The sequence below is a fragment of the Mycobacterium sp. DL592 genome (genome assembly GCF_011694515.1).
Lineage (GTDB): Bacteria > Actinomycetota > Actinomycetes > Mycobacteriales > Mycobacteriaceae > Mycobacterium.
The window spans coordinates 1,336,449-1,392,911 of record NZ_CP050192.1 but is presented as its reverse complement, the minus strand read 5'-3'; the positions used below and the strand labels follow the sequence as shown (position 1 = coordinate 1,392,911).

55 protein-coding genes and 1 tRNA gene (1 of these 56 cut by a window edge) are annotated in these 56,463 nt (G+C 68.1%); 27 read left to right on the top strand and 29 right to left on the bottom strand.

Annotated features, from left to right (window positions below):
* The 8 genes from HBE64_RS06765 to HBE64_RS06730 all read left to right on the top strand — a co-directional run.
* Positions 1 to 2,078: the 3' portion of a lysylphosphatidylglycerol synthase transmembrane domain-containing protein gene (locus tag HBE64_RS06765; protein ID WP_167099465.1), read on the top strand. 295 nt of this gene lie to the left of the window's left edge; 2,078 of the gene's 2,373 nt are visible here — the last part of the coding sequence; its start codon lies beyond the left edge, outside the window; it ends in the stop codon at positions 2,076 to 2,078.
* A 262-nt stretch (positions 2,079 to 2,340) separates the two neighbouring features.
* Entirely contained in the window at positions 2,341 to 3,948 is a 1,608-nt protein-coding gene (locus tag HBE64_RS06760; protein WP_167099462.1) for an ABC transporter substrate-binding protein, read from the top strand.
* A 38-nt stretch (positions 3,949 to 3,986) separates the two neighbouring features.
* Positions 3,987 to 4,910, top strand: a complete 924-nt coding sequence (locus tag HBE64_RS06755) for an ABC transporter permease (protein ID WP_243841519.1) — start codon at positions 3,987 to 3,989, stop codon at positions 4,908 to 4,910.
* A gap of 2 nt (positions 4,911 to 4,912) precedes the next feature.
* Entirely contained in the window at positions 4,913 to 5,779 is an 867-nt protein-coding gene (locus tag HBE64_RS06750) for an ABC transporter permease (protein WP_167099456.1), read from the top strand.
* Positions 5,776 to 7,446 (top strand): ABC transporter ATP-binding protein, encoded by a 1,671-nt coding sequence (locus tag HBE64_RS06745; protein ID WP_208300576.1) that lies wholly within the window; start codon positions 5,776 to 5,778, stop codon positions 7,444 to 7,446. Before HBE64_RS06750 ends, HBE64_RS06745 begins: the two co-directional genes overlap by 4 nt.
* Positions 7,443 to 8,813: an LLM class flavin-dependent oxidoreductase gene (locus HBE64_RS06740; protein WP_167099450.1), complete on the top strand. Its 1,371-nt coding sequence runs from the start codon at positions 7,443 to 7,445 to the stop codon at positions 8,811 to 8,813. The genes HBE64_RS06745 and HBE64_RS06740 overlap by 4 nt, the downstream gene beginning before the upstream one ends.
* A complete protein-coding gene (locus HBE64_RS06735; RefSeq protein WP_167099447.1) occupies positions 8,810 to 10,024 on the top strand; it encodes an acyl-CoA dehydrogenase family protein in 1,215 nt (404 codons plus the stop codon). Before HBE64_RS06740 ends, HBE64_RS06735 begins: the two co-directional genes overlap by 4 nt.
* A gap of 46 nt (positions 10,025 to 10,070) precedes the next feature.
* Positions 10,071 to 10,835, top strand: a complete 765-nt coding sequence (locus HBE64_RS06730) for an SDR family NAD(P)-dependent oxidoreductase (RefSeq protein ID WP_243841518.1) — start codon at positions 10,071 to 10,073, stop codon at positions 10,833 to 10,835.
* Positions 10,836 to 10,842: 7 nt separating this feature from the next.
* Here the strand turns inward: HBE64_RS06730 and HBE64_RS06725 are convergent, their stop codons facing one another.
* A complete protein-coding gene (locus HBE64_RS06725; protein ID WP_167099441.1) occupies positions 10,843 to 11,085 on the bottom strand; it encodes an AlpA family transcriptional regulator in 243 nt (80 codons plus the stop codon).
* Between the two features lie 277 nt (positions 11,086 to 11,362).
* Between HBE64_RS06725 and HBE64_RS06720 the strand changes: the two genes are divergently transcribed.
* Positions 11,363 to 13,219: a CocE/NonD family hydrolase gene (locus HBE64_RS06720; RefSeq protein WP_167099438.1), complete on the top strand. Its 1,857-nt coding sequence runs from the start codon at positions 11,363 to 11,365 to the stop codon at positions 13,217 to 13,219.
* Positions 13,220 to 13,427: 208 nt separating this feature from the next.
* Positions 13,428 to 14,699: a CdaR family transcriptional regulator gene (locus HBE64_RS06715; protein WP_167099435.1), complete on the top strand. Its 1,272-nt coding sequence runs from the start codon at positions 13,428 to 13,430 to the stop codon at positions 14,697 to 14,699.
* Between the two features lie 36 nt (positions 14,700 to 14,735).
* Here HBE64_RS06715 and HBE64_RS06710 read toward each other — a convergent pair whose 3' ends face one another.
* The 3 genes from HBE64_RS06710 to HBE64_RS06700 form a co-directional block, all read right to left on the bottom strand.
* Positions 14,736 to 15,035 (bottom strand): hypothetical protein, encoded by a 300-nt coding sequence (locus tag HBE64_RS06710; RefSeq protein ID WP_243841517.1) that lies wholly within the window; start codon positions 15,033 to 15,035, stop codon positions 14,736 to 14,738.
* Between the two features lie 66 nt (positions 15,036 to 15,101).
* Complete coding sequence (locus tag HBE64_RS06705) at positions 15,102 to 15,377, bottom strand: SHOCT domain-containing protein (protein ID WP_167099432.1); 276 nt, start codon at positions 15,375 to 15,377, stop codon at positions 15,102 to 15,104.
* A gap of 19 nt (positions 15,378 to 15,396) precedes the next feature.
* Positions 15,397 to 16,956, bottom strand: coding sequence for a multicopper oxidase family protein (locus HBE64_RS06700; protein WP_167099429.1), 1,560 nt, complete (start codon positions 16,954 to 16,956; stop codon positions 15,397 to 15,399).
* A gap of 149 nt (positions 16,957 to 17,105) precedes the next feature.
* Here HBE64_RS06700 and HBE64_RS06695 point away from each other — a divergent pair, with 149 nt between their 5' ends.
* The 3 genes from HBE64_RS06695 to HBE64_RS06685 all read left to right on the top strand — a co-directional run bounded on the left by HBE64_RS06695 (position 17,106) and on the right by HBE64_RS06685 (position 18,880).
* Complete coding sequence (locus HBE64_RS06695; protein ID WP_167099426.1) at positions 17,106 to 17,498, top strand: helix-turn-helix transcriptional regulator; 393 nt, start codon at positions 17,106 to 17,108, stop codon at positions 17,496 to 17,498.
* The gene (locus HBE64_RS06690; RefSeq protein ID WP_167099423.1) at positions 17,495 to 17,911 is read left to right on the top strand and encodes an arsenate reductase ArsC; all 417 of its coding nucleotides are present in this window, start codon (positions 17,495 to 17,497) and stop codon (positions 17,909 to 17,911) included. The genes HBE64_RS06695 and HBE64_RS06690 overlap by 4 nt, the downstream gene beginning before the upstream one ends.
* Before the next feature lie 231 nt (positions 17,912 to 18,142).
* The gene (locus HBE64_RS06685) at positions 18,143 to 18,880 is read left to right on the top strand and encodes an aquaporin (protein WP_167099420.1); all 738 of its coding nucleotides are present in this window, start codon (positions 18,143 to 18,145) and stop codon (positions 18,878 to 18,880) included.
* Positions 18,881 to 18,958: 78 nt separating this feature from the next.
* Here the strand turns inward: HBE64_RS06685 and HBE64_RS06680 are convergent, their stop codons facing one another.
* Together HBE64_RS06680 and HBE64_RS06675 are read right to left on the bottom strand one after the other, a co-directional pair.
* Positions 18,959 to 19,615, bottom strand: a complete 657-nt coding sequence (locus HBE64_RS06680; RefSeq protein ID WP_167099417.1) for a cation transporter — start codon at positions 19,613 to 19,615, stop codon at positions 18,959 to 18,961.
* 29 nt (positions 19,616 to 19,644) lie between these two features.
* The gene (locus HBE64_RS06675) at positions 19,645 to 19,944 is read right to left on the bottom strand and encodes a helix-turn-helix transcriptional regulator (protein ID WP_243841616.1); all 300 of its coding nucleotides are present in this window, start codon (positions 19,942 to 19,944) and stop codon (positions 19,645 to 19,647) included.
* Between the two features lie 228 nt (positions 19,945 to 20,172).
* Here HBE64_RS06675 and HBE64_RS06670 point away from each other — a divergent pair, with 228 nt between their 5' ends.
* Both HBE64_RS06670 and HBE64_RS06665 read left to right on the top strand, forming a co-directional pair.
* The gene (locus HBE64_RS06670) at positions 20,173 to 20,598 is read left to right on the top strand and encodes a metalloregulator ArsR/SmtB family transcription factor (RefSeq protein WP_167099414.1); all 426 of its coding nucleotides are present in this window, start codon (positions 20,173 to 20,175) and stop codon (positions 20,596 to 20,598) included.
* Positions 20,595 to 21,644: a cation diffusion facilitator family transporter gene (locus HBE64_RS06665; protein ID WP_167099411.1), complete on the top strand. Its 1,050-nt coding sequence runs from the start codon at positions 20,595 to 20,597 to the stop codon at positions 21,642 to 21,644. Before HBE64_RS06670 ends, HBE64_RS06665 begins: the two co-directional genes overlap by 4 nt.
* Here the strand turns inward: HBE64_RS06665 and HBE64_RS06660 are convergent.
* Positions 21,645 to 21,731 (bottom strand) — tRNA-Leu (locus HBE64_RS06660).
* 97 nt (positions 21,732 to 21,828) lie between these two features.
* Here HBE64_RS06660 and HBE64_RS06655 point away from each other — a divergent pair.
* Entirely contained in the window at positions 21,829 to 22,218 is a 390-nt protein-coding gene (locus HBE64_RS06655) for a hypothetical protein (RefSeq protein ID WP_167099408.1), read from the top strand.
* Positions 22,215 to 22,574 carry a DUF3817 domain-containing protein gene (locus HBE64_RS06650; protein WP_167099405.1) on the top strand — a complete coding sequence of 120 codons (360 nt, stop codon included), beginning with the start codon at positions 22,215 to 22,217 and terminating at the stop codon, positions 22,572 to 22,574. The genes HBE64_RS06655 and HBE64_RS06650 overlap by 4 nt, the downstream gene beginning before the upstream one ends.
* Here the strand turns inward: HBE64_RS06650 and HBE64_RS06645 are convergent.
* The 12 genes from HBE64_RS06645 to clpS are packed head-to-tail and all read right to left on the bottom strand — an operon-like array spanning position 22,564 to position 31,523.
* Positions 22,564 to 24,033 (bottom strand): MFS transporter, encoded by a 1,470-nt coding sequence (locus tag HBE64_RS06645; protein WP_243841516.1) that lies wholly within the window; start codon positions 24,031 to 24,033, stop codon positions 22,564 to 22,566. The two genes, HBE64_RS06650 and HBE64_RS06645, sit on opposite strands and share 11 nt — an antisense overlap.
* 50 nt (positions 24,034 to 24,083) lie before the next feature.
* Entirely contained in the window at positions 24,084 to 24,695 is a 612-nt protein-coding gene (rdgB, locus tag HBE64_RS06640; protein WP_167099399.1) for an RdgB/HAM1 family non-canonical purine NTP pyrophosphatase, read from the bottom strand.
* Positions 24,696 to 24,706: 11 nt separating this feature from the next.
* Complete coding sequence (rph, locus tag HBE64_RS06635; protein WP_167099396.1) at positions 24,707 to 25,486, bottom strand: ribonuclease PH; 780 nt, start codon at positions 25,484 to 25,486, stop codon at positions 24,707 to 24,709.
* A 19-nt stretch (positions 25,487 to 25,505) separates the two neighbouring features.
* Entirely contained in the window at positions 25,506 to 26,279 is a 774-nt protein-coding gene (locus HBE64_RS06630) for a cyclic nucleotide-degrading phosphodiesterase (protein ID WP_167099393.1), read from the bottom strand.
* Between the two features lie 58 nt (positions 26,280 to 26,337).
* The gene (murI, locus tag HBE64_RS06625; RefSeq protein ID WP_167099390.1) at positions 26,338 to 27,159 is read right to left on the bottom strand and encodes a glutamate racemase; all 822 of its coding nucleotides are present in this window, start codon (positions 27,157 to 27,159) and stop codon (positions 26,338 to 26,340) included.
* Positions 27,156 to 27,827: a rhomboid family intramembrane serine protease gene (locus HBE64_RS06620; RefSeq protein ID WP_167099387.1), complete on the bottom strand. Its 672-nt coding sequence runs from the start codon at positions 27,825 to 27,827 to the stop codon at positions 27,156 to 27,158. The genes murI and HBE64_RS06620 overlap by 4 nt, the downstream gene beginning before the upstream one ends.
* A gap of 30 nt (positions 27,828 to 27,857) precedes the next feature.
* Complete coding sequence (locus HBE64_RS06615) at positions 27,858 to 28,829, bottom strand: PLP-dependent cysteine synthase family protein (protein ID WP_167099384.1); 972 nt, start codon at positions 28,827 to 28,829, stop codon at positions 27,858 to 27,860.
* On the bottom strand, positions 28,826 to 29,122 hold the full coding sequence (locus HBE64_RS06610; RefSeq protein WP_167099381.1) for a MoaD/ThiS family protein: 297 nt from the start codon (positions 29,120 to 29,122) through the stop codon (positions 28,826 to 28,828). The genes HBE64_RS06615 and HBE64_RS06610 overlap by 4 nt, the downstream gene beginning before the upstream one ends.
* A gap of 19 nt (positions 29,123 to 29,141) precedes the next feature.
* Positions 29,142 to 29,522, bottom strand: coding sequence for a Mov34/MPN/PAD-1 family protein (locus HBE64_RS06605; RefSeq protein ID WP_243841615.1), 381 nt, complete (start codon positions 29,520 to 29,522; stop codon positions 29,142 to 29,144).
* A 59-nt stretch (positions 29,523 to 29,581) separates the two neighbouring features.
* Entirely contained in the window at positions 29,582 to 30,616 is a 1,035-nt protein-coding gene (locus HBE64_RS06600; RefSeq protein ID WP_167108798.1) for a P1 family peptidase, read from the bottom strand.
* A 2-nt stretch (positions 30,617 to 30,618) separates the two neighbouring features.
* The gene (locus HBE64_RS06595) at positions 30,619 to 31,206 is read right to left on the bottom strand and encodes a DUF2017 domain-containing protein (RefSeq protein WP_167099375.1); all 588 of its coding nucleotides are present in this window, start codon (positions 31,204 to 31,206) and stop codon (positions 30,619 to 30,621) included.
* Between the two features lie 11 nt (positions 31,207 to 31,217).
* Complete coding sequence (gene clpS, locus HBE64_RS06590) at positions 31,218 to 31,523, bottom strand: ATP-dependent Clp protease adapter ClpS (protein WP_167099372.1); 306 nt, start codon at positions 31,521 to 31,523, stop codon at positions 31,218 to 31,220.
* A gap of 104 nt (positions 31,524 to 31,627) precedes the next feature.
* Between clpS and HBE64_RS06585 the strand changes: the two genes are divergently transcribed.
* From HBE64_RS06585 to HBE64_RS06575, 3 genes are all read left to right on the top strand, one after another.
* Positions 31,628 to 32,884 carry a nicotinate phosphoribosyltransferase gene (locus HBE64_RS06585; protein ID WP_243841614.1) on the top strand — a complete coding sequence of 419 codons (1,257 nt, stop codon included), beginning with the start codon at positions 31,628 to 31,630 and terminating at the stop codon, positions 32,882 to 32,884.
* A complete protein-coding gene (locus HBE64_RS06580) occupies positions 32,881 to 34,872 on the top strand; it encodes an ATP-dependent DNA helicase (protein ID WP_167099366.1) in 1,992 nt (663 codons plus the stop codon). The genes HBE64_RS06585 and HBE64_RS06580 overlap by 4 nt, the downstream gene beginning before the upstream one ends.
* Before the next feature lie 83 nt (positions 34,873 to 34,955).
* Entirely contained in the window at positions 34,956 to 36,398 is a 1,443-nt protein-coding gene (locus HBE64_RS06575) for a neutral zinc metallopeptidase (RefSeq protein ID WP_167099363.1), read from the top strand.
* Between the two features lie 72 nt (positions 36,399 to 36,470).
* Here the strand turns inward: HBE64_RS06575 and HBE64_RS06570 are convergent, their stop codons facing one another.
* Positions 36,471 to 37,196, bottom strand: a complete 726-nt coding sequence (locus HBE64_RS06570) for an MspA family porin (RefSeq protein ID WP_371744106.1) — start codon at positions 37,194 to 37,196, stop codon at positions 36,471 to 36,473.
* Positions 37,197 to 37,316: 120 nt separating this feature from the next.
* A complete protein-coding gene (gene glgP / locus HBE64_RS06565) occupies positions 37,317 to 39,899 on the bottom strand; it encodes an alpha-glucan family phosphorylase (RefSeq protein WP_167099360.1) in 2,583 nt (860 codons plus the stop codon).
* A 194-nt stretch (positions 39,900 to 40,093) separates the two neighbouring features.
* On the opposite strand from glgP, the gene HBE64_RS06560 reads away from it, so the two are divergent.
* Complete coding sequence (locus HBE64_RS06560; RefSeq protein ID WP_167099357.1) at positions 40,094 to 42,181, top strand: alpha-1,4-glucan--maltose-1-phosphate maltosyltransferase; 2,088 nt, start codon at positions 40,094 to 40,096, stop codon at positions 42,179 to 42,181.
* A gap of 26 nt (positions 42,182 to 42,207) precedes the next feature.
* Positions 42,208 to 44,415: a 1,4-alpha-glucan branching protein GlgB gene (glgB, locus tag HBE64_RS06555; protein ID WP_167099354.1), complete on the top strand. Its 2,208-nt coding sequence runs from the start codon at positions 42,208 to 42,210 to the stop codon at positions 44,413 to 44,415.
* Between the two features lie 82 nt (positions 44,416 to 44,497).
* On the opposite strand, the gene HBE64_RS06550 is transcribed toward glgB, so the two are convergent.
* The 3 genes from HBE64_RS06550 to HBE64_RS06540 are packed head-to-tail and all read right to left on the bottom strand — an operon-like array spanning position 44,498 to position 47,016.
* Positions 44,498 to 45,385, bottom strand: a complete 888-nt coding sequence (locus HBE64_RS06550) for a tetratricopeptide repeat protein (RefSeq protein WP_167099351.1) — start codon at positions 45,383 to 45,385, stop codon at positions 44,498 to 44,500.
* A gap of 13 nt (positions 45,386 to 45,398) precedes the next feature.
* Positions 45,399 to 45,785: a DUF3817 domain-containing protein gene (locus tag HBE64_RS06545; RefSeq protein ID WP_167099348.1), complete on the bottom strand. Its 387-nt coding sequence runs from the start codon at positions 45,783 to 45,785 to the stop codon at positions 45,399 to 45,401.
* A 49-nt stretch (positions 45,786 to 45,834) separates the two neighbouring features.
* Positions 45,835 to 47,016, bottom strand: a complete 1,182-nt coding sequence (locus tag HBE64_RS06540) for an acetyl-CoA C-acetyltransferase (RefSeq protein ID WP_167099345.1) — start codon at positions 47,014 to 47,016, stop codon at positions 45,835 to 45,837.
* 92 nt (positions 47,017 to 47,108) lie between these two features.
* Between HBE64_RS06540 and mce the strand changes: the two genes are divergently transcribed.
* Positions 47,109 to 47,579, top strand: a complete 471-nt coding sequence (mce, locus tag HBE64_RS06535; protein ID WP_167099342.1) for a methylmalonyl-CoA epimerase — start codon at positions 47,109 to 47,111, stop codon at positions 47,577 to 47,579.
* Positions 47,580 to 47,583: 4 nt separating this feature from the next.
* Here mce and HBE64_RS06530 read toward each other — a convergent pair whose 3' ends face one another.
* Together HBE64_RS06530 and nucS are read right to left on the bottom strand one after the other, a co-directional pair.
* Positions 47,584 to 47,880 carry a hypothetical protein gene (locus HBE64_RS06530; protein WP_167099339.1) on the bottom strand — a complete coding sequence of 99 codons (297 nt, stop codon included), beginning with the start codon at positions 47,878 to 47,880 and terminating at the stop codon, positions 47,584 to 47,586.
* Positions 47,880 to 48,551, bottom strand: coding sequence for an endonuclease NucS (gene nucS, locus HBE64_RS06525; RefSeq protein WP_167099337.1), 672 nt, complete (start codon positions 48,549 to 48,551; stop codon positions 47,880 to 47,882). The genes HBE64_RS06530 and nucS overlap by 1 nt, the downstream gene beginning before the upstream one ends.
* A gap of 49 nt (positions 48,552 to 48,600) precedes the next feature.
* Here nucS and HBE64_RS06520 point away from each other — a divergent pair, with 49 nt between their 5' ends.
* A complete protein-coding gene (locus HBE64_RS06520; RefSeq protein ID WP_167099334.1) occupies positions 48,601 to 50,214 on the top strand; it encodes an adenylate/guanylate cyclase domain-containing protein in 1,614 nt (537 codons plus the stop codon).
* Here HBE64_RS06520 and glsA read toward each other — a convergent pair.
* From glsA to HBE64_RS06505, 3 genes are all read right to left on the bottom strand, one after another.
* Positions 50,211 to 51,482: a glutaminase A gene (gene glsA, locus HBE64_RS06515; protein WP_167099331.1), complete on the bottom strand. Its 1,272-nt coding sequence runs from the start codon at positions 51,480 to 51,482 to the stop codon at positions 50,211 to 50,213. The genes HBE64_RS06520 and glsA overlap by 4 nt on opposite strands.
* A 130-nt stretch (positions 51,483 to 51,612) precedes the next feature.
* Positions 51,613 to 52,812, bottom strand: a complete 1,200-nt coding sequence (locus tag HBE64_RS06510) for a thiolase family protein (RefSeq protein WP_167099328.1) — start codon at positions 52,810 to 52,812, stop codon at positions 51,613 to 51,615.
* Between the two features lie 8 nt (positions 52,813 to 52,820).
* On the bottom strand, positions 52,821 to 53,213 hold the full coding sequence (locus HBE64_RS06505; RefSeq protein WP_167099325.1) for a Zn-ribbon domain-containing OB-fold protein: 393 nt from the start codon (positions 53,211 to 53,213) through the stop codon (positions 52,821 to 52,823).
* Positions 53,214 to 53,376: 163 nt separating this feature from the next.
* Between HBE64_RS06505 and HBE64_RS06500 the strand changes: the two genes are divergently transcribed.
* The 3 genes from HBE64_RS06500 (at position 53,377) to HBE64_RS06490 (ending at position 56,308) form a co-directional block, all read left to right on the top strand.
* Positions 53,377 to 54,870, top strand: coding sequence for a DNA-3-methyladenine glycosylase 2 family protein (locus HBE64_RS06500; protein WP_167099322.1), 1,494 nt, complete (start codon positions 53,377 to 53,379; stop codon positions 54,868 to 54,870).
* Positions 54,867 to 55,367: a methylated-DNA--[protein]-cysteine S-methyltransferase gene (locus HBE64_RS06495; RefSeq protein WP_167099319.1), complete on the top strand. Its 501-nt coding sequence runs from the start codon at positions 54,867 to 54,869 to the stop codon at positions 55,365 to 55,367. Before HBE64_RS06500 ends, HBE64_RS06495 begins: the two co-directional genes overlap by 4 nt.
* Positions 55,368 to 55,633: 266 nt before the next feature.
* Positions 55,634 to 56,308 (top strand): GAP family protein, encoded by a 675-nt coding sequence (locus HBE64_RS06490; protein WP_167099316.1) that lies wholly within the window; start codon positions 55,634 to 55,636, stop codon positions 56,306 to 56,308.
* Positions 56,309 to 56,463 lie beyond the last annotated feature (155 nt).

The window sequence follows — 56,463 nt, the reverse complement described above, 5'->3', positions numbered from 1 at the left end:
TCGGCGCATACGGGGCCGCCGGATTCATCGCCGTGCTGGCGTTGTCCATCACCGGCAACGGCATCGCAGCCCCGCAGTGGCATTTCGACTTCTCCGAGCGGTTGTCGACCACGCTGTCGCAATTCCTCGACGACCCGCGCTGGATCGCCATGCTGGCCGCCGTGCTGACGGTGTCGGGGCCGTGGCTGCCCGCCCGCTGGCGCCGGTGGTGGTGGACGCTGCTGCTGGCCTTCGTGCCGATCCACCTCGTCGTCAGTGCGATCATCCCGGCCCGGTCACTGCTGGGCCTGGCGGTGGGCTGGTTCGTCGGCGCGCTGGTGGTGTGGGTGGTCGGCACCCCGGCTCTCGAGGTGCCCCTCGACGGCGCCGTCCGCACGCTGTCCAAGCGGGGCTTCCTGGTCCATACCCTGACCGTGGTGCGCCCCGCCGGCCACGGTCCGCTGGAGCTGTCGGCGCGCACCGACGCCGGCGCCGAAGCGGTCATCGAGATGTACGGTCCCAACCAGCGCGGCGCGGGGGCGCTGCGGCAGTTCTGGCGCTGGCTGATCCTGCGCGACGCGGAGACCGCGCCGCTGCAGGCGTCGATGCGCCGGGCGGTCGAGCACCGGGCCCTGATGACGATCGCCGTCGGCGACCTCGGCGTAGCAAACATCACCACGATGGCCGTGGCTGCCCTCGACCGCGGCTGGACGTTGTACGCACACACCCCGGCCCGCGGGGTACCCGTCGCAGAGGCGCCCGACGAAGGCCTGGTGACTAGCATCTGGGGGTCGCTGGGGGTCCTTGCCCGCCATCAGATCTCGCACGGCGACCTACGGTTCACCGAGATCAGCGTGGACGCGGGCAAGGCGTTGTTCGGCGGGTTCGGCGCCTCCGAGTACGGCGCGTCGGACGAACAGCTGCAGTCCGATATCGCCCAGCTGCTGGTGACGACGACCGACCGGTTCGGCGCCGAGGCGGCGGTGCGGGCGGCCGTCGACGCGCTGGGCAAGGAGACCGTGCTCAACGCCTCGCGCCGGCTGACCAAGTCGGCGGTGCCGGCCCGGCTGCGCAAGACGGTCACCGACCCCAAGGCCGTGATGTCGGCCGTCCGCGACGAGGTGAAGCGGCAGACCGGGGCCGACGAGATCAAGACCGAGACGATCACCCGGTTCACCCGCAAGCAGGTCATCCAGCTCGTGCTGCTGGTGGCGCTGGTCTATGTCGCCTACCCGTTCATCAGCACGGTGCCGACCTTCCTCAGCGAGCTGCGCAACGCGAATTGGTGGTGGGCACTGCTGGGCCTGGCCGTCTCGGCGTCGACCTACATCGGCGCGGCGGCGGCGTTGTGGGCCTGCGCCTCCGGCGTGGTCAGCTTCCGCAATCTCGTCATCATGCAGTTCGCGAACACCTTCGCCGCCACCACCACCCCGGCCGGTGTCGGCGGGTTGGCTTTGAGCACAAGGTTTTTGCAGAAGGCCGGGCTGGGGGCGCTGCGCGCCACGGCCGCGGTGGCACTACAGCAGGCGGTACAGGTGATCACCCATGTGACCCTGCTGATCTTCTTCAGCGTCGCCGCAGGCGCGACGGCCGACCTGTCGCATTTCGTACCGAGCAGCACGCTGCTGTATCTGATCGGCGGCGTCGCCCTCGGCGTGCTGGGCACCTTCCTGTTCGTACCGAAGGCCCGGCACTGGCTCGACACCGCGATCCGGCCCAGGCTGCAGGAGGTCAGCAGCGAGCTACTCGATCTGATGCGCGAGCCCAAGCGGCTCGCTTTGATCGTCCTCGGTTGTGCCACAACGACTCTCGGCATGGCACTCGCGCTGTGGGCCAGTATCGAGGCATTCGGCGGGGACACCAATTTTGTGACGGTCACGATCGTCACGATGGTCGGCGGCACGCTAGCATCGGCAGCCCCCACCCCCGGCGGTGTCGGCGCGGTGGAGGCCGCACTGATCGGTGGTCTGGCCGCCTTCGGTGTGCCCGCGGCCATCGCCGTGCCCTCAGTGCTGCTCTACCGGGTGCTGACGTGCTGGCTGCCGGTGTTCGCGGGCTGGCCGATCATGCGGTGGCTGACCGCCCGGGAGATGATCTAGCGCCGACGACCCGCCGCCGTTTGTCACATGGCGACACACAGCGGTGACGTCCGGACACAATCGCCGAATTAATCGCACGGATTTGATTGCTGGCCAGACGATTAGCGGCGCGGCATGGTGACCGAGCCATCCAACTCGCGTTCCGCCCAGGGCGATCGCGACATCAGGGATGTCAACGACCACCAAACCGAAAGAACGCCCCGCGATGCCCTTCTCCGGAACTGCCCGCCGAGGAACGACCCTCCTCGTCCCATTCGCTGTCATGATGCTGCTCGCCGGCTGCGGTGGTGCGAACAACAGCGCATCCTCGGAGGCTGCGGGGCCACCCGTCCAGGGCGGTTCTATCGTCTACGGCGCCGATCGCGAGCCGGCCTGCCTGGATCCGCACAACAACGGCGACATGCCGCAGACCTATGTGGCCCGCCAGTTCCTCGACTCGCTGGTCTCCGAGCGCCCCGACGGCTCCGTCGTGCCGTGGCTGGCCGACTCCTGGACGGTGTCGCCGGACGGCCTGGTGTATACCTTCAAACTCAAGCAGGGTGTGAAGTTCCACGACGGGGAACCGTTCGATGCCGCGGCCGTCAAGACCAACTTCGAGCACATGCTCGATCCCAAGACGCAGTCGCTGACCGACGCCGGCTACCTGCGTCCCTACTACAAGTCCTCCCGTGCGGTCGACCCCTCGACATTCGAACTCACCCTGTCGCAGCCATATTCGGCTCTCCTGCCGGTGATCTCACAAGCGTTCTTCGGAATTCAGTCGCCGAAGGCGCTGGCGCGCGGACTCTCCGAGAACTGCCAGGCACCCGTCGGCACCGGCCCGTTCATCGTCAAGCAGTGGGTCCACGGCCAGAGCGTCGAGTTGGACAAGAACCCCAACTACAACTCGGCTCCCGCAGACGCCAAGCATCAGGGTCCCGCCTACCTCGATCACATCAGCTGGAAGTTCCTCGAGGACGGTTCAGTTCGCTTCGGCGCCGTCCAGGGCCAGGGCGCCGACCTGATCTTCAACCCGCCGCCCCAGCAGAACGCTGCGCTCAAGGCCGACCCGAACCTGGTGCTGCAGGAGTTCAGCCACACCGGACTGCCGAACGGCTTCGCACTCAACACAACTCGAGCGCCGTTCACCGATCTCGCGGTACGGCAGGCGTTCATCCACGGATCCAACGCCGAGGCTGCCGTCAAGAGCGCGTACCTGGGTGTGTTCGACTGGGAGCCCGGTCCGCTGTCGACGACGACGCCCTACTTCGACAAGAACCTGCGCGACTACTACGCCCACGATCCCGCCAAGGCCAACCAGCTCCTCGACGCGGCGGGGTGGACACAGCGCGACGGTGACGGCTTCCGGACCAAAGACGGCAAGCAGCTGGCCGCCACCCTGGTGTACTCCTCGGACCCCGGTGACAGCCCGCCCACCGATGTGACGCTCTACCAGGATATTCAGGCCGCGGAGAAGGAGATCGGCTTCAACCTGATCCTCAAGCCGATTCCGCAGGACCAGTACTTCGCCGCCTTCACCAACAAGGACGCCTACGATGCGCTCGGCGGCGCCTACTGGAACAGCCCGACGCCACTGGTGTTGTCCATCGTCTACTCGACCGACTCGCTGAATCTCGCACCCGGCAACAACATGTCGTGGGTGTCCAACCCCGCCATCGACGCGCCGTTACGCGAGATCGCCTCCACCACCGATCCGGCGAAGCTGACCGAGCTCTACAGCGGCGTCGAGAAGCTGGTCGCCGAGAACGCCTACCACCTCGGTCTCTACCCGCAGACCACGCGATTGGTTGCCAAGAAGCACCTCAAGGACGTTTGGATCGAGCCGTCCGAGGGTGAGCCGGTGCTCTCGGACGCCTGGTTGGCGCGGTGACACGATCGGTTGTCCTGGCTCGGCGCACTCCCATTCGAGTGCGCCGAGTCCTGGGTAGCCTGCTCGGGGTCGTCGCGGTGCTGTGGGCGGCCGCGACCCTCACCTTCCTGGCCGAGCATCTGATTCCCACCGACCCGGCGCAGACGATTCTCAGCGGGGCCGGATCCAAGCCGACGCCGGAACAGCTCGCCGCGGTCCGGGCGCAGTACGGTTTCGACCGTCCACTGATAGTGCAGTACGCCGACTACCTCGGCGCACTGGTCCGCGGGAACCTGGGCACGTCGTACATTCTCAAGCAGCCGGTCGCGACGATCATCGGCCAGCAGATCGGATCGACGCTCACCCTGACCATCACCGCTCTGGTGGCCGCCTGGATCATCGCGGTCACGGTGACGCTGCTGACCGCGCATCGGCACCGCGTCCTCAACGCCGTCGGCTCGGGGGTGGAGATCGTGCTGGCCGCCCTGCCGCAGTACTGGCTGGGCATCGTGCTGCTGGTGGTCTTCGCCTTTCACCTGCATTGGCTTCCGGTGGTCGGCGACGGCACCGCGGCCAGTCTGATCCTGCCCGCCGCGACCCTGGCGTTGCCGTTGGCCGGATTCCTCGGGCAGGTCACCCGCGACGAGTTCTCCTCGGCGCTCGAGCAGCCCTTCGCCACCTCGGCGCGGGCCCGCGGGATGAGTGAGTTCGGCGTGCGCTGGCGCCACGCGTTGCGCCACGCTGTGCTGCCCGGGTTGACGCTGTCCGGCTGGGCGCTGGGCTCACTGTTCTCCACCGCGGTCATCGTCGAGTCGATCTTCGTGCGGCCGGGCCTCGGCCGAATCCTCGTCGACGCGGCCAAATCCCACGACATGCCGGTGGTGGTGGGCGTGACGTTGTTCGTCGCAGCGGTGTACCTGATCGCCAACCTGCTGGTGCGGCTCGCGTTCGTCCGCGTCGATCCCCGACTGCGGAGCGCGTGACCATGGTGGTCGACGTTGCCGGTGCGGTCGCGGCCGGATCGAGCCGCCCGATAGCGGGTCGCCGCGCCTTCCGCCCTGCGGTCTATCTGGCCGCGCTGTATGTCGTCGCGGTTCTGGCCTGGGCGATCCTCCCGTCGGCCTTCGCCGACGGATCGCCGTACGACACGAATATCGAAGCGGCCCTTCAGGGTCCGTCGGCACAGCACTGGTTCGGCACCGACGCGTCGGGCCGCGACATCTTCACCCGGGTGGTGTACGGCGCGCGCAGTTCACTGCTGATCGGCGCAGGCGCCACAGCGCTGGCCCTGGTCGCGGCGGTCATCTTCGGATTCGCCGCAGGTTTGGGCGGCCGGTTCACCGACGGCGCGATCAGCAGATTCCTGGAAGTTGTGCTGGCCCTTCCCGGTCTGCTGCTAGCGCTGCTGTTCATCGCGATGTTCGGCCCCGGTGTGGCCACCGAGATCGTGGCGGTGGCCATCGGATCGGCGGCGGGCTACGCCTGGATGATCCGCGGGCAGGTCATCGCGGTCAAGGACTCCGGATATGTCAGCGCCGCAACGGCTCTCGGGCATCCCCGCCGCAAGATCATCACCGGGCACATCTTCCCCAATGCGATGCGGCCGCTGGTCGTGCTGGCCACCATGGGGATCGGCCAGTCCATCGTCTGGGCCTCATCGCTGAGTTTCCTGGGCCTCGGTGTCGCGCCGCCGGCCCCGGAGTGGGGCGCCATGCTCGACGCCGGCCGCGATTTCGTTTCGACGGCATGGTGGCTGGAGCTGTTCCCCGGGCTGGCGATCGTCGGCTGCACGCTGTCGGTGACAGTGCTGGGCCGCTATCTGCAACAGCGACTCGAAGGCAGGCTCACATGACCGCCGAGGCGGGCACCGCTCCCCTGGTCCACGTCGACAACCTCTCCGTGGCATTCGAATCCGGCCGATCCCGCCGCGAGGTGGTGCGCGGTGTCTCGTTGCGCGTCGCCCCGGGCGAGTGCCTGGCGATCGTCGGCGAATCAGGATCGGGCAAGAGTGTCACCGCTCGCGCGCTGCTGGGCCTGACCGGCGCCGCCTCCCGGGTGTCGGCGGACCGCCTCGAACTGGGTGGCCGCTCGGTGCTTCACAACCGCGACCGGGACTGGCGCCGGCTGCGCGGCCGCGACGTGGGTTTCGTGCTGCAGGACGCGCTGGTCTCACTGGACCCGCTGCGCACCGTGGGGGCCGAGGTCGCCGAAACGCTGCGGCTGCACCGGTTCGGCAACCGACGGCGCCGCCGCGAACGGGTACTGGAGTTGCTCGCGGCGGTGGGCGTACCCGAGCCGGAACTGCGTGTCCGGCAGCTGCCGCACGAGTTGTCCGGCGGCCAACGCCAACGCGCCCTGATCGCCTCGGCGATCGCACTCGATCCGCCGCTGCTGATCGCCGACGAACCCACGACCGCACTCGATGTCACGATCCAGGCCCAGATTCTCGACCTGCTCGCAGGGATGAAACAGCGCGGCACCGGTCTGATCCTGATCAGTCACGACCTGTCGGTGGTCAGCCGGCTCGCCGACCGGGTCGCGGTGATGCGCGAGGGCCTGCTGGTGGAACAGGGCACCGTCGCCGAGGTGCTACACGCGCCCAGCCATCCCTACACCCGGGAACTGATCGGCGCGGTACCGGCCGCGCACCGCAAGGGATCCCGGCTCTCGCCGCTGCCGGGCCACCGGATTCACTCCGGGCACCGCGACGAACCTCCCGCCGACGGTGTACTGCTGAGCGCCGAGAGCCTCGTCAAACGCTTCCGCGGCCCCGACGGGGTGGAACGAACCGCCGTCGAGGACGTTTCGTTCGACATCCGGGTCGGCGAGACGGTGGGCATCGTCGGCGAATCGGGGTCAGGCAAGACCACCACCGCACGGTTGGCGCTGGCGCTTCTGGAGCCCGACGCCGGAGCGGTTCGGCTGGCCGGTGCCGAATGGAGCGGCATTCCCGAATCCAGACGACGCCCACTGCGGCGGCGGATATCGGTGGTGTACCAGGATCCGCTGGGATCCTTCGACCCCCGGTGGACCGTGCGCCGCATCGTCGAGGACGCGCTACCGGCCGACGTGTATCCCAGCGCCGGGGCACGGCGTGACCGCGCCACCGAACTGCTCGCCGATGTCGGCCTGGGCGCCGAGCACCTCGACAGACGGCCCCTGCTGCTGTCCGGCGGGCAGCGCCAGCGGGTGTCGATCGCCCGCGCGCTGGCGCCCGAACCCTGGCTGATCGTCTGCGACGAGCCGGTCTCGGCACTGGACGTGACCATCCAGGCACAGGTTCTCGACCTGCTCGCCGATCTCCAGCAGCAGCTCGGCCTGAGCTATCTGTTCATCTCCCACGATCTGGGCGTCATCCATCACGTCGCCGACCGGGTCCTGGTGATGAACAAGGGCCGCGTCGTCGAATCAGGCTCGGCGGCAGAGATTTTCGAATCACCGCGTGACCCTTACACCCGTCAACTGCTCGCCAGCCTGCCGGCCCCCGAGCACCAACCCGCAAGCGGAGGTCTGCTGTGACCCGCCAGATCCATCTCAACGCGTTCGACATGAACTGCGTAACCCACATCGTGGCGGGCACCTGGCGCCACCCCGAGTCGCAGGCCACCCGGTACAAAGACCTTCGCTACTGGACCGACCTGGCCAAGTTGCTCGAACGCGGGCTGTTCGACGGACTTTTCATCGCCGACGTTCTCGGCGTCTACGACGTATACGGCGGCGGCCCGCAGGCGGCCCTGCGCGCCGGGGCCCAGATCCCGGTGAACGACCCGCTTCTGGTGGCACCGGCGATGGCCGCCGTCACCGAACATCTCGGGTTCGGGATCACCGCGGCAACCTCGTTCGAGCATCCGTACTCGTTCGCCAGGCGGATGTCGACCCTGGACCATCTGACCAACGGACGAGTCGGCTGGAACATCGTCACCGGCTATCTCGAAAGCGCCGCGCTCAACCACGGCCTGGACACCATCACCCCGCACGCCGACCGCTACGACATCGCCGACGAGTACACCGAGGTGCTCTACAAGCTGTGGGAGGGGTCCTGGGAGGACGACGCGGTGGGCACCGACCCGTCGCGCGCGCACTACGCCGACCCGGACAAGGTGCACCCGATCCGCCACCACCGCCGCCACTTCCGGGTGCCCGGCATCCACCTGTGCGAGCCCTCGCCCCAGCGCACACCCGTCCTCTACCAGGCCGGCGCCTCAGACCGGGGCCGCCGGTTCGGCGCGGAGAACGCCGAGGTCATCTTCATCGGAGCGCCCACCAAGGAAGTGCTCAAGGAAGCGGTGGCCGACATCCGGGCCCGGGCCAAGGCCGCCGGCCGCGACCCTTACGACGTGAAGATCGTCAACGGGCACGTCGTGGTCACCGGCGCCACCGAACGCGATGCGCAGGCCCGCCATGACGAGTTCCGGCGCTACATCGATCCCGAGGGTGCCCTGGCCCTGTGGTCGGGTTGGCTGGGCAGCGACCTGTCCCGCTTCGACCTCGACGACCCGGTCGCCATCACCGATAACGAGTACCTCAAGTCGGCGGTGACGATGTTCGGGCAGGGACAGTGGACCTTGCGCGACTTCATCGACGCCCGCGCGATCGGCGTCGAGGGCGGCTTCAGCGTCGGCTCACCGGCACAGGTCGCCGACGACCTGCAGGAGTGGGTCGAGGAGACCGATGTGGACGGTTTCAACCTGACCAACGTCATCACCCCCGGCACGTTCGCCGACTTCGTGGAATACGTTGTGCCCGAACTGCAGCGGCGCGGCGCCTACAAGACCTCCTACAGCGAGGGGACGCTGCGCAACAAGCTGTTCGGGCGGGGCTCCCGCCTGCCGGAGACCCACCGGGCAGCCCAGTACCGCCAGGTGAGTGAGAAGGTCGCCGGATGACGCGGGCCGATTCGGTCGTGACCGCCGGGTCCGACCAACTGGCCGCGCTATTCGACGAGATCGGGCGCGGCACCCTCGAGCGCGAACGCACCGGCGAACGTCCTTTCGCGGCAATCGATCTCATTCGCCGGCACCGACTCGGGGCGCTGCGGGTGCCCGCCGAGGACGGTGGCGGCGGCGCGAGCCTTCGCGAGCTGTTCACCGTGGTGATCAAGCTGGCGTCGGTCGACGTGAACGTCGCGCACATCCTGCGCGGCCACTTCGCCCACGTCGAGGAAAGACTCCGACTCGGCGGCCAGGAGCGCAGTCGTGTCATCGACCTCGCGCTATCGGGCGCGATCGTCGGCAATGCCTCGACCGAGCTGGGCTCCACCACCATCGGCGAATTCACCTGGCAGACAACGCTGAGCGCCGACGGGGAGAACTTCCGGCTCAACGGGAGGAAATACTTCACCACCGGCACCCTCTACGCCGACTACGCCGAGGTGATCGCCGGCGCTCCCGACGGCTCCACCGTCCTTGCGCTGGTGCCGACCGACCGTGCGGGCGTGACCGTGCTCGACGACTGGGACGGTATGGGTCAGCGCGCGACGGGCACCGGCACGGCGCACTTCACCGATGTGGAGGTGCGCGCCGAGGAGGTGCTGCGGTTCGCCCCACCGGATGTCGGCAGCGAGCCGCCCCCGATGTATCTGTCCGGCGCCTTCTTTCAGTTGTATGTCACGGCGCTGATCGTGGGCGTCCTGCATGCGGTGCGGGCTGACGCGGTGGCCCACGTTCATCAGCGGGCACGCGGCTTCGCCTGGGCGCCCACGCCGGTGCCTGCCGACGATCCGCTGCTGCAGCGGGAGATCGGCGAGATCGCCGCTGCCGCGTTCGCCGGTGAGGCGACGGTGCTCGCCGCCGCCGACACCCTGGCGGCCGCATTCGAGGCCGACGTCGCCCGCAGCGACCCGCAGCTGGATCTGGCGCACGAGGCTTCCCTGCAGGCCGCCGCCGCGAAGGTCGTCGTCGACGCATTGGGCCAGAAGGCGGCCGCGCAGGTCTTCGACGTCGGCGGCGCGTCGGTGGTACGTCAGGCCCATCTGCTCGACCGGCACTGGCGCAACATCCGGACGCTGGCGTCGCACAACCCGACGTCCTACAAGGCGCAGGCGATCGGCGCCTACCATGTTCGCGGGACGCGGCTCCCGGGCAGCGGATACTTCTGACTCCGGCCCCGGCTACCTCCGGCCGGCGTCGGAAAGGACTGTCGCCGTGGGCGCTTGGCACGACCTCACCGGACACGTTGCACTGGTGACGGGAGGCAACGGCGGAATCGGACTCGGGATGGCACGCGGTCTGCACGACGCCGGCGCCACCGTCGTCATCTGGGGCACCAACGCCGCCAAGAACGACGCCGCCGCAGCCGAACTCGACGGTGGTGCGCCGGTGCGCTCACTTGTCGTCGACGTCAGTGACGAAGACGCGGTCGCTGCCGGCTTCGAGGCAGTCGTCGCCGAGTTCGGGCGGCTGGACTCCTGCTTCGCCAACGCCGGCGTGGGACCGCACCCGACGAGCATCGACACCATGTCCACCGAGGAGTGGCGGCGGGTGATGGCGGTCAATCTCGACGGTGTCTTCTACACCGTGCGGGCCGCCGCCGGTCACATGAAGTCCCGCACCGGCGGTGGTTCGATCGTGGTCACCAGCAGCGTGTCGATCAGCGATGGTATGGCCTACTCCACGCACTACGCCGCAGCCAAGAGCGCGCTGGTGGCGATGGCCCGGGCACTGGCCGTCGAACTGGCCCGCGACGACATCCGCGTCAACGCGCTGGTGCCCGGCTGGACCAAGGCCACCATGACCGACGCCCTGCTGGAGTCACCGGCCGCACAAGCCAAGATCCTGCCCAGAATTCCATTGCGGCGGTGGGGCACGCCTGCGGACTTCGAAGCGGTCGCGGTATGGCTGGCCGGCCCGGGCTCGGCGTACTTCACCGGCCAGACGATGGTGATCGACGGCGGCTACACCGTCTTCTGAGCGGCTGCTAGCCCGCCGCCTGGTAGCCGACGACATCGTCGCGCTTGAACAGCATGCGGTTACCGAACTTGTAGTGGGCCGGGCCGGTGCCGGTCTTGATCCTGCGCTGCAACGTGGCGGGGGTGATGCCCAGGAGCTGGGCCGCCTGCTTCACCGTCAGCATCTGCCCCAGGATCGAACCCGGGCTGCGCTGCTGGGCGCGCTCCAGAAAGTTGTACCCGCCTCGGTCGCCTGTCACTGCCGTGGTCATGTTGGGCTCGTACCTCTCGACACTCGCGTTGCCGTGGCTGTTTGCCACATCAGCAAGGTAGGTCTGGCAGGGGGTGCGGCACTCGTGCGCGAACGCCAAACTTCGCTGTTCCGTTGTGGCCCGAACACAACGCGTTCAGCGTGATCGCTCATGGATCCCGAGTGGGCCCCGGCGCGGGACGACGCCCCAGCTCAGCGGGTATGGCAGGAGGTGCTCCGGCCGATCGCCGCCGGCCGCAGCCGGTGGGTAGCGTGGAACCGTGCGCATTACGGCGACGATGTTCGCTCTTGTCCTCGTGCTCGCAGGCTGCGCCGAGTCGGCCAAGCCGGCCAGCGAGTCGCCTTGGCCGGCGGCCGGCGGCCGCGGCCCGTGCACCGTCACCAAACAGACCGATGTCCCCGCAACGATGCGCGACGGCACGGTGCTGCGCGCCGATGTCTACCGGCCGAAGTCGGCCGACCGGGTACCGGTCATTCTGATGCGGACGCAGTATGGCAAGGATGGGGCGCAGGTCCAGCCCGCGCGATATCAGACGCCTGAGTGGTTCGCCTCGCACTGCTATCTCGTTGTGGTGCAGGATGTTCGAGGCCAGGGATCGTCGGGAGGGACATTCAGCGAGTTCACCCACGACGGCGACGACGGATATGACACGGTGGAATGGGCCGCGGCGCTTCCCGGCTCGGACGGCAAAGTCGGCATGTACGGCTCGTCCTACGTCGGCGCCACCCAGTGGCTGGCTGCGACGGCGACGCCACCGCATCTGGTCACCATCGTTCCGGCCAACACGGCATCGGACTACTACGACGGCTGGATGTACGAGGGCGGCGAGTTCCGTCTCGCGTTTGTGCTCCCATGGGCGATCGGCCTGGCCCGCACCGCAGCTGCCAACCGGGGGGACGGCGCCACCGTCACGGCGTTGAGATCAGCCGGCGACGATCCCACCCGATGGCTGGACTTCCGGCCCTACCGGAGCCTGCCGGTCCTGCAACCCGCCAGTCCCGCAGTGGCTCCGTGGTATTTCGACTGGATCGCCCACTCTTCGCGCGACTCGTTCTGGCGCCAGTGGAGCATCAGGGACCGGTATCCCGCGGTGCAGGTGCCGGTGCTCGACATCGAGGGATGGTACGACGCTTTCCTGGCCGGTGGCATCGAGAACTTCACCGGAATGGCAGCCGCGGCGGGAAATCCGGCGGCGCGGACAGGCCAGCGGCTCGTGATCGGCCCGTGGGACCATCTGGCCTGGGGACGGCCGGATTCGCAGCCGGCGCCCATGTTGAAGGACATCGGACCCGTCGGCGACAGCCCGATCAACGATCTCATGCTGAAGTGGTACGAACACTTCCTCAAGGGAGTCGACAACGGGGTATCGGTTTCGCCGCGGGTGGACTACTTCCTGATGGGCGCCAACACCTGGAAGACCTCGACCAGTTGGCCACTCCCCCAGACCCAATGGCGCCGGTACTACCTGTCCGGCGACGGCCGGATGGACTCGCGGACCGGCTCGCTGGGCACGTCGCCACCGCCGGCGAGTAACGCGCCAGATCAGTATGTCTACGATCCGACGAACCCCGTGCCGAGCGTGGGCGGACATTCCTGCTGCGGCTCCCACTCCGGTCCGCAGGGTCCGTACGACCAGACGCCCGTCGAACAGCGGTCCGATGTCCTGGTATACAGCAGCGAACCGCTGCTGGCGGACACCGAGGTGACGGGTCCGACCACCGTAGACCTCTGGGCCTCCTCGTCGGCGGTAGACACCGACTTCACCGCGAAGCTGACCGTGGTCAAGGCCGACGGCGCCGTGATCAACCTCAACAACGGAATCCTGCGCACGGCGTTTCGCGACTCGTTGTCCGATCCACATCCGGGCGTCCCGAATCAGCCCTACGAGTACCACATTTCGATCTGGCCGACCAGCTACCTGTTTCGCGCCGGCGACCGCATCCGGCTGGAAATCTCCAGCAGCGACTACCCGCAGTTCGCTCCGAACCCGAACACCGGTGAGCCGTTAGGTCAGAGTCCGACGACCCTGATGGCCACCCAAACAATCCTGCACGACCCCGCTCACCCGTCCGCTGTGGTCTTGCCCGTGATCCCCGCAGCCGCTACCGCTGGCTCCGCCAGCTTCCCCTCCTGACGATTCAGACCGCTGCAATCTTGGAGGCTGCAACGTCGGTCGTCTTGAACTGCATGCGGTTACCGAACTTGTAGTGCGCCGGGCCGGCGCCGGGGCTGTTTGCCACATCAGCAAGGTAGGTCTGGCAGGGGGGTGGTGAACTTGTGCGCAACGCCAAACTTAGCTGTTCCGTTGTGGCCCGAACACAACGCGTTTAGCGTGATCGCTCATGGATCCCGAGTGGGCCCCGGTGCGGGACGACGCCGCAGCTCAGCGGGTATGGCAGGAGGTGCTCCGGCCGATCGCCGCCGACCTGATCGACGGGTCGGCGGAGCTTGCCCGCGACGTCTTGGACCGGATTCGCACCGAGCAGCCGCAGTTGATGCCGGAGAGTCAGTTTCTGGAGGGTCAGCCAGCCGGTATCGAGTCCAGCATTCGCCAGTTCGCCCAGATCGTGCAAGCCGGTGCTGATCCGCGCGGACTGGGCCTGCCTGCCGAGACGGTCGCCCTGGGCCGCGCCCGCATGATGCAGAAGGTGCCCCTGGCTTTCCTGATCCGGTCTTATCGGTTGGGGCAGGACACCCTCTGGGAGTGGCTGTTCGGGCGGATCACCAGCTCGGCCTCGGATGCCGGCGAGCAGGCCGCGGCGCTGCAACTGGCCACCAGTTGGCTGTTCGCCTACATCGACAGCGCGCTCGCGCTGACCGAGGAGATCTACGAGGGCGAGCGCGAGGCCTGGTTGCGCAGCGCCGCCGCGGCGCGCACCACCGCGATCGACGACGTGCTCAGCGAGCGGGAACGCGATGTCCAGCGGGCGGCCAAGAAGTTGCGCTACGACCTCAACCGCCACCACGTCTGCGTCGCCGTCTGGCTGGAGTCCGCACCCGAAGACGACGACGCCCAACGGGTTCTCACTGAGGTGGTCGCTGCGGTGGGACGGGCGAGCTCGGCCGACAGCACGATGACCCAGCCCGTCGGCCCGCTGTCGATCTCGGCGTGGCTGAGCCGGCGGGAACCCTTCGACGCGGCGGCACTCGATGCGCTCGGTCTGCCGGCGGGTGCGCGGATCGGTGTCAGCGATTCAGGCTGGGGGCTGAAGGGGTTCCGCAGCAGTCACATCGAGGCCAGCCAGGCACGGCGGGTGGCCACCTTGAGCGGGCCGCGGGCCGCCGCGGTGACCTGCTACCGCGACGTCGCGCTGGCCGCGTTGTCCAGTGTCGACGCCGACCAGGCGGTGGCATTCGTGCACCGGGTGCTCGGGCCGCTGGCCGAGGACGACGAGGCCACCTACCGGGTGGCCATGACGCTTGCGGTGTACCTGCAGGAGAACCGCAGCCCCGCGCGGGCCGCGCAGCGGCTCACCGTGCACCCCAACACCGTCAGCTACCGGGTGAACCAGGCCGAGACCATCCTGGGTCGCGATATCGACACCGATGCGCTCGAACTGTCGGTGGCGTTGGCACTGCTGCCGCTGCTGCCGGGGCTGACCGCGGCGCTGTGAGGTTCGGAAAGGCTGGGCTGGTGCGCCTGGCCCCGGCTACGGCCCGCCGCCAATAGAGATCGTGAAACCGCCCCCACCCCAGTACGGCCAGCCCCAGAACGGGGTGGCGATGGTTCCCGGCGTGGTGGTGATCTGGGCGTTGCCCGGATTCTGGCAGACCGTCGTGTTCGCGTTGACGTTGGTGCACGACGGGCTGCCGGCTGCGATGGCCGCGATACCCAAGCCAGCCGCCAGGATTCCGCCGAAGAACACTGCCGCAGCGGCGAAGAGCACCCCGAAGGGAAGGATCAGGCCGAGAGAAGGCACAGCGGGTGTGCGACCGGAATGCGGTGTCATCGGGAGCCCCCTCTACACAGTCCACGATAGGGAGCGGCACCGCCGCGCGAGAAGGGTCACAAGACCTCAGACTTGGCGCTGGGTGGTTGCCCGCAGGACCGCCAGCCGCTGTTGGTAGTCGGCCTCGTCGATCTCCCCGCGGGCGAACCGAGCGGCCAGCACCTGCTCCGGCGATTCCGGGTACGGCGGGAGCTGCGGAATCGATCGGATCTGCGCGCTCCCGGTACTGAACCGGATCAACGCGACGATCGCGACGATGATCAGGACCCAGAACAACACCATTCCGATGACCATGCCCGCGTATCCCCATCCGCTCGTATCGTGGTCGGACCAAGACATCATCAGAACTCCTTCTCTGTACTCAACTCGTGTAGTTCAGGGTGGTCATCATTCCGGCGTCCATGTGATATCCGTTGTGGCAGTGCAACATCCACACGCCTGGGTTGTCGGCGACGAGCCTGACGTTCACGGTCTGCATCGGTTTGACGATGACGGTGTCCTTGCGCGGTCCGGCGCTGCCGCCGGCTTTGATGACCTGATAGGTGTGGCCGTGCAGGTGCATCGGGTGCCACATCATGGTCTCGTTGGTGAACGTCAGGGTGGCGTGCTGGCCCTGATGGACGGTCAGCGGGACGGTCTGGTCGTAGGGCCTGCCGTTGATCATCCAGTCGTAGTGCATCATCGTGCCCGACAGGCGCGCCTGAAGGGCGACGTCGCTGTTGGTGGGTAGCTGGACTTCCGTTGTGGCAGTGAAGGTGTCGACGGTACCGACGCGTCCGGTCAGCTGCGGGGGCCGCAAATTCGGATCGGGTGCGCTGCCGGCACCGGTGGACAGCAGCGCGCGGGCCACGGCGTTCTTGCCCTCGGCCGCGGCCACCAACGGGAACATCCCGTCACCCGCAGTGACGATGACGTCGCAGCGCTCCCCCATGCCCAGCAGCACGGCGTCGACGTCGGTGGGCACGACCGGGAACCCGTCGGTGTGGGTCACCGTCATGCGGTGCCCGGCCAATGCCACCCGGAAGGCGGTGTCGGCGGCCGCATTAATGATGCGAATCCGGATCCGCTGACCCGGCTTCGCGGTGAAGACGCTTGCCGCAGCCGGGATTCGGCCGTTAGCGAGGTAGTAGGGATAGCTGACGTCGCCGCCGTCTCCCCCGAGCAGATCGCTGCGGCCGGCACCACCGATACCCGGCATCGCCGGCATTGACCCCATGCCGCCCATCCCGGGCATCTGCCCGATATCACCCATTCCGGGCATCCCGGGCATGGAGCCGCCGCCCATCCCCGTCGAGCGCAAGCCCTTGAAGATCTCCTCCGGACTGGTGCCGACTCCCGAGGTCCAGTCGTCGAGCATCACGATCCACTCGGCGTCGTAGCGGCCCGGCTCGGCCGGATCGTCGATGATCACGGGCACATACAGGCCGTAGTCGGTGTCCAACCCGGTGTGGGGATGTGCCCAGTAGGTGCCCGGGTACGGCGAGCTGAACCGGTAGGTGAAGCTCGAACCCGGCTCGATATCGGGCACGGCCGGAGCTGCGCCGTCCATGTCGTTGCGCAAGGCAATGCCGTGCCAGTGCACGGACGTGGCGTGATCCAGTCCGTTGTCGACGGTCACCGCGATCTCGTCACCGACGCTGGCCCGAATCAGTGGACCGGGAAGTTGGTTGTTGTAGGCCAGGCTGCGCGCCGTGGTGCCGCCGAGGTCGAGGTCGGCCGGGCCAGGCGCCAGCCGCGCGGTGACCGTCTTGCCGGTGTGCGGCCGGCCGGCTTCCGCGGCGGCGATGGCATCCGGCGCGATCGTGCTACCCGGGACACTCGACGTCGTCGGGCGTCCGCAGGCAACCAATGCCGCACCGCCGAGGACGCTGGCGGCCAGGAAGCCGCGCCGCGTCATCGCTGCAGGGGTCCGTCGACTCATCACCGATCCCGTCGTCTCGAAGGTTCCCCTTCACAGTGCGCTGCCGTCCCGCGACGTTTGGTGTTGGTTTTGTGAAGATTCGCTCAAGGGCCGGAACACGGCCACCGTCAGCAGTTGACGGTTGATTCGATCACCATCAATATAGATGCATGCCGGAAGTCCCGTCTGCGCAGGGCGAACTGTGCTGCCCGCCGCTGGCCGATAAGCCGTTGAACTCCGACCGGGCCGGTGAGCTGGCGCGGATGTTCAAGGCGCTGGGCGATCCGGTGCGGCTGCGGATTCTGAGTCTGGTCGCCAGCCACGAGGGCGGCGAATGCTGCGTATGCGACATCACCCCCGGTTTCGAGGTGTCCCAGCCAACCATTTCGCATCACCTCAAGACGCTGCGCGAAGCGGGCCTGCTGGACTGCGAACGCCGCGGGACGTGGGTGTACTACTGGGTGATTCCGTCTGCGCTGGAACAGTTGTCGGCGGTCCTGGCCCTCGACAACACCGACATCCCGGCGACCTCCGTGACTTCCCCCGAAAGGACCTGTCGATGAGCGCCAAACCCTCCGTGCTGTTCGTCTGCATCCACAACGCCGGCCGCTCCCAGATGGCAGCCGGGTTTCTCTCGGCGCTGGCCGGGGACGCCATCGAGGTCCGCTCGGCGGGAAGCGCGCCGGCAGACGCGGTCAATGCTGCAGCGATAGAAGCCATGGCCGAGGTGGGAATCGACATCTCCACGCAAAACCCCAAAATCCTCACCACTGACGCCGTAGCAGCCTCCGACGTTGTGATCACCATGGGATGCGGAGACGCCTGCCCGTTCTACCCCGGTAAGAGCTACCGCGATTGGGTGCTCGAAGACCCGGCCGGCAAGGGGGTGGCGGCAGTGCGCCCGATCCGCGATCAGATCAAGGCCCGTGTGGAAGACCTCATTGCCGAGTTGCTCCCCGACACTGTCGCCTCCTGAAAATGCTTCCAGGAGAGGCAATTCAAGCGCAGCAGGCCGGCTAATGCGGCACTGCGACGTGGCGCGGACGCCGTCGGCACCGACCCGGAGCAACACAGGACGTGACGTCGCTCACCTAATGTTCGTTTGCGCCTTGATTCGAGGATCGTGGGTGTATTACGGCGTGGTTCCCGCAGCCCTGCAACACCTTTCCGCAGATTTGGGTTCCGGCAATCCGAGTGGGAGCCGCTGATGCACACCGCTCCCCTTACCCGACGGGCGCTGGCCGAGTTCGTAGGCAGCGGCCTACTGGTCACGGTCGTGGTGGGATCTGGCATCGCTGCCGCCCAGTTGTCCCCGCACGATATCGGGCTGCAGCTCCTCGAGAACTCGACGGCCACGGTCTTCGGATTGGCGGTACTGATCCTGCTGTTCGGCCCGGTCTCCGGAGCTCATTTCAACCCGGTCGTCACCGCATCCGACTGGCTGCTGGGTCGGCGGGCAGGCACCGGGATACATGCTGGGGACGCGATCGCCTACACAGCGGCACAGATCGCCGGTGCCATCGCTGGCTCGTGGCTAGCCAACCTGATGTTCGACCGGCAGGTCTTCGAGATCGCCACCAAAGAGCGCATCACCACCGGGCACCTGGTCGGTGAAGTGGTAGCCACCGCTGGACTCATCGCCTTGATATTCGCGCTGGCGCGCACCGGTCGCGCCGCGCTCTCGGCCGCCGCCGTTGGCGCCTACATCGGCGCCGCTTACTGGTTCACCAGCTCCACCTCATTCGCGAACCCCGCCGTGACGATCGGCCGGATGTTCTCGGACACCTTCGCCGGCATCGCACCACGCTCAGCGCCAGGGTTCGTCGCTGCCCAAATCATCGGTGCCTTAGTCGGTTTGGCGCTGATCGTCACCCTCTTCCCCGATGTTGCCGCCGACGCCGACGACGTCGTCGTTCCCCACGAAGACCTCAGCGACTCCGCATAACCACCATGATGACGCATCCGGTCCGTTGGCGGCCACTGACAGCCCCGCCGTGCGCATCCGCGAACCCGACCGGCGTGATCAGGAATCGCAGCACCCGCACCCGTCGTCGTCGGTCTTGGTAGGCATCACCGGCGCGCAGCAGTTCTCACCTTTCCACGCCTCGCGCCCCTCTCGGATTGCGACAGCAGCGATCACCAGCGCGGCGATGGGGTCGGCCCAAGACCAGCCGAACAGGATGTTCAGTAACAGCCCGACAAGCAGCACCGCCGACAAGTACGTGCACAACAAGGTCTGCTTGGAGTCCGCGACCGCTGAGCGCGAACCGAGTTCACGTCCCGTGCGCCGTTGGGCCCATGCCAACACCGGCATGACGACGAGGCTGACGGCGGCCAGTGCGATGCCGATGCTGGAATGCCGTGGCTCGGCAAAGCCCAAGAGAGAGCGCAGCGATTCGACACTGACATAGAGGGCCAGACCGAAAAAGGAGAAGGCGATGATCCGTAGGGCGGCTTTCTCCCGCGCCTCATGGTCACGCCCGGAGAACTGCCAGGCGACCGCTGCCGCCGAGGCGACCTCGACAAGGGAGTCCAGGCCGAAGCCGATGAGCGCGGTCGAGGACGCGCGGGTGCCCGCAGTAAGTGCGACCGCAGCTTCGATGATGTTGTAGGTGATCGTTGCAGTCACCAGCAGCCGGATTCTCCGCGTCAGCACCTTACGGCGGTCGGCCTCGGGCATCTGGGGCACTGCCTGGCCGCGGGTGGCCACTACACCGTCTCCGCGGGGCGGCGGCTCACACCGTAGTTCGGGCACACCGCGACCACGTGGCCGGTAGCCATCAGCACTGCCTCGGCGCCGGCTAAGAGGTCCACTACGGCGGGTTGCACGAGCCGGAACAGCGACGCCCGACCAAGCGGCTCGGATTCGACTAAACCGCAATCCTTAAGACAGGCAAGGTGTTTGGAGACTGTGGACTGCGCTAGGCCCACCTCATCGACCAGGTCGGTGACGCGGGCCGGGCCGCAGGCGAGGCGACGCAGAATTGCTAGGCGCGTCACGTCGCCCAGCGACCGGACAGAGCTGCCGCCGGGGCCAACTCCGCAGTTGTCGGGTTCGACAGCGCTGGCATCGCCATAAGGCGACGATATAGGGGATGAGGACGTCTTCCGATGTCGAGCAGCCGGCACCCAAAACGGGCTCAGCACCTCCGGGCCTCCGTCTACGGGCCTGGCTGGTTAAGCGCGGAAGTTGACGCGGATTAGCCGCTGGCCGCGCTAGTCCCGTACTATCTGCGTATGAATGCAGATAAGGTGGCATGCTCCCGGCGGCTTCCCGATGACCAGGTGGACCTGGTGGTCGAAGTGTTTCGGATGCTGGCCGATGCCACCCGCGTTCAGGTGTTGTGGGCCTTGACCGGCCGCGAGATGTCGGTCAACGACCTTGCCACGCACATCGGAAAACCTGCCCCTTCGGTGTCTCAGCACCTCGCCAAGCTGCGGATGGCGCGGCTTGTCCGCACCCGCCGCGACGGGACCACGATCTTCTACAGCCTCGACAACGACCACATCGGACAACTGGTCACCGATGCGGTGTTCAACGCTGAACACGCAGGCCCTGGTGTGCCCGGTCACCACCGCGACGCCGCAGAACTGGCCACCCTGCACCCCGAGAACACTTATCCGGCAACGGATCCGGCTCGACGGAAGGAACGCCGCCGATGACCCACGAGGCCCGCCCCGACACCGCAGACCACGGTCACCGACACGACCACGGCCACAGTCACGACCATGGTCACGGCCACACCCATGACGGGCGCGGCGGTAAGGTCGGCGCCGGGCTGCGGGAGGTGTTCGCCCCGCATAGCCATGACGCCTCCGACAGCATCGACGGCGCCCTGGAGTCCAGCGCCGCCGGCATCCGGGCGGTGAAGATCAGCCTGATCGCCCTCGTGGCAACCTCCGTCGCACAAGTGGTGATCGTGGCGTTCTCCGGGTCCGTTGCGTTGCTGGCCGACACCATCCACAACTTCTCCGACGCCCTGACCGCCATACCGCTGTGGATCGCGTTCGCGCTCGGAACCAAGGCCGCCACCCGTCGCTACACCTACGGCTTCGGACGAGCCGAAGACCTTGCGGGACTTTTTGTGATCGCGATGATCACGTTGTCGGCCATCGTCGCCGGGATCGAAGCGATTCGTCGCCTCATCAACCCAGTCCCGATCAACCATGTCGGCTGGGTCGCCACGGCCGGGTTGGTCGGCTTCATCGGTAATGAGCTCGTCGCCGTCTACCGCATCCGCGTCGGTCGCCAGATCGGCTCAGCGGCCTTGATCGCCGACGGATTGCATGCCCGCACCGACGGATTCACCTCGCTTGCCGTGGTCGCGGGGGCCGCCGGTGTTGCCCTCGGCTTCCCCTTGGCCGACCCCATCATCGGCCTGCTCATCACCGTGGCGATTCTCGCGGTCCTACGTACCGCCGTACGCGACGTGTTCCGCCGCCTCATGGACGGCGTGGACCCTGCCCTCGTGGAGACGGCGGAAGCCGCACTCGCCGCCGAACCCGGTATCACCGAGGTGCGGAGCGTGAAGATGCGCTGGATTGGTCACCGCCTCCATGCCGATGCCGAGCTCGACATCGACCCCGCCACCAGCCTCACCGATGCGCACCGCATCGCCCATGAAGCCGAGCACACCCTGACCCACGCCGTCCCGAAGTTGTCCTCGGCACTTGTGCACGCCTACCCGGCGACGACCCATACCCACTGATGGTGCGGGCGGAGGGACTCGAACCCTCACGCTCTTTCGAACAATGGCACCTAAAGCCATCGCGTATGCCAATTCCGCCACGCCCGCAAGACTGCCGATCCTATCGCGACGCGCAGGGTCGGCCCCAAGTGCTGATCGTCACGGCCTGATGAACCCATAACCCCTGGCACGGTACCGTCGTGGTGTGTCCACGACCCGCCGCAACAGGTTTGCGCTGATCGCCTTGGTGATCGTCGCCGCCTGCGGCTGCCTGGCTCTGGGCTGGTGGCAATGGACCCGCTACGAGTCGACGTCGGGCTCCTTCCAGAACCTCGGATACGCCCTGCAATGGCCCATGTTCGCGGGGTTCTGTGTGTACGCCTACCGCAAGTTCGTCCGCTACGAACAGGCACCGCCCACCCTACCGTCGTCCACCGACGCCGTCACCGAGATTCCCGCCGGACTTCTCCCCGAACGTCCCACGGCCTCAACAGAATCCGATGATCCGGTGATGCGCGAATACAACGCCTATCTCGCCGAGCTCGCCGAAGCCGACAAGGCCGAGGACCACCACCAGAACAGGACGACTACATGAGCGCACCCGACACCCCGGAAGCCCACACCCAGCCGACCGTGCCGATCGAGAAGATCCGCAGCGCGCTCAACGGCTACCGGGTGATGGCGTGGACGACGGGCATCTGGCTGATCGCGCTGTGCTACGAGATGGTGATGAAGTACATCGTGAAGGTGGACAACCCGCCGACATGGATCGGTGTGGTGCACGGCTGGGTCTACTTCATCTACCTGCTGTTCACCGCGAACCTGGCGGTCAAGGTGCGCTGGCCGATCGCCAAGACCATCGGGGTCCTGCTGGCCGGCACCATCCCGCTGCTCGGCATCATCGTCGAGCAGGTTCAGACCCGCGAGCTCAAGGCCCGCCTCAACCTCTGACCAAGGGGCCGTCGGTCAGCTCGGCCTCGTCGGCCGGCCAGTCGTCTGCGGCGACGTCGTCGTCCAGATCGGCCGCGGCGGGGATCGTCATCGCGATGACCGCGGCCAGCGCCGCGACACCGGCTGCGATCAGCAGCGCGGTGCGCAGACCGTGCAGTGACGGCACGGTGTGCCCGGCGTAGCTGATCGTCATCGTCGCCAGCACCACACCGATCACCGCGCTGGACACCGACGTGCCCAATGACCGTGCCAGAGCGTTGATCCCGTTGGCGGCGGCCGTTTCCGACATGGGCACGTTGGCGTTGATCAGCGCCGGCAACGACGAGTACGCGAAGCCCACCCCGAGGCTGATGGCGATGTTGACCACCATCACCGCGGCAGGGCTGGCGATCAGCCACAGCGCAGCCAGGTAGGCGAGCCCGATGATCGCCGAGCCGCAGACCAGAGTGAACTTGGGACCGCGACGCCCGGCCATCCGGGCCGCCACCGGGGACGCAAGCATCATCGCGAGCCCGCCCGGGGCCAGCCACAGACCGGCCTGCACCATCGACTGCCCCAGGCCGTGCCCGGTCCCGGTGGGCAGTTCGAGCACCTGCGGGGCTACCAGCCCGAACGCGAACATCGAGAAACACACCAGCACCGCCGCGATGTTGGTGGTCAACACCGGGCGCCGCAGCGTGGTCCGGAGATCGACGATCGGTGACGGAGTGCGGAACTGCCAGCGGGCGAAGACGCCGAACACCACCAACGAGACGGCAAACAGTGACAGCGTGGTCGAACTCGTCCACCCCCACGTCGACCCCTTGGAGATCGGCAGCAGCAGGGTCACCAACGCGATCGCGAGCAGCACGGTGCCAAGGGGGTCGAACTTGTCCGGCGAGCTGGCCGGGATGTCGGGCACCAGGAAGTGAAATAGCACCACCGCCAGGATGCCGAGAACGCCGGCGCCCCAGAACAACGTGTGCCAGTCGGCCATCTGGGCCACCACCGCCGACAGCGGCAGGCCCAGCGCGCCACCGACGCCGAGCGATGAGCTGATCAGTCCCATGGCCGGGCCGACCCGATCTACGGGCAGCGCCGAGCGCAGCACACTGATGGCCAGCGGAATGATCGGTAGGCTCATGCCCTGCAATCCGCGCCCGATGATGAACGGCACCAGCGAGCTGGTGGCCGCGGCCAGCAGTGAACCGGCCGCCATGGTGCCCGCACAGATCATCAGCATCGGCTTGGGGCCGTGCATGTCACCCAGGCGGCCGAACACCGGCGTGGCCACCACGGCCGTCAGCAGCGTGACGGTGATCGTCCAGGACGCATTCGACGGGCTGGTGTTCAACAGAGCCGGCAGCTCGGGGATCAGCGGGATCATCAGGGTCTGGGTCAACGACACCGCGATGCCGGCGGCCGCCAGGACCGCGATCAGAACACCGGGGTGCGTCGCCCGGACCGAATGACGACCCACGCCAGCATCATGACACATTAGATGCGCTAGACAAATTGCCGACGACAGTGTCAGCCGGCCAGCGCGCGCAGCGCGGGCAACAGCAGCGTCAATGCACGTCCGCGGTGGGAAACCGCGTCCTTCTCAGTGGGACTCAGCTCGGCCGCACTGCGGGTCTCGCCCTGCGGTACGAAGATCGGGTCGTAGCCGAATCCGCCCGCACCGCGGGGCTCGCGGGCGATGACGCCGGGCCACTGGCCGCGCACCACGGTGTGGTCGTCCGGTCCGGGGCCGTGCACCAGCGCGCAGGCCGACACGAACGCCGCCGAGCGCCGTTCGTCGGGCACGTCGCGCAGCTGTGACAGCAGCAGTTCATAGTTGGCGACGTCGTCACCGTGGCGTCCGGCCCATCGCGCCGACAGCACGCCGGGCATGCCGTTGAGGGCGTCGACCGCCAGGCCCGAGTCGTCGGCGACCGCAGGCAGACCGGTGGCCGCGAAGGCGTCCCGCGCCTTGGCCAGGGCGTTGTCCTCGAAGGTGGCACCCGTCTCGGGCGCCTCGTCGAAGGCGGGCACGTCGTCGAGAGAGACCAGCGTCAGTCCCGAGACGCCGGCGGCATCGAGAACCCGGTGCAGTTCGGCCAGCTTCTTGCGGTTGCGGCTGGCGACCAACAGGCGCGTCATGAACCCGGACGTCAGCTTCCGAACGCCTTCTTCGGTGTCGGCCCGTCGGGCAGCACCCCGGGGTACGGCAGCTCCAACGCCTCACGCTGCACCGCGAACAGCGTCTCGCAGGCCGCCAGCGCGGCATCGAGCATCTTGTCCAGTGTGGTGCGCGGGAACGTCGCGCCCTCGCCGGTGCCCTGGATCTCCACCAGCGTCCCGGTGTCGGTGGCCACCACGTTCATATCGACCTCGGCGCGCGAGTCCTCCTCGTAGGGAAGATCGACCCGCACCCGGCCGTCCACCACGCCGACGCTGATCGCCGAGATGGCGCACGACAGCGGTTTGGGATCCGACAGCTTGCCGGCGGCGGCCAGGTAGGTGACGGCATCCGAGAGAGCTACGTAGGCACCGGTGATCGCCGCGGTGCGGGTACCGCCGTCGGCCTGCAGCACGTCGCAGTCGATGGCGATGGTGTTCTCCCCCAACGCTTTCAGGTCGATGCAGGCGCGCAGTGAGCGCCCGATCAGCCTGCTGATCTCCTGAGTGCGCCCGCCGAGGCGGCCCTTGACCGACTCGCGGTCCGAGCGGGTGTGGGTGGCACCGGGCAGCATCGCGTACTCGGCGGTCAGCCAGCCCTCCCCCGAGCCCTTGCGCCAACGCGGGACACCCTCGGTGACACTGGCCGTGCACATGACGCGGGTCTCGCCGAAGGTGATGAGTACCGAGCCTGCGGGATGGGACGTGAAGCCGCGGGTGATCGTTACCGGGCGCAGCTCGTCGTCAAGCCTGCCGTCTTGTCGTCGTGACACCTGGCAACCCTAGCGCCTGTCAGTGCCGGCGGATCTCGATGCTCTCCCCGCAGACCACCGCGTGCACCGGGCCGTCGAACTCGGCCTTGGCCTCGCTGATGACGTCCTCCCGCGATGTCCACGGCGGGATGTGGGTGAGCAGCAGCTCCCCGACCCCGGCCAGCTTGGCCATTCGGCCCGCTTCCGTGCCGGACAGGTGCAGATGCGGGGGCCGTTCGGGTGCGTGGGTCCACGACGCCTCGCACAGGAACACGTCGGCGCCGGTGGCCAGTTCGACCAGCGACTCGCACACCCCGGTGTCGCCGCTGTAGACCAGCGTCGCCCCGGACGGGTCGGTGATGCGCATCCCGAAAGACTCGGTCGGATGGGTGACCAACCGCGGGAGGACGGTCAGCGCGCCGAACGTCACGGGCGAGCCGTCCTGCCAGTGCCGGACCTCGAAGATGTCGGAGAAGTCGTCGAGTTCCCCACCCATCGGTGCGGACGCCGCTGCCAGCCGCGACCAGGTGTCACTCGGGCCGTACATGATGCCGCGGCCCTTGGCCGGTGTCGGGTGGTAGCGGCGCCACACGAACAGGCCCGGCAGATCCAGGCAGTGGTCGGCGTGCAGGTGCGACAGCAGGACGTGGACGTCGTTGGGGTCGGCGTAGCGCTGCAGCGCCCCCATCACGCCGCCGCCGAAGTCCAGGACGAGCGGCGGAGTGTCCGGCGCGGTCAGCAGATAGCCGGACGCCGGCGAATCAGGCCCGACAACACTGCCGGAGCAACCGAGGACGGTGATTCGCACACCCACAAGCTTGCCATGCCCCGGTGGTCAGAGAGGAAAACATGACCGCTTTGAATATCGAGAATCACTTCTCCGCGCCGACGTGACGGGCGACGGGTTCGACCCCGGTGATCGCCGGCCCCAGGAAACGCGACGCCAGCGCCAGGAACGACTCCGGATCACCGGTGGCCTCGAACACCCGCGTCGCAGCCGGCGCGTCATGCGGTCGCAGCAGGTCACGTTCGGTCAGGACCCGCAGCAGATCCTTTGCGGTCTCCTCGGCGCTGGACACCAGCGTCACCTGATCGCCCATGGCCAGCTGGATGAGCCCCGACAACAGCGGGTAGTGCGTGCATCCGAGAACCAGCGTGTCGACCTGCGCGCGCTGCAGCGGTTCGAGGTAGCCCTCGGCGAGATTGAGCACCTGGCGGCCGCTGGTGACACCGCGCTCGACGAAGTCGACGAAGCGCGGGCAGGCCACCGCGGCGACGTCGACGTCGCGGGCCGCGGCGAACGCGTCCTGATAGGCGCCCGACGCGATGGTGGCCTGAGTGCCGATCACGCCGATCCGACCGGTGCGGGTGGTGGCCACCGCGCGCCGCACGGCGGGCAGGATCACTTCGACGACGGGCACGTTGTAGCGTTCCCGCGCGTCACGCAGGCACGCCGAGGATGCGGTGTTGCAGGCGATGACGAGCGCCTTGACGCCGCGGTCGACGAGGTCGTCGCCGATGGCCAGGGCGTGGGCGCGGACCTCCGGGATGCTCAGCGGGCCGTACGGTCCGTTGCCGGTGTCGCCGACGTAGATGATGTCCTCGTCGGGCAGCTGGTCGATGATCGAGCGGGCCACGGTCAGCCCGCCGACACCGGAGTCGAAGATGCCGACCGGTGCGAAGCGGTCGCTCATGAGGTCAGGCCGGGAAGCTGGCCGGCCTTCTTGCGTTGCCGCGCCTTGCGCTCCGGTGCGGACAGCCAGTAGGCGGCCAGCACGCCGGCGATCGCACCGCAGAGGTGGCCCTGCCAGGACACCCCGCCGCAGCGGTCGAGTTCGGGGACCGCGCCCCACAGCACACCGCCGTAGACCAACAGCACCGCGATCGAGGTGACGATCCACCAGACGTGCCGGGTCAGCCAGCCGAACACCAGCAGGAACGCCAGCCAGCCGAAGATCAGCCCCGACGCACCGATGTGATTGGTCTCCAGGTTGCAGCCGAGGTTGCCGATCAGCCAGGTGCCCAGGCCGCCCAGCACCCAGATGATGGCCGTCGCGAAGACGAACCGCGACATGCCCGCCAGCGTCACCAGGAAGCCGAGCACCAGGGCCGGCACCGTGTTGGCGATCAGGTGTGGCCAGCCGCCGTGCAGGAGCGGCGCGAAGAGGATGCCCCACAGGCCGTCGGTTTCCAGCGGCCTGATGCCGTTGCGGTCCAGCGCATGCCCGGACAGCTGGTCGACGAGCTCGATGACGTAGAGCAGCGCGACGAACGTCAGGATGGTCGCGCCGCCGACCTTCCACGCGGGCGGCTTCTTCGGCTCCGGCGCCGGGGTCAGCGGATAACCCAGCGGCTGGTTCATCCGGTACCCGATCCCATCACGCCTCCGATGTCATGCCCAGAGCTGGCCCTCCAGGGCGTCCTCAGCTTCATCCAGGCTACCGGCGTAGGCACCGGTCGACAGATACTTCCATCCGGCGTCGCACACGGTGAAGGCGATGTCGGCGCGCTCGCCGGCCTTGATCGCCTTGGCCGCCATCCCCAGCGCGGCGTGCAGGATCGCGCCCGTGGAGATGCCGGCGAAGATTCCCTCGACCTGCACGAGTTCGCGGGTACGCCGCAGCGCATCGTGCGAGCCCACCGAGTAGCGGGTGGTGAGCACGTCGGGGTCATACAGCTCCGGGATGAAACCTTCGTCGATGTTGCGCAGCGCGTAGACGCCTTCGCCGTAGCGCGGCTCGGCGGCCACAATCTGAACACCCGGGACATGCTCGCGCAGGAACCGGCCGGTGCCCATCAGGGTTCCGGTGGTGCCCAGCCCGGCCACGAAGTGGGTGATCTCGGGCAGGTCGGCGAGCAGCTCGGGTCCGGTGCTGTAGTAGTGGGCGTCGGCGTTGGCCTGGTTGCCGTACTGGTAGAGCATCACCCAGTCGGGATGCTCGGCGGCCAGTTTCTTGGCGGTAGCCACCGCGGTGTTGGAACCGCCCTCGGCCGGGGAGAAGATGATCTCGGCGCCGTAGAGCTCCAGGATCTGGCGGCGCTCGATCGAGGTGTTCTCCGGCATCACACAGATCAGCTTGTAGCCCTTGAGCCGGGCAGCCATCGCCAGCGAGATGCCGGTGTTGCCGCTGGTGGGTTCCAGGATCGTGGTCCCAGGCTTCACCAGGCCGTCGCGCTCGGCCTGCTCGATCATCCGCAGGGCGGGACGGTCCTTGATGGAGCCGGTGGGATTACGGTCCTCGAGTTTGGCCCACAGCCGCACGTGCGGCCCGTCGGCGGTGTCGTCCCAGCGGGGCGACAACCGCGGCAGGCCGACCAGCGGGGTGTGCCCGACCGCCTGCAGCAGCGAGTCGTAGCGGGTCAAGGTGTCCCCACCGCGCCGCCGGCGACGGCGGGCAGGATCGTCACCGAGTCGCCGTCGGAGATCTCGGTGGCCAGCCCGCCGGAGAATCGGACGTCCTCGTCGTTGACGTAGATGTTGACGAAGCGGTTGAGCTTGCCCCCATTGGCTGAGTCGACCAGACGCTCGGAGATGCCGGAGTAGTTCGCCTCCAGGTCAGCGATCACTGCCTGCAGCGTGTCACCGGCGGCGGTGACACGCTTCTCCCCGCCGGTGTGGCTGCGCAGGATCGTCGGGATGGACACGGTGACACTCATTGGGGCGCCTTTCTGATGGCTAATACTGCTCGACGATGGTGACGGGTTCTTCGGTGACGACGCCGTCGACGATCCGGTAGCTGCGCAGTTCGTGCTGCTCGGGGTCGCGGGTGGAGACCAGGACGTAGTGCGCGTCGGGTTCGGAGGCGAACGAGATGTCGGTGCGGCTCGGGTAGGCCTCGGTCGCGGTGTGCGAGTGGTAGATGACGACGGGAACCTCGTCGTTGTCGTCCATCTCGCGCCAGACCTTGAGTTGCTCGCCGGAGTCGAAGCGGTAGAACGTCGGGGATCGCTCGGCGTTGAGCATCGCGATGTGGCGGTCCGGGCGGTCGGAGCCCTCGGGTCCGGCCAGCACGCCACAGGCTTCGTCGGGGTGGTCGGCGCGGGCGTGGGCGACCATGGCGTCGACCAGGTCGGCACGGATCACCAGCACGGCGGGGCTCCTCCTAGGGCAGTCGGTCAGCGAGCGGTCGGCTCACCGAACGCACCGGGCAACATGTCACGGTAGGTCGGTATTCCTGCCACGGTTTCGGCGGCCAGCACGCCGACCAGTACCGCGCGCGCCAAACAGTCTGCCCCGGCCGCCCCCAATGCCGCGACCAGCTTGGTCTCCGGCGACATCGCGACCGGGGTGTCGGGGTCGGGTTCGACCTCGACGGCGCCGGTGGCCAACGCGAAGACGGTGTCCCCGTCGAGCGGGGTGTGGGCGGGCCGGATCGCGTGCGCCAGCCCGTCCTGGGCGGCGACCGCGAACCGGTTGCAGGCCATCGGGCTCAGCGCCGCGTCGGTGGCGACGACAGCGATGGTGGTGTTGAGCGGACCGGACTTCGCGTCCAGTGCGGCGAAGGCAGCGATCTCCTCGGCGGGCGGCGCGACCAGCCCGAACTCGTCGATCAGCCGGGCCATCCACGGCAGCCCGGTGCCGGGGTCGACGACGTTGCCCGCGCTGTTCACCACGACGATCGCGCCGACGGTCACCCCGTTGTCGAGCTTGATGGACGCGGTACCCACACCGCCCTTGAGGACGCCGGCCCGCGCCCCGACACCGGCTCCGACCGTGCCCACGGCGACGTCGGTGCCCGCCGAGTGGGCGGCGGCGAACCCGAATTCTGCGGTCGGCCTGCACGCCCAGCCGCCGACGGGAAGATCGAAAATCACCGCGGTCGGAACTATCGGCACCACGCCGCCGTCCATCTGGACGCCGCGGCCCTGTTCCTCCAGCCACGTCATCACCCCGTCAGCCGCCGCGAGACCGTAGGCGCTGCCGCCGCTGAGCACGACGGCGTCGACGTGGCGGACACTGTTGGCCGGGTCGAGCAGATCGGTCTCGCGGGTGCCCGGCGCACCGCCGCGGACGTCGACGGCCCCGACGGTTCCCGGTGGGGCGATGACGACGGTGCTGCCGCACGCCCAGCCCGTGCCGAGGGTGGCGTCGGGGTCAAGCCGGTGGTGCTGGCCAACCAGGATGCCCGCGACATCGGTGATCGAGCCCAGGCTCATCGGATCGGTTTTCCCATCAGACCCAGCACGAGGTACTCCTGCAGCACGGTGAGCCACTGGTAGACGTCTAGGTGCCCGGCCAACGGATGCTCGGGCGGCAGCCGGTCAAGGCCCTCCGGGCCGATCTCGAGCATGGCGCCCAGCGCCAGCCGGACGTCGTTGACGGCGGCGATCCAGGCGTTCGCGTCCTCATCGGTCAGTTCGAAACGGGCCCCGTCATCCGGCAGAGTGTCCAGAACTCGTTGGGCGGCAGCCTTTTTCGCATCGATGATGTCCGGCTCGTGCAGGCTGCGCAGTGCGCCGTTGAGGCTTTCCGCCGCGGCCGAACCCGCCGGGTGCTCACGCTGAGGCCGGAAGAAGTCGGGCAGCAGCCTGCGCATGGTCGAGTCCTCAGGCGGCTGGGAGTTGCCGGTGCGGATACCGGTGAGCTCGGCCAGCGGATCCGAGGGTGCGGCGGATTCGCGCTCGGAGAGCATGCCGTGCACCGAGCGCACCATGTTCTTCAGCAGCGCCGCCTCGTGGGGGGCCAGCGCCGAGCGGAAGCGGGGGCCGTCAGCGGTCTCCACCCGCTTCCATTTGCGCATTAGGACCGGACTCAGCGGTCCTGCTGCATGGTCGCCCACAGACCGGCCGCATGCAGCTTGGTCACGTCGACCTCCATGGACTCGCGGCTGCCCGAGGACACCACCGCTTTACCTTCGTTGTGCACCTGCAGCATCAGCTTGGTCGCCTGCGGCTCGCTGTACCCGAACAGCTTCTGGAAGATGTAGGTCACGTAGTTCATCAGGTTCACCGGATCATCCCAGACGATGGTGACCCACGGGCGGTCCACGGCCTCAACCGTGTCGGTTGCCTGCTGCCCGCTGGTCCCCGGCCGGGTCGGTGCTGCTGACGCGCCCATGCGAACAAGGATAGCGAGCCACCGCAATAACGACCCAATGCCGTGGCAGCCGATACCGTTGCGCTGTGACCGCCGCGCTGCTGACGGACAAATACGAGCTGACGATGCTGTCGGCGGCCCTGCGGGACGGCACCGCGGGGCGTCGGACCACCTTCGAGGTGTTCGCCCGCCGGCTACCCGACGGGCGCCGCTACGGCGTGGTGGCCGGCACCGGCCGGTTCCTGGAAGCGTTGGGCGAGTTCGTCTTCGACCAGGCCGCCTTGGATTCGCTGGCGTCGTTCCTGGACCCGGTGACCCTGGACTATCTGGCGCAGTTCCGCTTCGGCGGTGACATCGACGGCTATGCCGAGGGCGAGCTGTACTTCCCGGGCTCGCCGGTTCTGTCGATCAGCGGCACGTTCGCCGAGTGCGTGGTGCTCGAGACGCTGGCGTTGTCGATCTTCAATCACGACACGGCGATCGCCTCGGCGGCGGCCCGCATGGTCAGCGCCGCCGAGGGCCGGCCGCTGATCGAGATGGGCTCGCGGCGCACCCACGAGCAGGCGGCGGTGGCGGCGGCGCGCGCGGCCTATATCGCCGGGTTCGCCGGCACGTCGAATCTCGAAGCGCAGCGGCGGCACGGGGTACCCGCCCTGGGCACCAGCGCGCACGCGTTCACGATGTTGCACACCACCGCGTCCGGGCCCGACGAGCCTGCCGCGTTCCGGGCGCAGGTCGAGGCCCTGGGACTCGACACCACGCTGCTGGTCGACACCTACGACGTGACGGCCGGAGTGGCCAATGCGATCGCGGTCGCAGGGCCCGGGCTGGGGTCGGTCCGGATCGACTCCGGCGACCTCGGGGTGCTGGCCCGCCAGGTACGTCAACAGCTCGACGCACTCGGGGCCACCGGCACCCGGATCGTGGTCTCCGGTGATCTCGACGAATATTCGATCGCCGCGCTGCGGGCCGATCCCGTCGACAGCTACGGGGTGGGCACCTCGGTGGTGACCGGCTCTGGTGCGCCGACGGCGAGCATGGTCTACAAGCTGGTCGAGGTCGACGGGATCCCGGTGCAGAAACGCAGCAGCCACAAGGAGTCCCACGGCGGTCGTAAAGCGGCGACGCGACTGTCGCGCCCCAGCGGGACGATCACCGAGGAGGTGGTCCATCCGGTCGACGAGCCACCGCAGACCTCCGAGCCGTCGCGGCAGCTGACGGTCGCGCTGGTCCGCAACGGAAAGCCCTTGGCCACAACACGTTTGGATGCCGCACGCGATCTGGTGGCGGCCGGACTTCGCAGCCTGCCGTGGGAGGGCCTGGCGCTGTCGCAGGGCGAGCCGGCGATCCCCACCCGCCAGGTGCCGGTGCGGCATCGGTGAGCGCTGACAAACTCCCGCCGGTCACCGACCTGCTGGCCACCGCGGTGGCCGGGCTCGGCGGCAGCCAGCGACCCGGTCAGGTGCAGATGGCCGAGGCGGTGGCCCATGCGCTGGAGTCCGGTGAGCATCTGGCCGTGCAGGCCGGCACCGGCACCGGCAAGTCGCTGGCCTATCTGATCCCGGCGATCGCGCGGGCGATCGCCGAGGAGAAGCCGGTGGTGGTGTCGACGGCGACCATCGCCCTGCAGCGTCAGCTCGTCGACCGCGACCTGCCCCGCCTCGCCGACTCACTGGCCGGCGTGCTGCCGCGGCGACCCCGGTTCGCGTTGCTGAAGGGCCGGCGGAACTACTTGTGCCTGAACAAGATCCACGGCGCCGACGACCGCGAACCGGACGAGTCCCAGGTAGAGTTGTTCGAGCCGATGGCCGCCTCGGCGCTGGGCCGCGACGTGGCGCGGTTGACGGCGTGGGCCTCGCAGACCGAGACCGGCGACCGCGACGAGCTGACACCGGGGGTGCCCGAACGGTCGTGGTCACAGGTCAGCGTCTCGGCCCGGGAATGCCTCGGGATGGCCCGCTGCCCGTACGGTGCGGACTGTTTCTCGGAGAAGGCGCGCGGTGTGGCCGGCAATGCCGACGTCGTCGTCACCAACCACGCCCTGCTGGCGATCAACGCGATCGCCGAGGCGTCGGTGCTGCCCGAGCACGAGTACGTCATCGTCGACGAGGCGCATGAGCTCGTCGACCGGGTGACGTCGGTGGCTACCGGCGAGCTGACCCCCGCGCCGCTCGGTGTCACGGCACGGCGGATCGGCCGGCTGGTGCGCCCGGAGCTCAGCGAGCGAATGGAGGCGGCGGTCGCGACGTTCTCCTCGGCCATCCACGACGCCACCCCGGGGCGCATGGATTTCCTCGATGACGAGCTGGCCACCTATCTGACGGCGCTGCGTGATGCGGCCAACTCGGCGCGGGCCGATATCGACCCGTCCCCGAAGGATCCGAAGGCGGCCGCAGCCCGCACCGAGGCGATCGCAGCGCTGACCGAGATCGGTGATACCGCGGCGCGGGTGCTGGACTCGTTCGTCCCGGCGATCCCGGACCGCACCGACGTGGTGTGGCTCGACCACGAGGAGACTCGGGGAGCTGGAGGGACCGTGCGGCCGGTACTACGAGTGGCTCCGCTGTCGGTGTCGGGCCTTCTGCGCGGGCGGCTGTTCGGCACCGCCACCGCCGTCCTGACCTCGGCGACGCTGAGCATCGGCGGATCCTTCGATGCGATGGCCCAGTCGTGGGGTCTGGCCGACGGACCGGCATGGAAGGGCCTGGACGTCGGTTCACCGTTCGAACACGCCAAATCCGGGATTCTCTACATTGCCGCCCATCTGCCCCCGCCCGGCCGGGAGGGCACCGGCAGCGAGGCCCAGCTCGACGAGATCGCCGGACTCATCGAGGCCGCCGGCGGCCGGACGCTGGGCCTGTTCTCCTCGATGCGCGCGGCCAAAGCCGCCGCCGAGGCGATGCGCGCCCGGCTCGACACCCCGATCCTGTGCCAGGGCGAGGACAACACCGCGGCGCTGGTCGCCAAGTTCGCCGCCGACCCGGAGACCTCGCTGTTCGGCACGCTGTCACTGTGGCAGGGCGTCGACGTTCCCGGGCCGTCGCTGTCGCTGGTCCTCATCGACCGGATCCCGTTCCCGCGGCCCGACGATCCGCTGCTGACCGCACGACAGCGCGCCGTCGCGGCCCACGGCGGCAACGGCTTCATGGCGGTCGCCGCCGCACACGCCGCCCTGCTGCTGGCCCAGGGAGCGGGCCGGTTGCTGCGCCGCGCCGAGGATCGCGGGGTGGTCGCCGTGCTCGACTCCCGGATGGCCACCGCCCGTTACGGTGGCTACCTTCGCGCGTCGCTGCCGCCGTTCTGGACCACCACCGACGCCGAGCGCGCCAAACACGCACTTCAACGATTGCGCGGCGACGTCGCGCGCTGAATTGGGATCGGTAGCGCCCGACAACCACACTATTGTTGGAGCGAAATTCCCACTGATGCCCGACCCCTGGGAGGGGTGGCCCCATGCGCCGACGACATCTCGCACGCCTGCTCGCCGTTGCAGGCGCCGCGGTCGTCCTGGCCGGCTGCGGCTCGACCATCTCGGGCAAGCCCGTATCGATCTTCGCCGACCCGTTCAAGGTGGCCGGTCTGCAGGCCGTCGACGGCGACAGCGGGTTGCGACCCAACGCCGAGGCACCCAGCCGAAAGGTCACCGGCGGTGACGGCGGCAAGGTCGACGAGATCGCCGCGCAGTCGGTCAGCGATCTGGAGAAGTTCTGGGACACCGCCTACGGCGAGACGTTCGGCGGCAAGTTCGAGCCCGTCAAGGCGCTCATCTCGTGGAACTCCGACGACTACGGCGGCACGTTCTGCGACGAGTCCACCGACGGCCTGGTCAATGCCGCATTCTGCGAGGACGACAACACCATCGGCTGGGATCGCGGCGTGCTGATGCCGTCCCTGCAGGCGGCCAACGGTGACATGGCGATCACGATGGTGCTGGCCCACGAGTACGGCCATGCCATCCAGAAACTGGCCAAGCTGAACAAGAAGGGCACCCCGACCCTGGTCGCCGAGCAGCAGGCCGACTGCCTGGCCGGGGTGTACATGCGCTGGGTCGCCGAGGGCAACTCGCCGCGCTTCACCCTGTCCACCGGCGACGGCCTGAACAATCTGCTGGCCGCGATGATCTCCTTCCGCGACCCGTTGCTGAGCCAGGACGACTACTACGACACCGGCGACGAGCACGGCTCGGCGTTCGAGCGGATCTCGGCCTTCCAGTTCGGGTTCACCGACGGGGCGTCGTCGTGCAAGGCGATCGACGCCCAGGAGATCGGTCAGCGCCGCGGCGATCTGCCCGTCGAGTTGCAGTCCGACCAGACCGGCGAGTGGCCGGTCAGCGAGGAGTCGACGAAGTCCATCGTCGACGCGATGAACATCCTGTTCTCCCCGAAGAACCCGCCGCAGCTGACCTTCGACGCCAGCAAGGCGTCGGCTTGCCCAGTCGCCCGGCCGAGCCCGCCGGTGTCGTTCTGCCCGTCGACCAACACCATCGCCGTCGACCTGCCGGGCCTGCAGAAGATGGGCACGTCCAACGAGGGTGACCAGACCTCGCTGGTGCAGGGTGACAACACCGCGTACTCGGCGCTGGTGTCGCGCTACATGCTGTCGCTGCAGCATCAGCAGGGTGGGCTGGTCCTCGACAATGCCGAGGCGGGGCTGCGTACCGCGTGCCTGACGGGCGTGGCCACCACGAAGCTGTCCAAGGAGGTCACCACCCCCGACGGCAACACGGTCGCGCTGACCGCGGGCGATATCGACGAGGCGGTGTCGGGGTTGCTGACCAACGGCCTGGTTGCCAGCGATGTCAACGGCGAGACCGTGCCTGCCGGGTTTTCCCGCATTGACGCGTTCCGCATCGGTGTGCTCGGCGACGAGGACCGCTGCATCAAGAGGTTCCCGTAGGGCTGACCACTGTGGGCCCTGTGCACACGAAACGGCCCCGCAGCGTGCATAACCCGCACAGTCGGGGGTCGCTCAGATTTTTTTGGTGACCCCGTACCAGGACAGGATGGCGTCACCCTCGTCGGTGGATTTGGTCAGTGTCGCATACGACCGGATGAAGGACTCCCCCACACAGCCGTCGATCTTGACGTGGAAGTTGCTGATGGAGACCCAGGGCGCGGCGCCCTTGTACTCCTTTTTGGTCACCGGGACGACGTTGATGATGCCCGGCTTGAGGCCGACGGTGATGCCGCCGCCGATGTTGGCGCCGAGGCCCGGTGAGATGCCGTCGGGCAGCACGCCGGGAAAGTCCAAACCAAAGTAGCCGATCGACGGGCTGATGCCGGCCGTCCCGGTCAGGGAGACGCCGTTGGAGGTGCTCATGTCGATGCCGCAGCCGATCTGGTAGCCGACCTCGAACACTCCTTTGGGCGAGTCGCCGCCGCCGCTGAGCGAGCCGTTGTAGACCCCGCCGACGATGTATTCGCGCGACGAGATCGCGGTGGTCAGTGGAGCCGACGGCATCTGGACCTCGTCCTTGGCCGAAATGGTCAGGGTCCAGCCGTCGGGCGACTTCGTGACCGCGGGCGGGGTGGATTCGACCCTGCCGTCGTCGACAGGAGGGGCACCCGGATCGGGTGCTGCGGACACCGGCTGGGCGTCCGGGGCGGCGGGGTCGGGGTCGGCGGAGGCCGGGGCCATCGCGGCCGCCAACAAGCTACCCACCAGCGCCACCGTTGCCGCACCTCGAACTAACACTGCCCGTTATGCCTTCCCGGGAATCCGCTCGTCCGCCCCGATGCGAGATCGATAGGCACTCCCTGTGGGAACCTACATGCGGCACCCCTGCCCTGCTAACCGGATCCGGAACCGTCAGCGTTACGCCATCACCACTAGGCCGAGCTCGTTGTCGGCGGCCAACAGCGGGTTGTGCGGCAGCACCCGCACCGTGTAGCCGACCGACCCGGCCACCGGAAGCGGCGTCGTCGTGGAGAACAACTCGGTGTCACCGTCGCCCGGTCCGGTATGGGTCATCGGCACCGACGTCGGCTCCTGCAGGACGTCGGTGTCATCGACGCGGCCCAGCACCGCCTCGACGACGACCTCCTCGGGCCGCAGCCCGGCGAGGCGCACGGCGGCGGTCAGCGTCAGCTCGGAGCCCAGCAGCGGGGTGTCGGGCAGGCCGGTGCTGTCGACGTCGGTGATGGCGATGTTGGGCCACGCCTCGCGTGCCCGCAGCCGGTAGGCGCTCAACTCACGGGCCGCACCGAACGGCAGACCGTCGACGGGCTCGACGGTCCGGCGCAACGACTGTGCGGCCGGCGCGTAGTACTTCTCGGTGTAGTCGCGCACCATCCGCGACGCCAGCACCTTGGGGCCCAGCGTCTGCAGGGTGTGGCGCACCATCTCGACCCAGCGGGTCGGCACGCCGGCCTCGTCGCGGTCGTAGAACCTGGGGCCCACCGAATGTTCCAGCAGGTTGTACAGGGCGGCGGCTTCCAGGTCGTCACGGCGCCCCTCGTCGGTCAGGCCGTCGGCGGTCGGTATCTCCCAACCGTTTTCGCCGTCGAACCACTCGTCCCACCAACCGTCCCGGATGGACAGGTTCAGCCCGCCGTTGAGGGCGCTCTTCATCCCCGAGGTGCCGCACGCCTCCAGCGGTCGCAACGGATTGTTCAGCCACACATCGCACCCCCAGTACAGGACGCGCGCCATCGACATGTCGTAGTCGGGTAGGAAGGCGATGCGGTGGCGGACCTCTGGCCGGTCGGCGAACTTGACGACCTGCTGGATGAGGGCCTTGCCGGCATCGTCGGCGGGGTGCGACTTGCCCGCGACGATGAGCTGCAGGGGCCGCTCGGGATCGAGCAGCAGGGCCTCGAGGCGCTGCGGGTCGCGCAACATCAACGTCAGGCGCTTGTAGGTGGGCACCCGGCGGGCGAAGCCGATGGTGAGCACATCGGGGTCGAAAGCCGTTGCGATCCAACCTAGTTCGGCCTCCGATGCGCCCCGCTCCTGCCAGGACCGGCGCAGCCTGCGGCGTACGTCCTCGACCAGGGTCGCCCGCAGCTGCGATCGGATCCACCAGATGTGACCCGGCCCGACTTCCTGCAGCCGCTGCCACACCTGGGGCTCACGCAACGCCTCAGTGGAACCGGCGAGCTCGCGGCCGAGCTGCAGCCACTGCGGCGCCGCCCAGGTCGGGCCGTGCACGCCGTTGGTGATCGACCCGATCGGCACGTCACCGGGGTCGAATCCCGGCCACAGCTCATCGAACATCTGCCTGCTGACCCGGCCATGCAGCAGCGAGACCCCGTTGGCCCGCTGCGCCAGCCGCAGACCCATGTGCGCCATGTTGAACTTCGTCGGATCGTCCTCGGCACCGAAGGCGAGCACCCGGCCCACCGGCACCCCGGGCAGCAGCCCGGCAGGCCCGTCGTCGCCGAAGTAGCGCTGCACCATCTCCACCGGGAACCGGTCGATCCCCGCCGGCACCGGGGTGTGCGTGGTGAACACGGTGCCCGCGCGGACGACGGTCAGCGCGGTGTCGAAGTCCAGCCGCTCGGCGGCCATCAACTCCCGGATCCGCTCCACACCGAGGAAGCCGGCATGGCCCTCGTTCATGTGGAACACGTCGGGTGCAGGCAGGCCCTCGATGGCGGTGAACGCGCGGATGGCCCGCACCCCGCCGATGCCGGCCAGCAGCTCCTGCTTGATCCGGTGCTCCTGGTCGCCGCCGTAGAGGCGGTCGGTGACGTTGCGCAGGTCGTGCTCGTTCTCGGGGATGTCGGAGTCGAGCAGCAGCAGCGGAATCCGGCCGACCTGGGCCACCCAGACCCGCGCCCGCAGCTGTTTGGAGTCCGGCATCGCCAACTCCACCAGAACGGGTGCGCCCGCCGCGTCGGTGAGCAGCCGCAGCGGCAGCCCCTGCGGGTCCAGCGACGGATAGTTCTCCCGCTGCCAGCCGTCGGCGGTCAGCGACTGCCGGAAGTATCCGGAGCGGTAATACAGGCCGACGGCGATGAGCGGCAAGCCCAGATCCGAGGCCGACTTCAGATGGTCGCCGGCCAGGATGCCCAGGCCGCCGGAGTAGTTCGGCAACACCTCGGCGACACCGAACTCCATCGAGAAGTAGGCGATGCCGGTCGGCATGGTTGCCGGATCCTGTTCCTGGTACCACATCGGGCGGGCCAGATAGTCGTCGAGATCGGCGGCCAGCTGATCCAGGCCGGCCAGGAATCCGTCATCCTCGGCGAGCTCGTCGAGCCGCTTGGGTGATACCGCGCCGAGCAACGCGACCGGGTCCTGACCGGTCAGGTCCCACAGCTGCGGGTCGATGGCGGCAAAGAGGTCCTGCGTCGGCTTGTCCCACGACCAGCGCAGGTTGGTCGACAATCGGCCCAGGGCCGAGAGTCGCTCGGGCAGGTGGGCACGGACTGTGAACCTACGCAGCGCCTTCACGTGACCCAACCTTACTGAGGCAGCTGGCCGAGCGTGCGCTTCTTCCCCTCGCACCGACTCGGCCCACTACGGTGTGAACTGAGCGTGATGCGGTTACCCGAGAAGGCACGGACGAGGAGACCGACGGATCCGGCGGGGCGCCGGCCAGGTCGGACAAGGCAGAAGTCGTACAAGTCAGAAATAGGAGTGGTTGGGTGCCCGGTCGGATCGAGATCGATGACGTCGCGCCCGTTGTGTCCTGCGGCACCTACCCGGCCAAGGCGGTCGTCGGCGAGGTGGTGCCGGTGTGCGCGTCGGTGTGGCGCGAGGGACATGACGCGGTGGCCGCGACGCTGGTGGTCCGCTACCTGGGCCCGGCTTATCCGCAGCTGGGCCACAACCCGGCCCGTCGCATCAAGGCCCTCGAGTCCGCCGAGACGGCCGCGGCGCCGGCGGCCGCCAACCGGGTCAAGCCGCAGCTGTACTCCATGTCGCCGGGGACCACCCCGGATCTGTACCACGGGCAGTTCGTGCCCGACCGGGTCGGTCTGTGGACGTTCCGGATCGACGGCTGGGGCGACCCGATCACCACGTGGCACCATGCGGTGACCGCCAAACTCGACGCCGGGCAGGGCGAATCCGAACTGAACAACGACCTGCTGGTCGGTGCCCGGCTGCTGGAGCGGGCGGCCACCGGCGTGCCGCGCGACCGGCGCACTCCACTGCTGCATGCCGCGGCCGCGCTACGCGAGCCGGGTGACCCCGTGACCCGCGCCGCGCTGGCGCTCTCGCACGAGGTCACCGATCTGCTGGCCGCCTACCCGCTGCGCGAACTGGTCACCCGCGGCAGCACCTACGGCGTCTGGGTGGACCGCCCGCTGGCCCGGTGCAGCGCCTGGTACGAGTTCTTCCCGCGCTCGACCGGGGGCTGGGACGACCAGGGCCGTCCGGTGCACGGAACGTTCGCGACGTCGACGGCCGCCCTGCCCCGCATCGCCGCGATGGGGTTCAACGTCGTCTATCTGCCGCCGATCCATCCGATCGGCAAGGTGCACCGCAAGGGCCGCAACAACACGGTGACCGCCGAGGTCGACGATGTCGGGTCGCCGTGGGCGATCGGCAGCGACGAGGGCGGACACGACGCCGTCCATCCCGACCTGGGCACCATCGAGGACTTCGACCGGTTCGTGGCCGCCGTGCGGGACAACGGTATGGAAGTGGCGCTGGATCTGGCGTTGCAGTGCGCGCCGGACCACCCGTGGGCCAAGGATCACCGGCAGTGGTTCACCGAACTGCCCGACGGGACGATCGCCTACGCGGAGAACCCGCCGAAGAAGTATCAGGACATCTATCCGCTGAATTTCGACAACGACCCGGGTGGCCTCTACGACGAGGTGCTGCGGGTGGTGCGGCACTGGATCGAGCACGGCGTCAAGATCTTTCGCGTCGACAACCCGCACACCAAGCCGCCGAACTTCTGGGCCTGGCTGATCAGCGAGGTCAAGTCCGTCGACCCTGACGTGCTGTTCCTGTCCGAGGCGTTCACCCGCCCGGCCCGGATGTACGGGCTGGCCAAACTCGGCTTCACGCAGTCGTATTCGTACTTCACCTGGCGCACCGCCAAGTGGGAGATCGAGCAGTTCGGCCGCCAGATCGCCGAGCACGCCGACTACGCGCGGCCCAACCTGTTCGTCAACACCCCCGACATCCTGCACGAGAGCCTGCAGGTTGGCGGGCCGGGCATGTTCGCCATCCGCGCGGTGCTGGCCGCCACACTGGGCACGTCGTGGGGCGTCTACTCCGGTTTCGAGCTGTTCGAGCATCTGCCGGTGCGTGAGGGCAGCGAGGAGTACCTGAACTCCGAGAAGTACGAGCTGCGCCCGCGTCACTTCGAGGGCGCCCTGGCCCAGGGACATTCGCTGGAGCCTTTCCTGAAGCGGCTCAATGAGATTCGCCGGGTCCATCCGGCGCTGTGCCAGATGCGCACCATCACGTTCCACCACGTCGACAACGACGCGCTGCTGGCCTACAGCAAGTTCGATCCGGTCACCGGTGACACGGTGCTGGTGGTGGTCACCCTCAACGCGTTCAGCGCCGAAGAGGGAACGGTGTGGCTGAACATGGCCGCTTTGGGTATGCAGCCCTACGACCGATTCTGGGTTCGGGACGAGATCTCCGGGGAGGAATACCAGTGGGGCCAGGCGAACTACGTGCGGATCGAGCCGGCGCGGGCGGTGGCGCACGTGCTGAACATGCCGCTGATACCGGCCGACCAGCGATTGACGCTGCTTCGGCGGGAATGACGGGGACGAAAGGAGCTCAGGCGCAGATGACGAGAACAGACAAGCTCGCCAGCCCCTACCTGGCGCCGGATCCCGGCGAGGTGGCCCGGCTGGTGGCCGGGGTTCATCACGATCCGCACAGCATCCTGGGCGCTCACGAGTACGACGACCACACGGTGCTGCGCGCGCTGCGTCCGCATGCCCGCCAGGTGGTGGCGATCGTCGGGGGCCGGCGCTACGAGTTCAGCCACGTCGACGCCGGACTGTTCGCGGTGGCGCTGCCGTTCACCAACCTCGCCGACTACCGTCTCGAGGTCAGCTATCCGGCCGGCGAGAACGACACCCACACCATCACCGTCGCCGACGGATACCGATTCCTGCCCACGCTGGGTGAGATGGATCTGCACCTGTTCGCCGAGGGCCGCCACGAGCGGCTGTGGGAGATCCTCGGCGCCCACCCGCGGTCCTTCACCACCCCCGACGGGGTGGTCGACGGTGTCTCGTTCGCGGTGTGGGCTCCGAATGCCAAGGGCGTCAGCCTGATCGGTGAGTTCAACCACTGGGACGGCAACGACGCCCCGATGCGGGTACTGGGATCCTCCGGGGTGTGGGAGCTGTTCTGGCCGGACTTCCCCACCGATGGCCTCTACAAGTTCCGGGTGCACGGCATCGACGGCTCGGTGACCGACCGCGCCGACCCGTTCGCCTTCGCCACCGAGGTGCCACCGCAGACCGCCTCGAAAGTGAACGTCTCGCACTACACCTGGGATGACGCCGACTGGATGACGCGGCGGGCGAACCACAATCCGGTGTTCGAGCCGATGAGCACCTACGAGGTGCACCTGGGCTCGTGGCGCCCCGGTCTGAGCTACCGTCAGCTCGCCGAGCAGCTCACCGATTATGTTGTCGCCCAGGGCTTCACCCACGTCGAGTTCCTGCCGGTCGCCGAGCACCCGTTCGGCGGATCCTGGGGCTATCAGGTGACGTCCTACTACGCGCCGACATCGCGGTTCGGCTCCCCCGACGACTTCCGCTTCCTGGTGGACACGCTGCATCGGGCCGGGATCGGGGTGATCGTCGACTGGGTGCCCGCGCACTTCCCGAAGGACGGCTGGGCGCTCGGCCGGTTCGACGGCACCGCGCTCTACGAGCATTCCGACCCGCGCCGTGGTGAGCAACTCGACTGGGGCACCTACGTCTTCGACTTCGGCCGACCCGAGGTGCGTAACTTCCTGGTCGCCAACGCGCTGTACTGGCTGCAGGAGTACCACATCGACGGCCTACGGGTGGACGCCGTGGCCTCGATGCTCTACCTGGACTACTCCCGCCCGGCCGACGGCTGGACGCCGAACATCTACGGCGGCCGGGAGAACCTCGAGGCGGTGCAGTTCCTGCAGGAGATGAACGCCACCGTGCACAAGGCGGCACCGGGCATCGTCACGATCGCCGAGGAGTCGACGTCCTGGCCGGGTGTCACCCGACCGACCAACCTTGGCGGCCTTGGCTTTTCGATGAAGTGGAACATGGGGTGGATGCACGACACCCTGGACTACATCAGTCGTGACCCGATCTATCGCAACTACCACCACCACGAGATGACGTTCTCGATGCTGTATGCGTTCAGCGAGAACTATGTGCTGCCGATCAGCCACGACGAGGTGGTACACGGCAAGGGCACGCTGTGGGGACGGATGCCGGGCAACGATCACGTCAAGGCGGCCGGGCTGCGCAGCCTGCTGGCCTACCAGTGGGCGCATCCGGGTAAGCAGCTGCTGTTCATGGGCCAGGAGTTCGGTCAGCGTGCCGAGTGGTCGGAGGAACGCGGGATCGACTGGTACCAACTCGACGAGAACAGCTTCTCCGACGGCATCCTGCGGTTCGTCGCCGACATGAACCAGATCTATCGGACCCGCCCCGCACTGTGGAGCCAGGACAGCCGGCCCGAGGGCTACTCGTGGATCGACGCCAACGACTCGGCGAATAACGTGCTGAGCTTCCTGCGCTACGGCAACGACGGGTCGGTGCTGGCGTGCGTGTTCAACTTCGCCGGCTCCGAGCACACCCAGTACCGGCTGGGTCTGCCGCACGCGGGCACCTGGCGGGAGGTGCTCAACACCGACGCGTCGATCTACAACGGCGGCGGCGCGGGGAATTTCGGCGCCGTCGAGGCCACCGATGATCCGTGGCACGGCCGCCCCGCGTCGGCGACGCTGGTGCTGCCGCCTACCTCGGCAATCTGGCTCGAACCCGCCTAGTCGGGCGCAGGCCCTGTCGCCGAGTGTGCGGTTTCATCCTCGACACGCCGCTCCCGGCGTATCAGGATGCACACCCGGCGGGCTAGTACAGCGCGTTGGCGAGGTTGCGCCGGCCCTTGATCACGTCCGGGTCGGCGGGGTCGAACAGCTCGAAGAGCTCGATGAGCCGGGTGCGCACCGCAGTGCGCTCGTCGCCGGATGTCCGCCGCACCAGGGCGATCAGCCGGTCGAAGGCCGCACTGACGTCCTGGTTGAGCAGTTCCACGTCGGCCGCTGCGAAGGCCGCCTCGATGTCGTCGGGCGCCGCGGCAGCCACCGCGACGGCGTCGGGCCGCTGCGCGGTGGCACGCTGCAGGAAGGTGATCTGCCGCAGCGCACCCTTGGCCTCGACGTGGTTGGGGTCGGTATCGAGGATGCCCTGATAGGCCGCGGCGGCGGCCGGGAAGTCACCGGCCTCAAGATGCTCACGCGCCGCTTCCACTGCGGGGTCGACCTGCTCGGTGTCGGATTCGGCTGCGCCGCTGAGCTTTCCGGCTGTTGCCGCCAGCAGCGAGTCGACCCATCGGCGCAACTGCTCGGGTGGCTGCGGACCCTGGAAGCTGGCCAGCGGCTGACCACCGGCCAGTGCGACCACGGTGGGCACGGCTTCGATGCCGAACATCTGCGCGACCCGCGGCACGACGTCGACGTTGACCGTGGCCAGCGACCACTTCCCGTTGTCGGCGGCGGCCAGGGCGGCGAAGACGTCGATCAGCTCGACGCAGACCTCGCTGCGCGGCGACCAGAGCACCACGACGACCGGGAGTTGGCCGGAGCGGACCAGCACCTCGGCTTCGAAGTTGGCTTCGGTGATCTCGACACCACCGGCGGGGGCCGCACCACCGGCGGGCGCCTGGGCCCGCTGCTTGAGTCCCGAGAGGTCGATGGCACCGGCCAAAGCCGGCGAGATCGAGGGGCGTGGACGTGTCACGCCCACAAGTCTGTCATGTCCGCGACGGCGCTGATTCCGACGCCGCTGAAGACCCCTTCCCGGAGTGGTCAGAGGTGGTTTCCGGGCCGAATTTCGCGGTCCGATCCGCCCATATGAGGAAGATCACACTGCCGAGCGGCACAATGCTGCCCAGCAACGCCAGCAACCACGTTCCTGGACGCCAGGAATAGGCGATACCGGCCAGTACGGCCGTGACCACGAACGCGATGAACACCAGCCCGTGGGCCATCCCGAAGATCTTCACGCCGATCTCGGTGCGAGGGCTGCCCAGGTACTTGAAGTACATGCCGATCAGCAGACCCACCCAGGTCAGCGCTTCGGCCAGCGCCACGACGCGGAACCGTCCCGCGGTGCTGCGGATGTCGAAAGTGCTCGTCATGGCGCCATTGTGCCGCAGCGCCGGCCCAGCTACTACGCGTCGTCGTTGATCAGCCCGCGCGCAGGATCAGCGCGTCGCCCTGGCCGCCGGCACCGCACAACGCCGCCACCGCGTACCCCGAACCCCGTCGGGACAGCTCCAGGGCGGCGTGCAGCGTGATGCGCGCACCTGACATGCCGATCGGGTGGCCCAGCGCGATCGCCCCGCCGTTGCGGTTGACCTTGGCCGGGTCGACGCCCAGCTCGCGGGTCGAGGCCAGCGAGACCGCGGCGAACGCCTCGTTGATCTCGAGGACGTCAAACTGGTCGACGGTGATGCCTTCGCGGGCCGCGGCCTTCTTGATGGCGTTGGCGGGCTGGGACTGCAGGGTGGAATCGGGGCCGGCGACGACGCCGTGGGCACCGATCTCGCACAACCAGCTCAGACCCAGCTCCTGCGCTTTGGTCTTCTTCATCACCACGACAGCGCAACCGCCGTCGGAGATTTGGGAGGCCGATCCGGCGGTGATCGTGCCGTCCTTGCGGAACGACGGCTTGAGCCCGGACAGCGACTCGGCGGTGGTGTTGGCGCGGATGCCCTCGTCCTCGGTGAACTCGACGGGGTCACCCTTGCGCTGCGGGATCGACACCGGGACCACCTCGTCGGCGAACACCCCGTCTTTCCAGGCCGCCGCCGCCTTCTGGTGTGAGCTCGCGGCAAACTCGTCCTGCTCGAGGCGGGTGAACTTGTCGACGTCGTTGCGCTGCTCGGTGAGCGCGCCCATCGGCTGGTCGGTGAACACGTCGTGCAGGCCGTCGTAGGCCAGGTGGTCGAGCATGGTGACGTCGCCGTACTTGTAGCCCTCGCGGCTGTTCATCAGCAGGTGCGGTGCCCTGGTCATGGACTCCTGGCCGCCGGCCACCACCACGTCGAACTCCCCGGCGCGGATCAGCTGATCGGCCAGTGCGATGGAATCGATGCCGGACAGGCACATCTTGTTGATGGTCAGCGCGGGCACATCCCAGCCGATGCCGGCGGCCACCGCCGACTGGCGGGCGGGCATCTGGCCGGCGCCGGCGGTGAGCACCTGGCCCATGATCACGTACTCGACCAGCGAGGCCGGGACCCCGGCCTTCTCCAGAGCGCCCTTGATGGCGATCGCGCCAAGATCGCTGCCCGAGAAGCCCTTGAGCGACCCCGACAGCTTGCCAATCGGTGTACGTGCTCCAGCAACGATCACAGACGTCGTCATTACTACCTCCACGGGCGTTTGGAGCCGCTGCTATGCGGCTAATCACAGATCCCCCGGTGTTGGATCCGATGTCGTTAGGTTACCTTTGCGTTATGACCGCTGAGCAAGTTGATGCCCGTCCAGTGCTGGCCGGCGCACTCGTCACGGCCGTTGACCACATCGGCATCGCAGTGCCGGATCTCGACGCTGCGATCCAGTGGTACCACGAGCATCTCGGCATGATCCTCGTTCACGAGGAGATCAACGAAGACCAGGGCATCCGCGAGGCCATGCTGTCGCTGCGCGGCGCGGGCACCGAGTGCGCCCAGATCCAGCTGATGGCTCCGCTGGACGAGACCTCGACCATCGCCAAGTTCATCGACAAGCGCGGTCCGGGTATCCAGCAGATGGCCTACCGCGTCAGCGATGTCGACGCCATCTCCGAGCAGCTGCGCAGCCAGGGTGTCCGGCTGATCTACGACGCGCCCCGGCGTGGCACCGCGAACTCGCGGATCAACTTCATCCACCCCAAGGACGCCGGTGGCGTGCTGGTGGAACTCGTGGAGAAGGCCGCCGAGCACTAACCGCTCAGGACCACTTTCGGGTGGGTCCACGCGAGGCACGGTTGGCCCAGCACGGCGTATGCCAGTGCCGTCTGTCCTCAACCCCTGCTTCTCCGTCGTCCGTTCGCCACACCACCACATGTGCTGTGCCGGAACGGATCTCGTGATCACAGCCGGGACACCGATAGGTCTTGGTGGCGCGGGAGCCCGCAACCGGGCGCACCTCGTAGTCGTAGCCGTCGGCGCCGATCTCGATACGGCGCTGCATCGGCGGTGGCGGCAGCCCGGTGCCCTGACGACGTTCCGGTCTGCGGCGGGGCATCAGAACAGCCGGAACTCGTCGCTGTCCATACCGCGCATCTTGTCGTAATCCAGTGCCAGGCAGCGGATTCCACGATCAGTTGCCAAGGTGCGCGCTTGCGGTTTTATCTGCTGGGCGGCAAACACTCCGCTGACCGGGGCCAGCAGGCTGTCGCGGTTGAGCAGCTCGAGGTAGCGCGTCAGCTGCTCGACGCCGTCGATCTCGCCGCGGCGTTTGATCTCGACGGCCACCGAGCGGCCCTGTTCGTCACGCGCCAGGATGTCCACCGGACCGATGGCCGTCATGTACTCGCGGCGCACCAGGGTGTAGCCGTCGCCGAGCAGCTCGATGTGTTCGGCGAGCAGCTCCTGCAGGTGGGCTTCGACCCCGTCCTTGACCAACCCCGGATCGATGCCCAGCTCGTGGCTGGAATCGTGCTCGATGGCCTCCAGCGTGATGCGCAGCTGTTCGCCCGCCTTGTTCTCCACCACCCAGACGGGCTGCGGACCGTCGTCGGCCTCGGTCAGCCAGCAGGGCGGGCTCATCCAGTTCAACGGCTTGTAGGCACGGTCGTCGGCATGGACGCTGACCGAGCCGTCGGCCTTGACGAGCAGCAGGCGCCGCGCGGAAGGCAGATGGGCGGTGAGCCGGCCGATGTAGTCGACAGTGCACTGGGCGATCACGAGGCGCACGGCACAAGCTTAGGGTGTGGCCGCCCGGACGAATTAGGCTGACGCCACCATGAGTGCCAGGCCGAGCGTCGCGCAGCGGTTGGGCCGCGTCCTGGAGCGGGTCACCCGGCAGAGCGGACGGCTGGCCAACACCCCGGCTTACGGGTCGTTGCTACTGGGCAAGGTCACCGAGAGTGCCCCCAAGCGACGAGTGCGGATCCAGACCCTGCTCACCGTGTTCATGCTGACCGTCAACATCATCGGGGTCGCGGTGGCCACCCTGCTGGTGACGGTGGCCTTCCCGGTGCCCAGCGTGTTCACGGACGCGCCCGCCTGGCTCACGTTCGGGGTGGCCCCCGCCTACGGCGCGGCGGCGCTGGCGTTCGGCAGCTGGTGGATCACCACCCGCACCGTCAACGATCTGCGCTGGGCGATAGAAGGCCGGCCCCCGACCCGCGCCGACCAGCGCAACGTGTTCTTCACCCCGTGGCGCATCGCGATGGCCCAACTGCTGCTCTGGGCGGTGGGCACCACGGCGTTCACCATCCTCTACGGCATGCTCGACACCGACTTCATCCCCCGCCTGGCGTTCGGGGTCGGAGTGGTCGGGGTGGTCGTGGCCACCAGCGCGTACCTGTTCACCGAGTTCGCGCTTCGGCCGGTAGCCGCGCAGGCGCTCGCCGCGGGCCCACCGCCACATCGGCTGGCGCCGGGAATCATGGGCCGCACCATGACGGTGTGGATGTTGAGTTCCGGGCTGCCGGTGATCGGCATCGGTCTGGTGGCGCTGTTCTCGCTGCTGCTGCAGAACCTCACCAAGACTCAGCTGGAAGTCGGAATTCTGATCTCCGCGGTGGCCACGCTGGTCTTCGGCTTCCTGCTGACCTGGATTCTGGCCTGGCTCACCGCCACTCCCGTACGGGTGGTGCGCTCGGCGCTCAAGCGGGTCGAAGACGGCGACCTGGATGCCAGCCTGGTGGTGTTCGACGGCACCGAACTCGGCGAGCTACAGCGCGGCTTCAACTCGATGGTGCACGGGCTGCGCGAGCGCGAGCGGGTGCGTGACCTGTTCGGCCGCCACGTCGGACGGGAAGTCGCCGCCGCGGCCGAGCTGCAGCGCCCGACCCTCGGCGGCGAAGAGCGCCATGTCGCAGTCCTTTTCGTCGATATCGTCGGCTCCACGCAGCTGGTGAACACGCTGCCACCCCGGGATGTCGTCGCACTTCTCAACCGGTTCTTCGCAGTGATCGTCGAAGAGGTCGACCGCCATCGCGGAATGGTCAACAAGTTCGAGGGCGACGCGACGCTGGCGATCTTCGGTGCACCCGTCACCCTCGACAATCCCGAAGACGATGCGCTGGCCGCGGCCAGGGCGATCGTCGCCCGACTGGAGCACGAGGTCCCCGAGTGCGCCGCCGGTATCGGTGTCGCGGCCGGCCAGGTGGTCGCCGGCAATGTCGGGGCCAACGAACGTTTCGAGTACACGGTGATCGGCGAGCCCGTCAACGAGGCCGCCCGGCTGTCAGAGCTGGCCAAGTCCCGCCCGCACGGGGTGCTCGCCTCGGCAGTCACCGTCGAGGCGGCCGGTGACCACGAGCGCCGGTGCTGGGAGTCGGCCGAGTCGGTAACGCTGCGCGGTTACGACCAGCCCACCCGGTTGGCCACCCTGGCCCGGCTGGACTAGCCGATCCGCTTGGCGGCGGCTACTGCGTCGTCGACGGTGGTGAACACGATGTCGTCGTAGCCGCGGTCCGGCCGGATCACGATCCGGTCCGGGTCCACGACAAGGCCCTGCTTGCCGGCGTCACGGAGTTCCTGGCTCATCCCGCTCAGCAGGGCGCGGGCGGAATCGTTGATGTCGTCGGCGCGGGTGACGTCGAGGATGGCCACGTCGAAGCCGTCGCTGTCCCGGTCGACGATCCGGGCGACCTGCTCGGCTCCGGCGAACATCAGGTCACCGTGCAATTCGTAGACGCGAATCCCGTCGGCCGGTTCGTAGATCGCCCTGATGGTCGAGCGCGACTCGCGGCTGACGGTCAGGAAGTGCAGCCCCAACCGTTCGGAGAGGCTGCGGCACACCAGGACTCCCCGCACGCTGTTGCCACGGGCATCCAGCAGCGGCGAGTACACGCCGATGCCGAGCTGTCCGGGCAGCACCGCGACGATGCCGCCACCCACCCCGCTCTTGGCTGGCAGGCCCACTGCACTGACCCAGTCGCCTGCGGCGTTGTACATCCCGCAGGTGACCATCACCGACAGCGTCCGCTGCACCACCCGGGTGTCGGTGACGCGACGCCCGGTCTGCGGGTTGACGCCACCGCGGGCCAAGGTAGCGCCCATGCGGGCCAGGTCGACGCTCGTCACGCGCAACGAGCACTGCCGGAAGTAGACGTCGAGCACATCGTCGGGATCGTCGGCGAGCACCCCGAAGCTCTCCAGCATGTAGGCGATCGCACGGTTGCGGCTGCCGGTGGCCTTCTCGGATCGGTAGACGTCCTCGTCGAGTTCGAGCGGCCGGCCCGCGCAGGCGGAGTAGAAGTCGCGGATCTTGTCGAACCGCTCGTCGGGGCTGGCGCCGGGCACCAGGGCGACGGCCGCGATCGCCCCAGCGTTGATCATCGGGTTCTTGGGTGTTTTGGTCTTGTCGTCGACGCTGATCTCGTTGAACGCCTCACCGGAGGGTTCGACGCCGATCTTGGTGTCGACGGCCGCCTCCCCCACCTGGTCGAGGGCCAACGCATAGGTGAACGGCTTGGAGATCGACTGGATGGTGAATTCAGTTCGGGCAGAACCTGATTCGTAGACGTAACCGTCCGAGGAGGACACCGCCAGGCCGAACCCCGACGGGTCGACGTCGGCGAGTTCGGGGATGTAGTCCGCCAGGGCGCCGTCGGTGACGCCCGCATACTCCGCGATGACCTGGTCGAGGTAGCGCTGCACCAGGTGGGCCACGCCTGCGATCCTAGCCATCGGGGCCCCGACGTGACATGGGAGTGGGCAGCGATCCTGAACAGCTACGAATCGGCGACACGCTCAGCGAGACGTTCGGACTGGCTGCTCCTCATCTAGCGCGGCCGCGCACCTAGAGTGCCGACTTCTCCAGGACGTGGATGCCGCACGCCGAGCCCAGGCCGATGACGTGCGCCAAACCGACTTTGGCGCCCTCGATCTGGCGTTCGCCCGCCTCGCCGCGCAGGTGGGTGGCGATCTCCCAGATGTTGGCGATGCCGGTGGCCGAGACCGGATGGCCCTTGGACTCCAGTCCGCCCGAGACGTTGACCGGCATCCGGCCGTCACGCCACGGCGCGCCGGACTTGAAGAAGTCCACCGCGCCACCGGGTTCGCACAACTGCAGATTGTCGTAGTGCACCAGTTCCGCGGTGGCGAAGCAGTCGTGCAGTTCGACCAGGTCGAGGTCCTCGGGCCCGATTCCGGCCTGCTCGTAGGCCTGGGTGGCGGCTTGCCGGGTCAACGTGTTGACGTCGGGCAGGATTTGGCAGGCCTCCTGGTAGGGATCAGAGGTCAGGATCGAGGCGCTGATCTTGACCGCGCGCCGCTGCTGCTCGAGTGACAGGGTGCGCAGTTTGGTCTCGCTGACCACCACCGCGGCAGCAGCACCGTCACAGTTGGCCGAGCACATCGGCCGAGTGTTCGGGTAGGCGATCATCACGTCGTTCATGATCTCGTCGAGGGTGAAGCGCTTCTGATACGCCGCTTTGGGGTTCAGCGTCGAGTGGGCGTGGTTCTTCTCCGAGATCGAGGCGAACAGCTCGAAGTCCGCGCCACCGTAGCGGTGCCCGTACTCCATCCCGATCTGCGCGAACACTCCAGGCATGGTTTCGGTACCGACCCGGCCGTCGAGCGGGGCGACCGCACCGAAGCGCCCCTGCGGCTCCCACTGGCCGCCCTCCGCGGCCCGGGCGTTGCCCGTCAGCAGGCCCGCACCGGCGAGCTTTTCGACACCGACCGCCAGACCCATGTCGGCTTCGCCGGCCTTGATCGCCATGACCGCGACGCGCAGCGCGGTCGCCCCGGTGGCGCAGGCGTTGTTCACGTTGAACACCGGAACCCCGGTCTGGCCGACCTGCTTCTGCAGCGTCTGCCCGAAACCTGGTGGGCCCATCAGGTTTCCGGCGCCGATGACGCCGATGTCCGCGATCGACACCCCGGCGTCGGCCAGCGCTCCGAAGACAGCCTCCGACCCCAGATCGAGGGTGTCGGCATCCTTGTGCTTGCCGAACTTGGTCATGTAGATGCCCAGGATCCACACGTTCTCAGCCATGGTGACTCCTACTCCGCCGGCTCGAAGCCGAATCCGACCGCTTCCACACCGGACTGGTCCACGCCGACGGGCACGGTGGTCAGCCGCACCTTCATCCCCGTGGTGACGTGCTCCGGGTCCGGCGGCACATTGACGATGTTGCCGCGCACGCTCGTGCCGTCGCAGTCCACGACGCCGGCCACGAACGGCACCGGTACCCCTTCGGCGGCGAAGCTGACGATGGTGAATGTCCGCAGCGTGCCGGTCTCAGAGATCCGCACGTGGCGGAACTCCCGCCCGCCGCAGTTCGCGCAGCCGCTGCGCCGGTCGAAGAAACGGGCACCACAGTTGGTGCATTCGTTGGCGACGAGATGGGGGTCGTCGCCGAGCACGAGGTAGTCCACCAGAGGTACGCGCTGCACGGCACTCCTTCGCGCTCGTCGATGAGGGGACTTTGATCATATGGCTGTCTCGCACCGCGTCGGCCCGGGTGGGCAGCCAATCCCGGAAACCGCACTTTCGGCCCTCGTCCACGATGTCGGTTTTCCGCTAGTGCTGTCGGTGGCAGCGTGTAAGGGTCGAGGTGTGCACGACGATTTCGACCGCTGCTACCGGGCCGTCCAATCCAGGGACTCCCGGTTCGACGGCTGGTTCGTCACCGCGGTGCTCACGACGGGTATCTACTGCCGGCCCAGTTGTCCGGTGCGGCTTCCGCTGGCCCGCAACGTGCGCTTCTATCCCAGTGCGGCCGCGGCGCAGCGGGCCGGCTTCCGGGCCTGCAAGCGGTGCCGGCCGGACGCGTCACCGGGTTCGCCGGACTGGAATGCCCGTGGCGATGCCGTCGCGCGGGCCATGCGCCTGATCGGCGACGGTGTCGTCGACCGCGAGGGGGTCACCGGGCTGGCGGCGCGGGTGGGCTACACCGCCCGTCAGCTGGAGCGGATGCTGCAGGCCGAGGTCGGCGCCGGGCCGCTCGCGCTGGCCCGGGCTCAGCGGGTCCAGACCGCCAGGGTGCTTATCGAGACCACCGAGATGGCGTTCAGCGACATCGCCTTCGCCGCCGGGTTTGCCAGCATCAGGCAGTTCAACGACACCGTGCGCGCTGCCTGCGATATGACGCCAACGCAGTTGCGGCACAACGCAACCCGCCGCCGGGGACAGGACATCGCCCCGGGCGGCCAAGTGCTGAGCCTGCGGTTGCCGGTGCGTGTCCCGTTCGCCTACGAGGGCGTGTTCGGGCATCTGGCGGCCAGCGCGGTACCCGGCTGTGAAGAGGTGCGCGACGGTGCGTTCCGCCGCACCCTGCGTCTGCCGTCGGGATACGGCATCGTCAGCCTGACACCGCAGCCCGATCATGTCGCGTGCACGCTGGTGCTGGAGAACATCCGCGATCTTGCGACGGCGATCGCCCGCTGCCGCCGGCTGCTGGATCTCGACGCCGACCCCGAGGCGGTGATCGAAGCGCTCAGCACCGACACCGAGCTTCGGGATGTGGTCAGCAAGGCCCCCGGGCAACGGATCCCCCGCACGGTCGACGAGCAGGAGCTGGCGGTTCGGGCGGTGCTCGGCCAGCAGGTGTCGACGAAGGCCGCCCGCACCCACGCCGGGCGGCTGGTGTCGGCCTACGGGAGTACGGTGGCCGACCCGGCGGGCGGGCTCACCCACACGTTTCCGACCGTCGACGAGCTCGCCGAGATCCACCCTGATCACCTGGCCGTGCCCGCGGCCCGCAGGCGCTCGCTGACGGCGCTCATCGCGGCGCTGGCCGCAGGCGGGGTGATCCTCGATCCCGGGTGTGACTGGGAGCTGGCCCGTGCCCAGCTGCTGGCGGTGCCCGGCATCGGCCCCTGGACGGCCGAGATCGTGGCCATGCGGGGCCTGGGTGACCCGGACGCGTTCCCTGCCACCGACCTGGGTGTGCGCCTGGCGGCCGAGCAGCTCAGCATCCCCGGCGAGCCGCGGGCATTGTCTGCGCACAGTGCCCGCTGGCGACCGTGGCGGTCGTATGCGGCTCAGCATCTGTGGACCACCCTCGACCATTCGGTCAACCATTGGCCCCCGAAGGAGACGACCCCATGACCACATTGCGATTCCGGATCATCGACAGCCCGGTCGGTCCGCTGACACTGGCCGGCGCCGACTCGACCCTGATGCACCTGCGGATGGTGGACCAGACGCACGAGCCCGACCGCTCGAACTGGGTCGACGCCGATGATGCCGCGTTTCCCGATGCCGTCGAGCAATTGGGTGCCTACTTCGCCGGTGAGCTCACCGAGTTTGACCTGGATCTGTATCTTGCCGGCACGGAGTTCCAGCGGAAGGTCTGGGCAGCGCTGCGCACCATCCCCTACGGCCAGACCCGCTCGTACGGGGAGATCGCCGAGCAGATCGGATCGCCGGCGGCGTCACGTGCGGTCGGATTGGCGAACGGACGCAATCCAATTGGCATCATCGTGCCCTGCCATCGCGTCATCGGTGCCGGCGGAGGCCTGACCGGGTACGGGGGCGGGCTGGACCGCAAGCGTCAGCTGTTGGCGTTGGAGCGGGTCCGGGAGTCGGCCACCCTATTCGACTGAGCCGATCGAGCGCCGCCATTGTCTTGCCCCTGCAACTTTCACTCGCCGAGAACAATTCTGGCGCGATCCGCGCGGCGCACCGAATCCGCAGTTCACAGCCCGATCAGCCGCGTGCGAGGCGCACTGGGGCCGGTCGTTGGACGATCACGGTGCACCGGGCCGATGCTAGGTTGACGCCGGCCTGCGGCGTGTCGCCGTAGCGATGCAATCGCCGAGGTGCGACTGCAGGCGGAGTGCGACCCGAAGCCGGGAGGCGACGAAAAACGATGTGGCACGGATGGTTAGCGCTTCTCGGCGAGCTGACGGCGCTGGCTGCCGTGGTGGCCCTGTCACCGTTCACCGTCATCCCCGCCGTTGCGCTGGTAGTGCACAGCGAGCGGCCGCGGCCGGTGGGGTTGGCGTTCATTGCGGGCTGGCTGGTGGGCAAGGCGGCCATCACCGTGGCCTTCCTCCAGGTGCCGCAGCTGGTGCAGAAACTGGAAGGGCCGGCACCGTCGTGGACCGGCTGGCTGCGTATCGGCTTGGGGCTGCTTGCCCTTGTCGGCGGCGTTCTCTACTGGCGCCGATCGCATACGACTGTCGAGAACCCGCGCTGGGCGAGCCGGATCAAGCGCATCACCCCGGCAAGTGCCGCTGTCACCGGGGTGGCCCTGACGGTGATCAACATCAAAGTGGTCGCGGCCTGCGCGGGGGCCGGCTACCTCATCGGTTCAGCACCGTTGAACGGTGCCGGAGTCGCGGCAGCGGTCACGTTCTTCACGCTTGCCGGCGGCTCGACCGCGGCGGTACCGATTCTCGGCTACGCGATATGGACCCATCGGATCGACAGTTTCCTGGCGTCGTTCCGGGACTGGATGCAGCGACGACAGCGCGTATTGACGGTCGTCGTGCTCGGTCTTCTGGGCGGCGTCCTGGTGTATTCGGGTGCCGGCGCGCTCTGAGAATGGCATTCAATTAGCTATTCAGTGGCGGCCATTCGGCCATTGTTTCGCCATTCTTGGCGTCACTTGATGCACGTTGGAAACCGTTTAGAAGGCTCCCAAACGCACAAATGCCTGGGCCCCCCAATCGAAATTGGGGGGCCCAGGACTTAAAT

Excerpts from the sequence above, each read along its gene's own strand:
- HBE64_RS06490 (WP_167099316.1), top strand. The coding sequence starts at position 55,634 with ATGTGGCACGGATGGTTAGCGCTTCTCGGCGAGCTGACGGCGCTGGCT.
- HBE64_RS06705 (WP_167099432.1), bottom strand. The coding sequence starts at position 15,377 with ATGATGTCTTGGTCCGACCACGATACGAGCGGATGGGGATACGCGGGC.
- HBE64_RS06650 (WP_167099405.1), top strand. The coding sequence starts at position 22,215 with ATGAGCGCACCCGACACCCCGGAAGCCCACACCCAGCCGACCGTGCCG.
- HBE64_RS06735 (WP_167099447.1), top strand. The coding sequence starts at position 8,810 with ATGACGCGGGCCGATTCGGTCGTGACCGCCGGGTCCGACCAACTGGCC.
- murI (WP_167099390.1), bottom strand. The coding sequence starts at position 27,159 with ATGAGCGACCGCTTCGCACCGGTCGGCATCTTCGACTCCGGTGTCGGC.
- HBE64_RS06620 (WP_167099387.1), bottom strand. The coding sequence starts at position 27,827 with ATGAACCAGCCGCTGGGTTATCCGCTGACCCCGGCGCCGGAGCCGAAG.
- HBE64_RS06530 (WP_167099339.1), bottom strand. The coding sequence starts at position 47,880 with ATGCCCCGCCGCAGACCGGAACGTCGTCAGGGCACCGGGCTGCCGCCA.
- HBE64_RS06595 (WP_167099375.1), bottom strand. The coding sequence starts at position 31,206 with ATGCGCAAATGGAAGCGGGTGGAGACCGCTGACGGCCCCCGCTTCCGC.
- mce (WP_167099342.1), top strand. The coding sequence starts at position 47,109 with ATGACCGCTGAGCAAGTTGATGCCCGTCCAGTGCTGGCCGGCGCACTC.
- HBE64_RS06545 (WP_167099348.1), bottom strand. The coding sequence starts at position 45,785 with ATGACGAGCACTTTCGACATCCGCAGCACCGCGGGACGGTTCCGCGTC.
- HBE64_RS06575 (WP_167099363.1), top strand. The coding sequence starts at position 34,956 with ATGCGCCGACGACATCTCGCACGCCTGCTCGCCGTTGCAGGCGCCGCG.
- HBE64_RS06540 (WP_167099345.1), bottom strand. The coding sequence starts at position 47,016 with ATGACGACGTCTGTGATCGTTGCTGGAGCACGTACACCGATTGGCAAG.
- glgB (WP_167099354.1), top strand. The coding sequence starts at position 42,208 with ATGACGAGAACAGACAAGCTCGCCAGCCCCTACCTGGCGCCGGATCCC.
- HBE64_RS06665 (WP_167099411.1), top strand. The coding sequence starts at position 20,595 with ATGACCCACGAGGCCCGCCCCGACACCGCAGACCACGGTCACCGACAC.
- HBE64_RS06710 (WP_243841517.1), bottom strand. The coding sequence starts at position 15,035 with ATGACACCGCATTCCGGTCGCACACCCGCTGTGCCTTCTCTCGGCCTG.
- HBE64_RS06685 (WP_167099420.1), top strand. The coding sequence starts at position 18,143 with ATGCACACCGCTCCCCTTACCCGACGGGCGCTGGCCGAGTTCGTAGGC.
- clpS (WP_167099372.1), bottom strand. The coding sequence starts at position 31,523 with ATGGGCGCGTCAGCAGCACCGACCCGGCCGGGGACCAGCGGGCAGCAG.
- HBE64_RS06690 (WP_167099423.1), top strand. The coding sequence starts at position 17,495 with ATGAGCGCCAAACCCTCCGTGCTGTTCGTCTGCATCCACAACGCCGGC.
- rdgB (WP_167099399.1), bottom strand. The coding sequence starts at position 24,695 with ATGACGCGCCTGTTGGTCGCCAGCCGCAACCGCAAGAAGCTGGCCGAA.
- HBE64_RS06695 (WP_167099426.1), top strand. The coding sequence starts at position 17,106 with ATGCCGGAAGTCCCGTCTGCGCAGGGCGAACTGTGCTGCCCGCCGCTG.
- HBE64_RS06750 (WP_167099456.1), top strand. The coding sequence starts at position 4,913 with ATGGTGGTCGACGTTGCCGGTGCGGTCGCGGCCGGATCGAGCCGCCCG.
- HBE64_RS06495 (WP_167099319.1), top strand. The coding sequence starts at position 54,867 with ATGACCACATTGCGATTCCGGATCATCGACAGCCCGGTCGGTCCGCTG.
- HBE64_RS06520 (WP_167099334.1), top strand. The coding sequence starts at position 48,601 with ATGAGTGCCAGGCCGAGCGTCGCGCAGCGGTTGGGCCGCGTCCTGGAG.
- HBE64_RS06715 (WP_167099435.1), top strand. The coding sequence starts at position 13,428 with ATGGATCCCGAGTGGGCCCCGGTGCGGGACGACGCCGCAGCTCAGCGG.
- HBE64_RS06745 (WP_208300576.1), top strand. The coding sequence starts at position 5,776 with ATGACCGCCGAGGCGGGCACCGCTCCCCTGGTCCACGTCGACAACCTC.
- HBE64_RS06585 (WP_243841614.1), top strand. The coding sequence starts at position 31,628 with ATGCTGTCGGCGGCCCTGCGGGACGGCACCGCGGGGCGTCGGACCACC.
- HBE64_RS06720 (WP_167099438.1), top strand. The coding sequence starts at position 11,363 with ATGTTCGCTCTTGTCCTCGTGCTCGCAGGCTGCGCCGAGTCGGCCAAG.
- HBE64_RS06605 (WP_243841615.1), bottom strand. The coding sequence starts at position 29,522 with ATGGTCGCCCACGCCCGCGCCGACCACCCCGACGAAGCCTGTGGCGTG.
- HBE64_RS06610 (WP_167099381.1), bottom strand. The coding sequence starts at position 29,122 with ATGAGTGTCACCGTGTCCATCCCGACGATCCTGCGCAGCCACACCGGC.
- HBE64_RS06510 (WP_167099328.1), bottom strand. The coding sequence starts at position 52,812 with ATGGCTGAGAACGTGTGGATCCTGGGCATCTACATGACCAAGTTCGGC.
- HBE64_RS06725 (WP_167099441.1), bottom strand. The coding sequence starts at position 11,085 with ATGACCACGGCAGTGACAGGCGACCGAGGCGGGTACAACTTTCTGGAG.
- HBE64_RS06760 (WP_167099462.1), top strand. The coding sequence starts at position 2,341 with ATGATGCTGCTCGCCGGCTGCGGTGGTGCGAACAACAGCGCATCCTCG.
- HBE64_RS06680 (WP_167099417.1), bottom strand. The coding sequence starts at position 19,615 with ATGCCCGAGGCCGACCGCCGTAAGGTGCTGACGCGGAGAATCCGGCTG.
- HBE64_RS06670 (WP_167099414.1), top strand. The coding sequence starts at position 20,173 with ATGAATGCAGATAAGGTGGCATGCTCCCGGCGGCTTCCCGATGACCAG.
- HBE64_RS06700 (WP_167099429.1), bottom strand. The coding sequence starts at position 16,956 with ATGAGTCGACGGACCCCTGCAGCGATGACGCGGCGCGGCTTCCTGGCC.